Source organism: Butyribacter sp. (genome assembly GCF_056818865.1).
In genome coordinates this window covers 71,714-113,456 of record NZ_DBLYGC010000008.1, presented here as the reverse complement: position 1 = coordinate 113,456, position 41,743 = coordinate 71,714, and the positions used below count along the sequence as shown (strand labels likewise).

At 37.7% G+C, this 41,743-nt stretch carries 39 protein-coding genes and 1 pseudogene; 37 read left to right on the top strand and 3 right to left on the bottom strand.

Annotation, left to right across the window (positions count from 1 at the left end):
* The first annotated feature begins 233 nt into the window (after positions 1 to 233).
* From rimP to ACZLXV_RS05330, 15 genes are all read left to right on the top strand, one after another.
* On the top strand, positions 234 to 731 hold the full coding sequence (rimP, locus tag ACZLXV_RS05400) for a ribosome maturation factor RimP (RefSeq protein WP_367335896.1): 498 nt from the start codon (positions 234 to 236) through the stop codon (positions 729 to 731).
* 24 nt (positions 732 to 755) lie between these two features.
* On the top strand, positions 756 to 1,811 hold the full coding sequence (nusA, locus tag ACZLXV_RS05395) for a transcription termination factor NusA (protein WP_022224931.1): 1,056 nt from the start codon (positions 756 to 758) through the stop codon (positions 1,809 to 1,811).
* Between the two features lie 27 nt (positions 1,812 to 1,838).
* On the top strand, positions 1,839 to 2,129 hold the full coding sequence (gene rnpM, locus ACZLXV_RS05390; RefSeq protein WP_022224930.1) for an RNase P modulator RnpM: 291 nt from the start codon (positions 1,839 to 1,841) through the stop codon (positions 2,127 to 2,129).
* Positions 2,119 to 2,421, top strand: a complete 303-nt coding sequence (locus ACZLXV_RS05385; RefSeq protein WP_482382744.1) for a L7Ae/L30e/S12e/Gadd45 family ribosomal protein — start codon at positions 2,119 to 2,121, stop codon at positions 2,419 to 2,421. Before rnpM ends, ACZLXV_RS05385 begins: the two co-directional genes overlap by 11 nt.
* A gap of 16 nt (positions 2,422 to 2,437) precedes the next feature.
* Positions 2,438 to 5,374 carry a translation initiation factor IF-2 gene (infB, locus tag ACZLXV_RS05380; RefSeq protein ID WP_482382743.1) on the top strand — a complete coding sequence of 979 codons (2,937 nt, stop codon included), beginning with the start codon at positions 2,438 to 2,440 and terminating at the stop codon, positions 5,372 to 5,374.
* 121 nt (positions 5,375 to 5,495) lie between these two features.
* Positions 5,496 to 5,870, top strand: a complete 375-nt coding sequence (gene rbfA / locus ACZLXV_RS05375) for a 30S ribosome-binding factor RbfA (protein WP_482382742.1) — start codon at positions 5,496 to 5,498, stop codon at positions 5,868 to 5,870.
* Positions 5,871 to 5,953: 83 nt separating this feature from the next.
* The gene (locus ACZLXV_RS05370; RefSeq protein WP_482382741.1) at positions 5,954 to 6,985 is read left to right on the top strand and encodes a DHH family phosphoesterase; all 1,032 of its coding nucleotides are present in this window, start codon (positions 5,954 to 5,956) and stop codon (positions 6,983 to 6,985) included.
* Positions 6,986 to 7,028: 43 nt separating this feature from the next.
* Positions 7,029 to 7,928, top strand: coding sequence for a tRNA pseudouridine(55) synthase TruB (gene truB, locus ACZLXV_RS05365; RefSeq protein ID WP_022224048.1), 900 nt, complete (start codon positions 7,029 to 7,031; stop codon positions 7,926 to 7,928).
* A 108-nt stretch (positions 7,929 to 8,036) separates the two neighbouring features.
* A complete protein-coding gene (locus ACZLXV_RS05360) occupies positions 8,037 to 8,930 on the top strand; it encodes a bifunctional riboflavin kinase/FAD synthetase (protein ID WP_482382740.1) in 894 nt (297 codons plus the stop codon).
* A gap of 306 nt (positions 8,931 to 9,236) precedes the next feature.
* The gene (locus tag ACZLXV_RS05355; protein ID WP_482382739.1) at positions 9,237 to 10,430 is read left to right on the top strand and encodes a polysaccharide deacetylase family protein; all 1,194 of its coding nucleotides are present in this window, start codon (positions 9,237 to 9,239) and stop codon (positions 10,428 to 10,430) included.
* Between the two features lie 154 nt (positions 10,431 to 10,584).
* Positions 10,585 to 11,244 carry an L-serine ammonia-lyase, iron-sulfur-dependent subunit beta gene (sdaAB, locus tag ACZLXV_RS05350; RefSeq protein ID WP_482382738.1) on the top strand — a complete coding sequence of 220 codons (660 nt, stop codon included), beginning with the start codon at positions 10,585 to 10,587 and terminating at the stop codon, positions 11,242 to 11,244.
* 77 nt (positions 11,245 to 11,321) lie between these two features.
* Entirely contained in the window at positions 11,322 to 12,215 is an 894-nt protein-coding gene (gene sdaAA, locus ACZLXV_RS05345; protein ID WP_482382737.1) for an L-serine ammonia-lyase, iron-sulfur-dependent, subunit alpha, read from the top strand.
* Between the two features lie 268 nt (positions 12,216 to 12,483).
* Complete coding sequence (locus ACZLXV_RS05340; RefSeq protein ID WP_482382736.1) at positions 12,484 to 14,673, top strand: transporter substrate-binding domain-containing protein; 2,190 nt, start codon at positions 12,484 to 12,486, stop codon at positions 14,671 to 14,673.
* Positions 14,645 to 15,289: an ATP-binding response regulator gene (locus tag ACZLXV_RS05335; protein WP_482382735.1), complete on the top strand. Its 645-nt coding sequence runs from the start codon at positions 14,645 to 14,647 to the stop codon at positions 15,287 to 15,289. Before ACZLXV_RS05340 ends, ACZLXV_RS05335 begins: the two co-directional genes overlap by 29 nt.
* Positions 15,290 to 15,391: 102 nt before the next feature.
* A complete protein-coding gene (locus ACZLXV_RS05330) occupies positions 15,392 to 17,767 on the top strand; it encodes a phosphoketolase family protein (protein ID WP_482382734.1) in 2,376 nt (791 codons plus the stop codon).
* 110 nt (positions 17,768 to 17,877) lie between these two features.
* On the opposite strand, the gene ACZLXV_RS05325 is transcribed toward ACZLXV_RS05330, so the two are convergent.
* Positions 17,878 to 18,957: an AraC family transcriptional regulator gene (locus ACZLXV_RS05325; RefSeq protein ID WP_482382733.1), complete on the bottom strand. Its 1,080-nt coding sequence runs from the start codon at positions 18,955 to 18,957 to the stop codon at positions 17,878 to 17,880.
* An 89-nt stretch (positions 18,958 to 19,046) separates the two neighbouring features.
* Positions 19,047 to 20,783 carry a methyl-accepting chemotaxis protein gene (locus ACZLXV_RS05320; protein WP_482382732.1) on the bottom strand — a complete coding sequence of 579 codons (1,737 nt, stop codon included), beginning with the start codon at positions 20,781 to 20,783 and terminating at the stop codon, positions 19,047 to 19,049.
* A 277-nt stretch (positions 20,784 to 21,060) separates the two neighbouring features.
* Between ACZLXV_RS05320 and ACZLXV_RS05315 the strand changes: the two genes are divergently transcribed.
* The 21 genes from ACZLXV_RS05315 (at position 21,061) to ACZLXV_RS05215 (ending at position 40,797) form a co-directional block, all read left to right on the top strand.
* The gene (locus ACZLXV_RS05315) at positions 21,061 to 21,606 is read left to right on the top strand and encodes a hypothetical protein (RefSeq protein WP_482382731.1); all 546 of its coding nucleotides are present in this window, start codon (positions 21,061 to 21,063) and stop codon (positions 21,604 to 21,606) included.
* The gene (locus ACZLXV_RS05310) at positions 21,584 to 22,207 is read left to right on the top strand and encodes a sensor histidine kinase (protein WP_482382730.1); all 624 of its coding nucleotides are present in this window, start codon (positions 21,584 to 21,586) and stop codon (positions 22,205 to 22,207) included. Before ACZLXV_RS05315 ends, ACZLXV_RS05310 begins: the two co-directional genes overlap by 23 nt.
* Positions 22,208 to 22,454: 247 nt before the next feature.
* Complete coding sequence (locus ACZLXV_RS05305) at positions 22,455 to 23,924, top strand: uracil-xanthine permease family protein (RefSeq protein ID WP_482382729.1); 1,470 nt, start codon at positions 22,455 to 22,457, stop codon at positions 23,922 to 23,924.
* Positions 23,925 to 24,053: 129 nt separating this feature from the next.
* Positions 24,054 to 24,659, top strand: coding sequence for a selenium cofactor biosynthesis protein YqeC (gene yqeC, locus ACZLXV_RS05300; protein ID WP_022224307.1), 606 nt, complete (start codon positions 24,054 to 24,056; stop codon positions 24,657 to 24,659).
* 3 nt (positions 24,660 to 24,662) lie between these two features.
* Complete coding sequence (gene yqeB / locus ACZLXV_RS05295) at positions 24,663 to 25,514, top strand: selenium-dependent molybdenum cofactor biosynthesis protein YqeB (protein WP_022224306.1); 852 nt, start codon at positions 24,663 to 24,665, stop codon at positions 25,512 to 25,514.
* 77 nt (positions 25,515 to 25,591) lie between these two features.
* Complete coding sequence (gene moaC / locus ACZLXV_RS05290; RefSeq protein WP_022224305.1) at positions 25,592 to 26,092, top strand: cyclic pyranopterin monophosphate synthase MoaC; 501 nt, start codon at positions 25,592 to 25,594, stop codon at positions 26,090 to 26,092.
* Between the two features lie 40 nt (positions 26,093 to 26,132).
* Positions 26,133 to 26,630 (top strand): MogA/MoaB family molybdenum cofactor biosynthesis protein, encoded by a 498-nt coding sequence (locus ACZLXV_RS05285; protein ID WP_482382747.1) that lies wholly within the window; start codon positions 26,133 to 26,135, stop codon positions 26,628 to 26,630.
* Positions 26,627 to 27,661, top strand: a complete 1,035-nt coding sequence (locus ACZLXV_RS05280; protein ID WP_482382728.1) for a molybdopterin-binding protein — start codon at positions 26,627 to 26,629, stop codon at positions 27,659 to 27,661. The genes ACZLXV_RS05285 and ACZLXV_RS05280 overlap by 4 nt, the downstream gene beginning before the upstream one ends.
* 50 nt (positions 27,662 to 27,711) lie before the next feature.
* Entirely contained in the window at positions 27,712 to 28,662 is a 951-nt protein-coding gene (gene moaA, locus ACZLXV_RS05275; RefSeq protein ID WP_482382727.1) for a GTP 3',8-cyclase MoaA, read from the top strand.
* Positions 28,663 to 28,667: 5 nt separating this feature from the next.
* Positions 28,668 to 30,233: an XdhC family protein gene (locus ACZLXV_RS05270; protein ID WP_482382726.1), complete on the top strand. Its 1,566-nt coding sequence runs from the start codon at positions 28,668 to 28,670 to the stop codon at positions 30,231 to 30,233.
* A gap of 47 nt (positions 30,234 to 30,280) precedes the next feature.
* On the top strand, positions 30,281 to 31,147 hold the full coding sequence (gene modA, locus ACZLXV_RS05265) for a molybdate ABC transporter substrate-binding protein (protein ID WP_482382725.1): 867 nt from the start codon (positions 30,281 to 30,283) through the stop codon (positions 31,145 to 31,147).
* Positions 31,148 to 31,161: 14 nt separating this feature from the next.
* Positions 31,162 to 31,830 carry a molybdate ABC transporter permease subunit gene (gene modB, locus ACZLXV_RS05260; RefSeq protein ID WP_330672322.1) on the top strand — a complete coding sequence of 223 codons (669 nt, stop codon included), beginning with the start codon at positions 31,162 to 31,164 and terminating at the stop codon, positions 31,828 to 31,830.
* 25 nt (positions 31,831 to 31,855) lie between these two features.
* Complete coding sequence (locus ACZLXV_RS05255; RefSeq protein ID WP_482382724.1) at positions 31,856 to 32,989, top strand: sulfate/molybdate ABC transporter ATP-binding protein; 1,134 nt, start codon at positions 31,856 to 31,858, stop codon at positions 32,987 to 32,989.
* A 48-nt stretch (positions 32,990 to 33,037) separates the two neighbouring features.
* Positions 33,038 to 34,189: an aminotransferase class V-fold PLP-dependent enzyme gene (locus ACZLXV_RS05250; RefSeq protein WP_482382723.1), complete on the top strand. Its 1,152-nt coding sequence runs from the start codon at positions 33,038 to 33,040 to the stop codon at positions 34,187 to 34,189.
* A 3-nt stretch (positions 34,190 to 34,192) separates the two neighbouring features.
* Positions 34,193 to 35,221 carry a selenide, water dikinase SelD gene (gene selD, locus ACZLXV_RS05245; RefSeq protein WP_482382746.1) on the top strand — a complete coding sequence of 343 codons (1,029 nt, stop codon included), beginning with the start codon at positions 34,193 to 34,195 and terminating at the stop codon, positions 35,219 to 35,221.
* A gap of 89 nt (positions 35,222 to 35,310) precedes the next feature.
* Positions 35,311 to 35,985 carry a sulfurtransferase-like selenium metabolism protein YedF gene (gene yedF / locus ACZLXV_RS05240; RefSeq protein ID WP_482382722.1) on the top strand — a complete coding sequence of 225 codons (675 nt, stop codon included), beginning with the start codon at positions 35,311 to 35,313 and terminating at the stop codon, positions 35,983 to 35,985.
* Between the two features lie 43 nt (positions 35,986 to 36,028).
* Complete coding sequence (locus ACZLXV_RS05235) at positions 36,029 to 36,244, top strand: putative Se/S carrier protein (protein WP_482382721.1); 216 nt, start codon at positions 36,029 to 36,031, stop codon at positions 36,242 to 36,244.
* 30 nt (positions 36,245 to 36,274) lie between these two features.
* The gene (locus ACZLXV_RS05230; RefSeq protein WP_482382720.1) at positions 36,275 to 37,084 is read left to right on the top strand and encodes an FAD binding domain-containing protein; all 810 of its coding nucleotides are present in this window, start codon (positions 36,275 to 36,277) and stop codon (positions 37,082 to 37,084) included.
* Positions 37,084 to 37,605, top strand: coding sequence for a (2Fe-2S)-binding protein (locus ACZLXV_RS05225; RefSeq protein WP_482382719.1), 522 nt, complete (start codon positions 37,084 to 37,086; stop codon positions 37,603 to 37,605). The genes ACZLXV_RS05230 and ACZLXV_RS05225 overlap by 1 nt, the downstream gene beginning before the upstream one ends.
* On the top strand, positions 37,598 to 39,934 hold the full coding sequence (locus tag ACZLXV_RS05220; protein WP_482382718.1) for a xanthine dehydrogenase family protein molybdopterin-binding subunit: 2,337 nt from the start codon (positions 37,598 to 37,600) through the stop codon (positions 39,932 to 39,934). Before ACZLXV_RS05225 ends, ACZLXV_RS05220 begins: the two co-directional genes overlap by 8 nt.
* A gap of 143 nt (positions 39,935 to 40,077) precedes the next feature.
* On the top strand, positions 40,078 to 40,797 hold the full coding sequence (locus ACZLXV_RS05215) for a nucleotidyltransferase family protein (RefSeq protein WP_482382717.1): 720 nt from the start codon (positions 40,078 to 40,080) through the stop codon (positions 40,795 to 40,797).
* Between the two features lie 191 nt (positions 40,798 to 40,988).
* On the opposite strand, the gene ACZLXV_RS05210 is transcribed toward ACZLXV_RS05215, so the two are convergent.
* Positions 40,989 to 41,345 (bottom strand): hypothetical protein, encoded by a 357-nt coding sequence (locus tag ACZLXV_RS05210; protein WP_022223978.1) that lies wholly within the window; start codon positions 41,343 to 41,345, stop codon positions 40,989 to 40,991.
* A 175-nt stretch (positions 41,346 to 41,520) separates the two neighbouring features.
* Here ACZLXV_RS05210 and ACZLXV_RS05205 point away from each other — a divergent pair.
* Positions 41,521 to 41,743 (top strand): annotated as a pseudogene (locus tag ACZLXV_RS05205) (hypothetical protein); the annotation flags it as partial.

Sequence of the window (41,743 nt, the reverse complement as noted above, 5' to 3'; positions counted from 1 at the left end):
TTATTACAATAACACTGATGTATGAAAGAGTAAATATCTACTGTGCAGGACTGAATTCCACCGCCCTATATGGCAGTGGAATTTAAAATTTCATTTTTGGTTTAACGCAAAAAGAATAAAAACTACTTGCATAATATGGAAAAATGTGATAAAATTTAAATGTTAATAAGTAATTATGCTTAGAGTGGGCTGTCAAGTCCACTCTTTAATTTTGTGGAAAAGAGGTTATGTGCTTGACAAAAAGAGAGGAATATGAAACACGGACAGAAGAAATTCTCGAGCCTATTATGAAAGAGAATGATTTTGAACTTGTTGATGTGGAGTATGTAAAAGAAGCGGGAAACTGGTATCTGCGTGCATACATTGACAAGGAGGGTGGAATAACCCTTGATGACTGCGAACTTGTAAACAGAGCTTGGAGTGACATTATGGATGAACAGGATTTCATTCCTGATGCCTATATTTTGGAAGTCAGTTCCCCAGGACTTGGGAGACAGCTGAAAAAAGATAAGGATTTCAAGAGAAGCATTGATGAAGAGGTAGATGTGAAGTTCTACAAGGCAGTAAAAATACCAAATCCAAGAAATGGTAAGGAGATGTCTGTTAAGCAGATAACCGGAATACTAAAAGGGTTTGACGAGAATACTATAACTCTTGAAACGGATTTTTCTAACGAATATATTGTAAACAGAAAAGATATATCAACCGTAAAATTGACAATAGATTTTTGAGATTGAAAAAATAAGGAGGCAAAAATGGCTGCTAAAAAAACTACAAAATCAGATAAATCGGAATTGATTGAAGCATTAGATATAATTGAAAAGGAAAAACAGATAAGCAAAGAGGTTATTCTTGAAGCGATAGAGAACTCATTGCTTGCAGCTTGCAAAAATCAGTTTGGCAAGTCAGAGAATATAAGAGTAAACATTAACAGGGAGACAGGTGAAGTTAAGGTATTCGCGGTAAAGGAAGTTGTAGATGATGACGACCTTGAAGATGAAGCTACACAGATGGGGATTACTGAGGCAATCTTAGTTCATGACAAAACTGAGATTGGTGATACCGTCGAGGTAGAGGTTACACCAAAGAATTTTGGAAGAATTGCTGCACAGAAGGCAAAACAGGTTGTAGTCCAGAAGATAAGAGAAGAAGAGAGAAAGGTACTTTACGTTCAGTATCTTGAGAAAGAAAGAGAAGTTATAACAGGTATCGTTCAAAGATATAGTGGAAAAAATATCTGTGTAAATCTCGGAAAAGTTGATGCTATCCTTATGGAGAGCGAACAGGTTAAGGGCGAGCACTTTAAACCTACTGAACATATCAAACTTTATGTAGTTGAAGTGAAGGATACTACAAAGGGACCTAGAATTACAGTATCACGTTCACATCCTGAATTTGTAAAGAGACTTTTTGAAGAGGAAGTTACAGAGATACAGGATGGAACAGTTGAAATCAGAAGTATAGCAAGAGAAGCGGGTTCACGTACAAAGATGGCAGTTTCAACAGAAAATCCTAATGTTGATGCTATCGGAGCATGTGTCGGCATAAACGGAAGTCGTGTAAATGCGATTGTAGAGGAACTTCGTGGTGAAAAAATAGACATTATAAACTGGAGTGATTCTCCGGCAGTCCTTATTGAAAATGCACTTAGTCCTTCAAAGGTTATATCAGTTGAAGCAGATGAGGAAGAAAAGACAGCAAAGGTAGTTGTTCCACAGGATCAGTTATCACTTGCAATCGGAAAAGAAGGACAGAATGCAAGACTTGCAGCGAAACTTACAGGATATAAAATAGATATCAAATGTGAATAGGTAATATTGTTTCAGGAGGTGTCAGAAGTGGGCAAGGGAAACGTAAATAACATAAAAAAAACCGCATCGCGTCAATGTACGGGATGTGGTGAGAAAAAAGACAAGAAAGAGCTTATCAGAGTTATAAAAACTCCGGAAGGTGATATAACAGTAGATTTTACAGGAAAGAAAAACGGCAGAGGCGCATATATATGTAATTCAGTTGAATGTTTAAAACAGGCTGTAAAGAAAAAGTCCCTTGAACGCTCATTAAAGACACAGATTCCAAAAGAAATTTATCAGGAACTTGAAAAGGAGATGATGAAAGGTGAAAGTTGATAAGGGTCTTGGTATGGTTGGGCTTGCGACAAAAGCCGGAAAAGTTGCGAGCGGTGAATTTATGACGGAGAATGCTGTGAAGTCGGGAATGGCATATCTGGTCATTGTTTCATCGGAGGCATCAGACAACACCAAAAAGAAATTTAGAAACATGTGTGAATTTTATCATGTGCCAATCAAAGAATGTTGGACAAAAGATGAACTTGGAAAGTCTACAGGAAAGACATTTCGTGCATCTCTGGCAGTAACTGATGAAGGTCTTGCACAGGCAATATTGAAAAAGATGGACTAGGAGGTCGCAGTTTTATATGGCAAAAATGAAGATATATGAGATTGTCAGCAGTATGCAGAGACAATTCCCAGATTTACAAAATAAAGATGTTGTTACATTACTACAGGAAAACGGATTTGATGTCAAGGGCTCGCAGAGCGTTATCGAGGATGATGCGATAGGTTTTTTGTTAAAACACGCAAAAGAGCATTTGGCTAATCTTAAAAAGAGTGAGCATGCGAAGAAGAAAGATACAAAGAAGGCAGAAACTCCAAAGAAAAAGGAGGAAAAAGCTGAAAATACTTCTGCAAGTGAGAAAGCGGCAGTTAAAGAAAAGGCAAAAAAAGAAGAAGTTAAGCCGGAAGTAAAAAATACGGTTGAAGAAAATAAAGATACAAAAAGTGAAAAGGGGCAGGAAAAAACTGTAGCAGCTGAGACAGAAGAAAATAAAATGCAGGAAACAGAAGAAAAGGGAAAAGAGGAAACTGTGAAGCAAGAAGAGAAAAAAGAAGTAGTTAAAAAAGAGGTAAAGAAAGCTGAGCCGGAGAAAAAATCTGAAGTAAAGAGTGCATCAGAGGATAAAAAGGAAGAAAAGAAGTCTGACAATCAGCAGGAAGAAAAGAGAGACAACAGAAACAGTCAGAGTCGTGATAACAGGGATAACAGAAACGGCTCAAACCGTGACAATAGAGATAGAGATAATAGAAACGGTGGAAACAGAAATAATGGAAACCGCGATAACAGAAACGGCTCAAATCGTGACAATAGAGATAATAGAAACGGCGGAAACAGAGACAACAGAAATAATGGAAACCGTGATAACAGAGATAATAGAAACGGTGGAAACAGAAATAACGGAAACCGCGATAACAGAAATGGCTCAAACCGTGACAATAGAGATAATAGAAACGGCGGAAACAGAGACAACAGAAATAATGGAAGCCGTGATAACAGAAACAGAAATCAGGGCGGCGGATTTTCAAGAGGCGCAGCTATGCCAATGGATTCAATGAAATCTGAGGTTAAACAGTCAAGACAGCAGAGAGCAAACAAGGATTCAAGGAGTGCCAAACAGAAATACGGCAAGGACAGAACAAGAGGCATGGATGATGATGAAATGTTTGAGCAGAGCAGAAAAAATAAGAAGAAAGACCCTAACCGCAAGGGAGCATTTATCAAGCCTGAACCTGTAGCAAAACCACAGGAGCCGGAAGATGGAATCCGTACAATCACACTTCCTGAAAAGATGACAATAAAAGAGTTGTCTGATATAATGAAAGTAACTCCTTCAACGGTTATCAAAAACCTCTTTATGCGTGGTCAGGTAGTAACTCTTAACCAGGAGATAACATTTGAAGAGGCAGAAGAGATTGCACTTGAATATAACTGTATTGCAGAGATGGAAGAAAAGGTTGATATGATAGCCGAAATCCTCAAAGAGGATGAGGAAGATGAGAACCTTATGGTTAAGCGTCCTCCTGTAGTCTGTGTAATGGGTCACGTTGACCACGGTAAGACATCACTTCTTGATGCTATCAGAGAAACAAGCGTTACTTCAAGAGAAGCAGGTGGTATTACACAGCACATAGGTGCTTATGTGACAGAGATAAACGGTGAGAAGATTACATTCCTTGATACACCGGGTCATGAGGCGTTTACATCAATGCGTATGCGTGGTGCACAGTCAACAGATATTGCTATCCTTGTTGTAGCGGCAGATGATGGTGTTATGCCACAGACTATTGAAGCTATAAGCCATGCAAAAGCAGCAGGTGTTGAGATAATCGTAGCCGTAAATAAGATTGATAAGCCTAGTGCAAATGTTGAGAGAGTTAAGCAGGAGCTTACAGAACACGGACTTATCGCAGAGGACTGGGGTGGAGATACAGTATTTGTACCTGTTTCTGCACATACAAAAGAAGGTATAGACCAGCTTCTTGAAATGATAATCCTTACTGCGGAAGTGCTTGAACTTAAAGCAAATCCAAACAGAAAAGCAAGAGGTGTTGTTATAGAGGCGCAGCTTGATAAGGGACGCGGACCTGTCGCAACTGTACTTGTACAGAAAGGTACACTCCATGTAGGAGACAACATAGCTGTAGGAGCAGCATATGGTAAGATAAGAGCCATGATGGATGATCAGGGAAAGAGAGTTAAGACAGCTCTTCCGTCAACACCTGTTGAAATTTTAGGACTTCATGACGTACCTGATGCAGGTGAGATATTTATGGCAACAGACAGTGATAAAGAAGCAAGAAATATCGCTGAGGTATATATTGAGCAGGGAAGAGAAAAACTTCTTGATGATACAAAATCAAAACTTACGCTTGACGGATTGTTTTCACAGATACAGGCAGGAAATATCAAAGAACTTAATCTTATCGTTAAGGCTGATGTACAGGGTTCTGTTGAGGCAGTTAAGCAGAGTCTCCTTAAACTCAGCAACGATGAGGTTGCCGTAAGGATAATCCATGGAGCAGTCGGAGCTATCAATGAGTCGGATGTATCTTTGGCAAGTGCATCAAATGCTATTATTATCGGTTTCAATGTACGACCTGACAATACAGCAAAGGAAATTGCCGACAGAGAAAAAGTTGACGTAAGACTTTACAGAGTAATCTACAATGCTATTGAAGATATTGAGTCGGCTATGAAAGGAATGCTTGACCCTGAATATGAGGAAAAAGTAATAGGTCACGCAGAAGTAAGACAGACATTCAAAGCTTCTGGTGTAGGTATGATAGCAGGTTCATATGTGCTTGACGGAAAGATTGAGAGAAACTGCAAGGTGAGAATCAGCCGTGAGGGAGAGCAGATATTTGAAGGAGAACTTGCATCACTCAAGAGATTTAAGGATGATGTTAAGGAAGTGGCAGCAGGATACGAGTGTGGTCTTGTATTTGAAGGTTTTAATGACATCAAGGTTGAAGATCAGGTAGAAGCATATATCATGGTAGAAGTTCCTAGAACATAGTATTAAAATACCATTAGGAAAGGGTTTTAATACACAGGATTTGTGCGGCGCATAATAGCACAAATCCTGCCATGCCATAATATATGTGTGACAATATATCAAAAGAATGGGGGGAATTTATATGAGAAAGAACAGTATAAAATATTCTCGTATGAATGGAGAAGTTCAAAGAGAGATAAGTAAAATCATTGCAAGAGACATAAAGGACCCGAGAATAAATCCAATGACATCTGTTGTATCAGTGGATGTTACACCGGATTTAAAATATGCAAAGGTATTTGTAAGTGTACTTGGAAATGATGAAGAGAAAGAAAAGACACGCAGAGGTCTTGCAAGTGCTTCATCCCATATACGTTCACTTCTTGCAAAATCATTAAATCTTCGCAATACTCCTGAGCTTACATTTTTGATTGATGATTCAATTGAGTATGGTGTAAACATGTCTAAAAAAATTGATGAACTCATTGAGAAAGAAGCGAAGGGCGAAGAAGAATAGCTATACTGTAAAAAAACTATTGTATTGCAGTTTTTTTGAGGGCAAAACGCTGGTTTTGCCCTTTTTTAAAGGAGGCATGATAAATGAATGAACTTAATAAAACTCTTTGTGAGGCGGAAACTATCATGATTGCAGGTCATGTAAGACCGGACGGTGATTGTATCGGTGCATGTGTGGCATTGCAGAGATATATAAAAAGAAATTATCCAAAGAAGGAAGTATTTGTCTATATAGAAACAGTTCCGGAAGTTTTTGAATTTTTAGATGAAAATAAAGAAATTTTTTCAAATGAAACAAATGATAAAAAATATGATGTTTTTATAGCACTTGACTGCAGTTCACCTGACAGGCTCGGTGATGCACAGAAAGCATTTTACAATGCAAAGAGCACTATGTGTATAGACCACCATATAAGTAACAGATACTATGCAGGTATAAATGTGGTGAATTCAGATGCAAGTTCAACATGTGAAGTTTTGTATGAGCTTATTACAGATGAAGAAAAAATTTCAGATTTATTTAGTAAACAGAATATTGGGGACAGTATTGATAGACTTTCCGGTGAGAAAAAATTCGGGTTTGAGATAGTAAGAGCATTATACATAGGTATCATATTTGATACAGGTGTGTTCAGATTTTCAAATACATCAAAGAGGACTATGGATATAGCAGGTGAACTTGTTGATACAGGTATTCCTTTTTGGAAATATATTGATGAGTGTTTTCTTCAGAGAACTTATACACAGACACAGCTTCTTGGAAGAACTCTGCTTGCGAGTATGCGTGTCATGGATGGAAAGTGTATAGTTGCAACTATCACAAGAAGAATGATGGAGTTTTATGAAGCTAAGACCGAGGACATTGAGGGAATAGTTGACCAGCTTCGTATAACACAGGGCGTTGAAGTTGCAATTCTTTTACATGAGATTGGTGACCAGGAATACAAAGTAAGTCTGCGCTCAAATGATTATATAGATGTGAGCAAGATAGCTTCGTTTTTTGGCGGCGGCGGTCATGTGAAAGCAGCCGGTTTTACAATGAGAGGTTCTGCACATGATGTAGTTAATAATATAACAGGTCATATCGAGAGCCAGATGTTAAACAAAAATAATTAAGCTAAAAGATAATGATAATAATATAAAGGATGGAAAATAAAGCTTGGATGGTATAATAAATGTATACAAAGAAGCGGGTTTTACCTCACATGATGTTGTGGCAAAGCTTAGAGGAATATTGAGACAAAAAAAGATAGGTCATACAGGAACACTTGACCCGGCGGCGACAGGTGTGCTGCCGGTGTGTCTTGGAAAAGCAACAAAGGTATGTGAACTTCTAACGGACAAAGACAAATCATACAGAGCAGTGTGCAAACTGGGTGTTGAAACTGATACGCAGGACATGACAGGAACTATTTTAAAAGAGTATGATGTTACCGGTATAAGTGAGCAGAATATAAGGGAGTGTGTCGAAAAATTTGTCGGTGACATAAAACAGATACCACCAATGTATTCGGCACTTAAAGTAAACGGTAAAAAACTGTATGAACTTGCCAGAGAGGGAAAAATTATTGAGCGGAAACCGCGCGACATAAATATTTCAAAGATTGATATAATTGATATAGATTTGGATAATAAAACATTTACAATGGATGTTACATGCTCAAAGGGGACCTATATAAGAACCCTCTGCCATGACATAGGAAAAGAACTTGGCATAGGTGCGGCAATGGAAAATCTTGTGAGGACAAGAGTATCTGTTTTTGAAATAAAAGATGCACTTACACTTAGCGATATAGAGTTTTTATCAAAGGAAAAACCTGAAAAATTTATGGAAAAAGTTTACAGTGTCGATTCTCTTTTTGAATATTCAAAACTTAGTGTTTCGGGGGATGGGATAAGATATCTTCAAAATGGAAACACTTTGAGGGAAAAAGACTTTAAAGAGAATGCGGGTAATATTTCAGAAGACGAAAAAGTTCTTGTCTATGACGAGAACAATAATTTCAGGGCAATATATCAGAAGAAGGGAAAAGAATTTAAGGTATTCAGAATGTTTTAAAAATATTTTCATGTTAAAAAATATTCCCATGTTCTAATGAACATTTCAATAAAGAAAACAGTTTAATATAAAAATATTTTATGATATTTTCAAGGGGGCAGAAGAAAAATGGAAATCCTTAAAGGTTTGGATATATGTGTAAAAAACAGTGCGGTATCGCTTGGCAAGTTTGACGGACTTCATAGAGGACACAGGCTTTTGCTTCATGAAATATTAGAAAAAAAAGAATTTATTCCTACCGTGTTTACTTTTGAGATGTCTGATACACCGCAGAAATATATATATTCACAGGAAGAAAAAAACAAAATATTAGAAGAAATCGGGATTCGGAGAGAAATATTATTTCCTTTTAATGAACAGACAAAAAAAATGGCTCCGCATGATTTTATAAGAGATTTTCTTGTTGCAAAACTGGATGTAAAATACATTTGTGTCGGAGAGGATTTTCACTTTGGAAAGAACCGCGATGGCAATGTGGGAATATTAAAAAGATATGCGTCTGAGTACGGATATGACATAAAAATATTTCATAAGTTACAAGCAGACAACGAGACGATAGGCAGTACACTTATACGAAAAAAACTTGAGGACGGTGATATTGCAAAGGCAAACGACCTGCTTGGACGCAATTATTTTATAGAAGGCACAGTAATACATGGAAATGCACTTGGCAGGACACTTAATATGCCGACGGCAAACATAGTTCCCGATAAGTCAAAACTCCTGCTGCCGTCTGGAGTTTATGCGTCGAAGGTAAAGATTGAGGGCGACTCTCAGGTGTATAAGGGTGTAACCAATGTCGGCAGAAAACCGACGATAGGCAGATATGATATTGGCGTTGAGACATGCCTGCTTGATTTTGACAGAGATATTTACGGAAAGAAAATAACTGTCGAGTTTTATGAACATATAAGACACGAGAAAAAATTTCCGGGACTTGATGAACTTAAAAATCAGATGGAAAAGGACAAAGAGAGAGCGAGACATATATTAAAAAAATAAATTCCATAATATGATGTAGGGGGCAAAAGGTATTTTGACCCTTGCATTATATCATTGTCAAATGTAACAAATTCTTAATCAAAAAGAAATACTTTCTTCTTTGACTTATATTTTTGTTTTGTTATAATAGTAGTTGCTTATGTGAAAACCATAAGGGCAAACGTTTATGTTTGCCCTTTTACAATGCAAAAAAAATTGCATGGCAAAAAAATTTGCATCTGCAAAAAAATGTATAGCAGGGAGTATGTAAAAATGCAAAATGGTTTTTCACATTTAAAATATAGGGATAGTGAGGTTTTAGGACAAATGAGAAGAAAGAGTGTTCAGAGCGTTTTTGCAGGTTTGTTAGTTGCGACTGTACTTAGCTGTACAGCATGTGGCGAAGGGGATAAAAAAGAACAGTCTGCAGTTTCGGTTACAGCAAAAGAAAATGAAGTGAAGAAGAAAGAGCAAGTCAAGCTGCTCCTTAGTGAGGCAAAGACATTACCGGATAAAATTGACGGGGCGGAATTTCAATCAAAAAACAAGAGAATAGCAACGGTTTCAAAAGATGGTGTTGTACATGGAGTTAAGCATGGAAAAACTACCATTGTGATGAAAAGTAAAAATGAAACGATTACATATACGGTAAAAGTAGCTAAAAAGGGAATGGTATATCCGAAATTTACAATGCTTACAGGCGAACATCTGGATATACAGTTCAGCAACGGTACAAAAGCTAAAAATGTCAAATGGAAAACAACAGATAAAAGCATAGCGACAGTAGATAAAAAAGGAAAAATAATAGCAAAGAAAAAAGGAAAAATTCAAATAAAGGGAAACGACGGCAAAAAAACGTATGTTGCAGGTATAAGTGTAAAAAAGAGACCTAAAAATATAATATATCTTACTTTTGATGACGGCCCAAACAGTTATACAACACCAAAAATTCTGAAAATATTGAAGAAAAACAATGTAAAAGCAACATTTTTTGAACTCCGTCCGGCAAGCTACGATTATAAACTTACAAAAAGAGTTATTGATGAGGGACATACACTTGCTTTGCATGGATTTAAACATAAATATTATGAAATATACAAATCTGAAAAGGTTTATAAAGGAAACCTTGACAAACTCCGCAATCTTTTCTTTAAGAAGTTTGGAGTATGGTGTACGGTATCAAGATTCCCAGGAGGAAGTTCAAATACAGTAAGCAGGTACAACAAAGGAATTATGACAAGGCTTACAAAAAAACTTGACGGCTGGGGATACCACTATTTTGACTGGAATGTTGACAGTGAAGATGCAGGCGGTGCAAGAAATCCACAGCAGACATTTCATAATGTAACATCAGAACTTTGCAAAGGAAGAGGAAATGTTGTTCTGATGCATGATTTCTATGGAAATGACAAGACTATAAATGCACTCGATAAAATGATAAAATATGGTAAAAAGCATGGATATGTATTTTTACCTATAACAGCAAGCACGGATGCAGTACATCACGGTGTAAACAATTAAAAAAATGATACAGAGTCAGATTATTTTTTGACTTAAATATCATAATAGTTCATACAAATTTTACAAAGGGGTAAACATATATATTATGTTTGCCCCTTTGTAAAATTTTATATATAACATCATTTCATGGCGGCAGCACAAAAGGAGGAATTAAATGAATTTATTTGACATATTGGGGCCTGTAATGGTTGGACCAAGCAGTTCGCATACGGCGGGAGCAGTAAGGATAGGTTATGTTGCAAGGCATCTTTTAAAGGATGAGCCGTGTGAGGTTAAAATAGGGCTGTACGGTTCCTTTGCAAAGACAGGTAAAGGGCATGGAACTGACAGGGCACTTATAGCAGGTATACTTGACATGCATCCTGATGATATGAGAATACCTGAAAGTTTTGAGCTGGCAGAAAAAGCAGGAATGAAATTTGAGTTTTACACGTTTGATATGAGAAATGCCCATCCGAATACGGCGTTGATTGATATAACTGGTAAGAATGGCAGAAAGCTTAGTGTACAGGCATCATCACTTGGTGGCGGCAGGATTATGGTAAACAGGCTTGACGGAATAGATGTTAATTTTTCGGCAGAAAAACCAACACTTATAGTACACAATATCGACCAGCCGGGTCATGTTGCAGAAGTCACATCAATGCTTTCACATAAATGTGTAAATATTGCGACAATGCAGCTTTTCAGGGACAAGCGTGGAGGGTATGCGGTTATGGTAATCGAGACAGACCAGTCAATACCGGAAGAAGCAATAAAGTGGCTTGAGCATTTAGAAGGGGTCATAAAGGTAACATATGTAAATATCGATTAGCAACAATCATATAATGTATTTTCTGAATTTTCGGAACAAAGAATTTTGAGAGTACATATATAAAAATGGAGGTTAGTATGTTCAATACGTTAAAAGAGATAACAGACAGATGTAAAAGTGACGGCAAAGAATTTTGGCAGATAATCCTCGAAGATGATATGTCAGACAGAAATGTTGACAAAGAAGACTCAATGTCAAAGATGAAAGAACTGTGGGATGCTATGTATCATGCGTCAGTAAATTATGACGGAGATATAAAATCATCAAGCGGTTTGAGCGGTGGTGACGGCAAAAAGATGGAGGAATATACAAAAACACATGACTGTCTTTGCGGTGATTTTATGGGAAGAGTTATTGTTGAGGCACTAAAAATGGGCGAGTCAAATGCATGTATGAGACGAATAGTGGCGGCACCGACAGCGGGTGCATGTGGTGTACTGCCGGCTATATTGGTGCCATATTATGACAGCTTATTAAAAAATGAAAATAAAGAGCAGGATGTGGCAGAAGCAGAAGAAAAAATAATAAAAGCACTTTATGTGGCAGCGGGAATTGGCGGAGTTATAGCAAAAAGAGCTTCAATAAGCGGTGCAAAAGGAGGATGTCAGGCGGAGATAGGCTCTGCAAGTGCAATGTCAGCCGGAGCACTCACATATCTGCAAGGGGGAAACGAGACTCAAATTATAAACAGTGCATCTATGGCACTCAAAAATCTGCTTGGTCTTGTCTGTGACCCGGTTGCGGGACTTGTGGAGGTGCCATGCATAAAAAGAAATGTTGGCGGTGCTGTAAATGCGGTTTCGTGTTCGCAGATGGCATTGGCAGGAATTGAGAGCAGAGTGCCAGCAGATGAAGTGATAGATGCGATGGCATATGTCGGTGATAAGATGGACGAAACTCTCAGGGAAACAGGAATTGGAGGACTTGCGGGAACGCCTTTCGGAAAGAAAGTTGCGGATGAAATCTTGTAGTTGGAAATTATAAAATTCTTGTTTTTTATTATCTGTAAGTATGAGATAATTATATAAAGAATTTGGAACCAGATGAAACGATTGTTATAGACACGGAATTTCAAAAAGGAAGAAGTGTCGGAAAAGTTTATTATTAAATAGCTGTTCTGCCGATTATATTATTGCATTCTTTCTTTTTGTATGAGAAAATAAAAGCATTAGTTGAGGTCAAAATACTTTTTGACCTTAATATCATTTATATTCTGTTATAAGAAGAATGGAGAATAATATGAAAAACTTTGTATATAGACAAATGAGAGTAATGGGATTTTTTCTTTTAACTATAATTGTCCTGATGCCATGTTCAAAATCAAAGGCAGAACAGCGGAAAATAATAGTTGGTTTTGCAAATTCGTCAGATATGGTTTCGAGTGTTTCAATAAGTTCAGATACCGAATATAAAACAGGTTACGGATTTGATTATCTGCAGGATATAGCATCATATACAGGGTGGAGCTATAAATATGTTTACGGGGAATGGAATGAATTATTTGACCTTTTGGAACAGGGCAGTATTGACTTATTATGTGGTGTATCATACAGTCAGGCAAGAAGCGAGATGGCATTGTTTTCTGACAAACCTATGGGAACGGAAGGGTACTATATTTATGTTAAAAGTACGGACTCAGATATAACATCGGACAATTTTAAAACACTTATGGATAAAAAAATAGGTGTAAACGGTGGAAGCGATAAAGTTGAAATGCTAAAAAACTGGATTATGCTCAATGACCTGAACAGCAAAGTTGTCGCTGCAGACGGATACGATGAGCTTAAATCAGGTCTTTCGTCGGGAAAATATGATGCGATACTTGATACGGAGACATCAGAGAACAATTTGTTTATTCCTGTTATTAAGGTTGACGATTCAGATTATTATTTTGCAATAAGCAAAAAACACAGTTATTTAAAGGATGAACTTGATGAGGCGCAGAGAAAACTTTTTTCTGTTGACCCGTATTACAACCAAAATCTGCAATACAAATACTATAAAAACGTAAGTGTCAGAAAAATTCTTGATGCTGATGAGAGAAAATGGCTCAACAGACATATGTATATAAAGGTTGGCTATCTGAAGGACATGCTTGCATTCTGCGACAAAGACGATAAGACAGGAAAACCTATAGGTGTTGTAAAAACATTGTTTGATGAATCTGTAAATTGTTTTTCGGGCTTCAAATTAAAATATAAATATTATGCATACGATAATCTGGGGCAGATGGTCAATGCCTTAAAATCAGATGAGATTGATTGTATATTTCCATTTTACGGTGATAAGTGGTATGCCGATAAAAATAATTTTTCAGTTACAAAAGCGGTTGTAGACTCGCCTATAGTTGCAGTCTATCGTGGGAACTATAGTGACGTATCGATGAAAAAAATCGCAATAAAAAATCAGTCAAACTATCAGAAAACATATTTAAAAATATATTATCCTGACAGCCGTGTAAAGGTATATGATACACCTGAGGAATGTGTAGAAGCTGTTGAGAACGGTGAGGTGACGGCGACAATTTTTAGTGCATACCGTGTAGATCAGGTGTTTGATACGTCTAAGTATAGTGATTTAAAGACGGTAAACCTGTCAAATACGGTACCTTTAAGTATTGCGACAAACAGAAATAACCCTACACTTCTTTCTATATTGAACAAGGTGGTACTTCTGTCAGATAATTCAAACATAATGAGAACGATGATAAGTTATTCGTCTGCAGAGCAGAAAATTTCATTGTCGCGGTTTGTTAAAAATAATGCAAATTTTATAATAATATGTATGTCGGTTACTTTTATTATCATAATATTTGCAATTTCAGCACAGCTTAACCATGTGAAAAAGAACAAAGAGGAACTGGCACGTGCAAAAGAGGATGCAGAGAAAGCAAATGATGCCAAGTCAAATTTTCTGGCGCGTATGTCACATGATATAAGAACGCCAATGAATGGTATTGTAGGAATGACAAAGATAGCACGTGACAATGTCGATGACAGTGAAAGAGTTGTGTTTGCACTTGACAGAATAGACAGTGCATCAAATCAGTTGAAAAATCTGATAAATGATGTACTCGATATGAGTAAACTGGAGAGTGGAAAAACTATTCTTTCATTTGAACCTTTTAATATCAATACAATACTTGAAAATTTAAAAGATGTATTTGCGGATATGATATCGGAAAAGGGCATTCATTTTGAGATGGAAAAGCATGACATACAGCATGAGAACCTCATCGGAAGTCCCATACATATTCAGAGGGTGATACAGAATATAGAGAGCAATGCGATTAAATACAATAAACCGAACGGTAACTTAAAAATTGTAGTTGAAGAAAAATTTCAGCAGGATACCAGGACTATATTCAGAATTACAATATCAGATACCGGAATAGGAATGAATGAGGAATTTAAAAAAACATATTTTTGAACCGTTTTCAAGAGAAAACGAAAATGCCGGTACACAGTATATGGGGACAGGTCTTGGTATGGCAATCACAAAAGAGCTGCTTGAACTTATGAATGGTTCAATAACTGTTGACAGTACACTCGGAGAGGGAACCGTATTTGTTGTCGAGATTCCTTGCGTGATTGATAAAAATGCAAGTCAAAAGAGAGAGGAAAAAGATGCTGTTATAGATAACTTATCCGGACTTAATATACTCGTAGTAGAGGACAATAAGATAAACGCTGAGATAGCAGAGTACATTCTTAAGAAATCAGGAGCAGAGGTTACACTTGCAAATAATGGAAAAGAAGCAGTAGATGTGTTTGCAGAGACAGATGAGAATTATTATGACATAATTTTGATGGATGTTATGATGCCTGTTATGAACGGATATGAAGCTACAAGAAATATAAGGAAACTTCACAGGAAGGATGCAAAAAAAATCCCGATAATTGCGATGACGGCAAATGCTTTCACAAAGGACAAGCTGGATGCAATAGAGGCAGGGATGAATGAACACATAGCAAAACCTCTCGATATAAACCTGCTTTTGGAGATTATTTCCAAATACAAACACAAAATAAGTCGTTTTAGGTAACTTTTGAAAATTTATATAGGAATTGGAAATTGAATAGATTAAAAAAAATGTCTACAATAGCAAAAAATGGATACATTTGATTTACATAAGGAGGACAATTAAATGGCAAATACAGACGTTGTTGAAAAGCAGCCATTAACTGAGGATTATCTCAAGAAGATGGACGCATACTGGCGTGCAACTAATTACCTTGGAGCAGCACAGCTCTACTTATTAGACAACCCATTATTACGTGAACCATTAACAATGGAGCATGTAAAGAAAAAGATAGTTGGACATTGGGGAACAGTTCCGGGACAGAACTTTATCTATGTTCACTTAAACCGTGTAATTAAAAAATATGATCAGGATATGATTCTTATTTCAGGTCCGGGTCATGGCGGAAACTTCTTCGTAGCAAATACATACTTAGAGGGAACTTACAGTGAAGTATATCCTAACATCAGTGAGGATATGGATGGACTTAAGAAATTATGCAAGCAGTTCTCATTCCCAGGCGGAATTTCAAGTCACGTAGCTCCTGAAACTCCTGGTTCAATCAACGAAGGTGGAGAGCTTGGTTATTCACTTGCTCATTCATTCGGTGCTGTATTTGATAACCCGGATTTAGTTGTTTCATGTATCGTAGGTGATGGTGAGGCAGAGACAGGACCACTTGCTACTTCTTGGCAGTGTAACAAATTCCTTAACCCTAAGACAGATGGTGCAGTTCTTCCTATTTTACATATGAATGGATACAAGATCAGCAACCCAACAGTTCTTTCTCGTATTCCACATGATGAATTAGAACATTTCTTTGATGGATGCGGATGGGAGCCTTACTTTGTTGAAGGCAGTGACCCAATGGATATGCATAAGAAGATGGCTGAAGCTCTTGACAAGGCTATGGATAAGATTAAAGCTATCCAGAAAGATGCAAGAGAAAACGGAAATACAGAGAGACCTAAGTGGCCTATGATTGTTCTCCGTACACCAAAGGGATGGACAGGTCCTAAGGTTGTTGACGGAAATCAGATTGAAGATTCATTCAGAGCACATCAGGTACCTATCATGATGGATAAGCCTGAGCATCTTGATATGTTAAAAGAGTGGCTCCTTAGCTATCATCCTGAAGAACTCTTTGATGAGAACGGAAGACTTATTCCTGAACTCAAAGCACTTGCTCCTACAGGAGATAAGAGAATCGGTTCTAACCCACATGCAAATGGTGGTAAACTTCTTCGTGACCTTCGTCTTCCTGACTTCAGAGATTACGGAATTGACGTTCCTAAGCCGGGTGCAGTTGAGGCACAGGATATGATAGAACTCGGTGGATTTGTAAGAGACATCTTCAAACTCAACGAGGAAGAAAGAAACTTCAGAATTTTCGGACCGGACGAGACAATGTCTAACCGTCTTGGTAAAGTATTCGAAGTTACAAACCGTGACTGGAATGGCGAGAAACTTGATACAGATGAATTCCTTGCACAGGATGGTCGTGTAATGGATTCGATGCTTAGTGAGCATATGTGTGAAGGATGGTTAGAGGGATACCTTCTTACAGGACGTCATGGATTCTTCGCAAGTTATGAAGCATTCATCCGTGTAGTAGATTCTATGTGTGCACAGCACGCAAAATGGTTAAAGGTTTGCAATCAGCTTCCTTGGAGACAGTCAATTGCTTCACTTAACCTTATCCTTTCATCAAATGTATGGCAGCAGGATCACAACGGATTTACACATCAGGATCCGGGATTCCTTGACCATATTGCAAACAAGAAGTCAGACGTTGTACGTCTTTACCTTCCACCAGATACAAACTGCTTACTTTCATGTTTTGACCATTGTATCAGAAGCCGTGACTATGTAAACGTATTAGTTACATCTAAGCACCCAAGACAGCAGTGGCTTACTATGGAGCAGGCTGTTAAGCATTGTACTCAGGGTATCGGTATCTGGGAGTGGGCTTCTAACGACCAGGGACAGGAGCCTGACATCGTTATGGCTTGCTGTGGTGATACACCAACACTTGAGACACTTGCAGCAGTTACAATCCTTAGAAAAGCATTACCTGACATCAAGATTCGTGTTATCAACGTAGTTGATCTTATGAAACTTGAGCCAAGTACAAAACATCCTCATGGATTAACAGATGCAGAGTATGATGCACTCTTCACAAAAGATAAGCCAATCATCTTTGCATTCCACGGATATCATACACTTATTCACGAGCTTACATATCGCAGAACTAACCGTAACATTCATGTATATGGTTATCAGGAGGAGGGAACAATTACAACTCCATTCGATATGCGTGTTCAGAATGAGATTGACCGTTTCAATCTTGTTAAGAATGCTATCTCAGTTCTTCCACAGCTTGGAAACACAGGTGCATACCTTATCCAGCAGATGAATGACAAGCTTGTTGAGCATAAGCAGTACATCCATGAGTATGGAATTGATCTTCCGGAAGTAAGAGATTGGAAATGGGATTTATAGAATAAACCCGGTTTCAAATTTCGAAGATAGATTTTTAACTAAAGATAAAACAAAATAAGAATGCAAAAGATAAAACAGGCAACCATTATGAGGGTTGCCTGTTTGTGTATTTAAATATAAAACTTCTTACATTTCTTCTTAAATTGTGCCGGCGTAAGCTGGTATTTCTCGGTGAAAATCTTATAAAAATAGCCCTTATTATGGTAGCCTATGCTCTCGGCTATCTGCTCGATAGTGTAATCGGTAGTAAGAAGCATTTTTTCCGCATGGCGCAGTCTTAACAGTTGTAAATACTCCGTGTATGTCATACCGGTTTGGGCTTTTAAAAGCCTGTTAAAATAATCTTTTTGAAAATGAAATTCAGAGACAAGCATCTGAATGGAAATATCAGCGATGTTTTCTGTTATGAAATCGGTGATTTCTTCAAACAGTATCATGTTCATTTTCTTTCTTGCCTGTTTTGAAAGAGAAAAATCATATTCGGTTCCGAGTATTTGAAATATCCTAAGTAAAAGTCCCTGACATATAAAAGGAGAAGCAGCGTCAAAGCTGTTTAATTCCTCGATAAGCGATATAAAGGTACTTTCAAGTTTTAACGGGCTTTCACTGTCGGAATTAGGCTTAAAATGAAGGTACTGCTGAATGTTTTTCTGCTCTAACAGGGCAGTATTTAAAAAGGCTGTTATTCGTCCGGCATTGCTTAGATGTTTCATTATCTCATCAAACATCTGAACCGTTATGCCGAGAAAAAGGATAGTAGAAGAGCTGTCAACAAGTATTTCCTGATGCTGGCAGTTTTTGTCGATAAGACATAATTCACCTTTTTGAAAGACGTATTCTTTGCCAAGGATTTTTTGACGGTACTTGCCCTCTATGACATAAAACAGTTCAAGATATTCGTGAGAGTGCATCTGTGTACGCATTCCGGGAATAACATTCTTTTCATACACGAATGGTGTTTCAGATGGAATTATTGTTGAAGATACGGTATGTGGCTTGTGAATATCCCATATCAGAGCAAACAGGTTTTTGCTCATTGCCTGCGGATATGATTTGATTTCTACCTCATAAGGAGAATATTCAGGGCTTATAATATTAAAATTTATAAAGTTATCAGGAATATATTTCTGATTTTTATTATTGTATATAAGTTCGTTTATTAATGTTTTGATTATATTGCTTTGTGTCATTATTAAATAAATTCTCCTTTTGAGGTTTTACTTTTAAGTATGTGTCTGTAAAACGCTATAAGCCGTATAAATGTGGTATTATTTTTAATTTAAAGTTTATATTTTGAGATTTGTGTGTTGAGTGTTCGTGTCTGTGCAGAAAGTTCTTCACTTGCAGCAGCACATTCCTCACTTGTTGCCGAATTAGTCTGCGTTATCTGGGAAATCTGCATAAGGGCACTGTCAATCTGTGATGCAGAAGCAGCCTGTTCATCGGATGTCCTTGCTATAATATTGCCGGATACGGTTATTCTCTCAACTAATTCTGATATGATTTGTAAAGCGTTTCTTGTGTCATCAGCAAGTTTTGAGCCTTTTTGTACTCTCTGGATAGAATTTTCTATCATATCGGCGGTCTGCTTAGAAGCCTCAGCCGAACGTCCGGCAAGATTTCGTACTTCCTCTGCGACAACGACGAAACCTTTGCCGTGTTCGCCTGCACGGGAAGCTTCAACAGATGCGTTTAATGCAAGTATGTTTGTGTTAAATGCAATATCGTCAATTACTTTTATGATTTTTTGAATATCCTCAGAACCTGATTTAATTTCTTTCATGGCAGTCATCATTTCCTGCATTTTTTCATTTGCGGAACGGATAGCCGAATCAGCATCAATTATAAGTTTCTGGACATCGTTTACTTCAGCGGCATTATTTTTTGATTTGTCTGCAATCTTAGATACAGAAGCGGTTATCTGTTCAATGGCACTTGCCTGTGCTGTCGCACCGTCAGCGAGATTTTTGCTGGCATCTGCAATCTGGTAACTGCCCTGTGCAATCTGTTCTGCGGCAAGACTCATGTTCGCAAAAGCATTATGATTTTGGGTTACAAGAGTGTTGAGTGCATTGCCGACTACATCATCATCTGATTTTGGGGTGACGGTTATTGAAAAGTCACCGTTTGACAGTTTTTGGATTGAATCAGCCTGTCCCCTGAATGTTTCTAAAAGCTCACGGAAACTGTTTTGCAATGCGTTTATTTCACGGTGTCTTGAATTTTGTTGTATTTCATCGGATATTTTACCATGTGATATGTCTTTTCCAATATCGGCAAGTTTACGGATAGGATTGCATAGGTATGTACTGAAAATATTGCCGGATATGATAATTGCAATTATTATTATAAAAAATATAATAAATATGCTTCGCTGGAGTTTTGCAGAGTATGAATTAAGTTGTGATTTTGTTGAACGCATTTCTTTTTGCATATCATCAACATAATTTCCGGTGGAAACTATCCAGCCCCAGGGTTCAAAGAGTTCAGAATAAGCAAGTTTCGGTGCGACAGTCTTTCCGTCTGACTTTGTGTAGTAAAATTCATTGAATCCGTCAGCGTTTTTGTCTGTAGTAACTGAGTCTAATATTTTCTGTATTATTTTGACACCGTTCTTGTCTGTCTCATTTTTTCTGTTATCGCCTTCCTGCTCTGTGAGTATTGGATGCATAATGAGCGTATAGTTTGTATCGTCAATCCAAAAATATCCGCTGCCGTCCTCGCGGTAACGCATGTTTCGTATTGTTTCTTTTGCCATATTTTTGGCGGCAGCTTCGGTAATGGTACCGGATTTGTAACGGTCATATGCGGACTGCATTACGGTGATGGCTGTTTCAACTTCCGATTTGATTTCGGTTTTGTAGCCGTCATTCATGGCTGTGTTGTACTTTTCAGAAGCCTGTTTTGTGGATTTTTTGAGATTCGATACCGCTAAACTTCCAAGTATTGCGGATGTGATTAGAACGCTCGTAAGCAGATAGACGATTACGGACGTTTTGATACTTATCTTTTTCATTTGAGAGTCCTCCTGCTTTATATATCTATTTAATCTTTTTGGCTATGGTGCTTAGATTAGACATAAAGATATATAGACATAGTTTCTTCTTTTTTATCTATATTCTATTTAATGTTAACTGTTTTTTGCTGAATAAGCAAGAGCGTACCAAACAAATTGGTGAAAGATGACTATATTTGGCAGAAAAGCAAAAATATGTATGCAATAAATATGAAAATATGGTACAATGTCATAAATATAAACAGTATACATTATTGTATTTGTGGAGAATGGATATATGCAGACGGATAACAGATTAATTCAAAAAGAAACGGTATTTTATTGTGATAAGGACTTTAAATTAAGTGATGAGAATTATAATGCCGTAAAAGAAGCGGTTAATTTTTATAATTTGGTAGGCTTTTTATCTGGCTACTATGATGAAAAGCTTTCAATAGCATGCGTGAGTAGTTATTTTTTACAAAGCTTAGGATACGAATATGATGAGTTTATGGAGATATCATCAGGTTCGCTTAAAAATATATTTTATGGTGAAAATCAAAGTTTTCTTGATGTAGAACGTTTTAAAAAAATTCATGGAATAGGTGAGGGGCGGATGATAAACAAGGCGGACGCTCCTGTTTATGTAAGAATGTATAAGGCTGATTCTGTAGATGAATATGGAAATAGGCTATGGGTTTTGTCTGTCCAGACTGACTGGGTACAACAGAACCTGAAGCTTATAAATAATGTCCTCAAATCTGGAATGTGGTATTTTGATTTTGATATGAAGGGCAATATTACCGATGTGTTCTGGAGTCATGAATTCAGGAGAATGTTTTAATCTTCCTGAGCTTATTGATAATCTCATTGCAATGACAAAAAATGACATAGAAATACATAATCACAATTTTGAAGTGCGTGTAGGGAAAATATATCACGAAAATGTATCCGGCGACAGTCTGCGTATACAGCAGATAATCATAAATGTCATGAGCAATGCTGTTAAATATACTCCCAATGGGGGAAATATTATTTTTTCAATCGAGGAACGTCATGATAAGTCAAAAAATATTTGGTGTTACGAGTTTACCATTGAAGACAATGGAATAGGCATGACGAAGGAATTTCAGAAAATTATTTTTGAATCATTTACAAGAGCTGACGATAAGCGCACATCAAAGATACAGGGAACAGGTCTTGGCATGACTATAGTAAGAAATATCGTCAATATGATGAATGGAAATATAAAGACTGAGAGTGAACCCGGAAAGGGAAGCCGTTTTACAATAACAATTTTTTTGAAGCTTGATGAGGGGAAAGATGTTCTGATAGTGGGGCACGGTGCTATGAATTCAAGTATCGTATGCCGCATAAAAAATATTGGACTTGACCGATTCTGGAGTGCCGGAATAGAAAATTGTAAACTTATGAAACTGATGTAAAGGTTATTCAACCATACACTAGGTTGTTACAATATTTTAAAAAAGCTGCAACAAAACAAAAAAAGTTATGTGTATGAGAGGGCAGTGACAAAGGATTTATGATTGACCGGGTTCAAAATGATTGATGCATTTTAGCTTTAAGCCAGGGATATTAGATATGAAAAAGAAAAAGTAATTGACCGTAGATAAATATCTTAGTAAAATATTAGGGACAATTATCAAAAAAAACAGGAGGATAATATTAGCAATGAAAGAGACAAATGAAAAAAAGTCAGCCGGATATTCAAGTCCTTATGAATTTGAGGGAAGAATTCCACTCTCACAGGCAATCCCACTCGGACTTCAGCATGTAATGGCGATGTTTATTGGAAACCTTACACCACTCATTATCGTTATGGGTGTCTGTGGACTTACGGCAGATGCAGGTTTTTCTGAACTTAGAACGGCACTTTTACAGAATGCCATGATAATAGCCGGAATAGTAACACTTGTGCAGATGTTTTCGATAGGACCTGTCGGAGGAAAAGTGCCTATCGTCATGGGAACATCTTCGGGATTTTTAGGTGTGTTAAATAATACCGTGGCAGCTTGCGGTGGAGGTATTATTGCATACGGGGCAATTATGGGAGCCTGTCTTATAGGAGGTATTTTCGAGGGGATATTAGGAGTATTTTTAAAACCACTCAGAAAGTTCTTTCCACCTATTGTTACCGGCTCTGTCGTAATAGCGATAGGACTTTCACTTCTAGGTGTCGGAATAAATTATTTCTGCGGAGGAAACGGTAAGGCTGATTACGGCTCACTTCCAAATCTTTTCCTGGGATTTGTTGTTTTGATAGTTATCGTACTCTTAAAACATTTTGCACCACAAAATAGTATCTTTTCTTCTTCGGCAATCCTTTTTGGAATACTTGCAGGATATATAGTTGCGGTCATAATGACATTTGTACTTCCAAATACAGGTGTTGATGCTGACGGGGCTAAATATACATATTCATGGGTAGTAAATTTCTCGCAGGTAAAAGATGCAGCATGGATAGCAATTCCTAGTTTTATGGGATTTGGTGCACTTTCAGATGTTAAGATGTCATTTCAGGCAAGTGCAATTATTCCGATAGGCATCATGTTTATAGTTACTGCGATAGAGACAGTTGGAGATATATCTGCCTGTATCGAGGGAGGAATGGACAGAGAAGCAACAGATACCGAACTTTCGGGCGGTGTTATATGTGACGGTCTTGGCTCAGCATTTGCAGCATTTTTCGGTGTACTTCCCAATACATCATTTTCACAGAATGTCGGACTTGTTTCAATGACTAAAGTTGTAAATCGTTTTGCAATATCTATGGGAGCAATATTCCTTATACTCTGCGGCTTTTGCCCTAAGATAGGAGCTATCATGTCAATAATGCCACAGTCTGTTTTAGGCGGTGCGGCAGTTATGATGTTTGCATCAATCCTTATTTCAGGTATCCAGCTTATCACAAAAGAGCCTATAGGCAGCCGTGAGATAACAATTATCTCAGTGGCGATAGGACTTGGTTATGGTCTTGGAGCAACTACAGGTGCGACAGCACATCTTCCATATTATATACAGCTGATATTTGGTGGTTCAGGAATAGTACCATGTTCGCTTGCAGCGATAATATTAAACATCTTATTGCCAAAGGAATCAAAGTCCGTGCGTAAGATGTGGGATATAGATGAGGAAGACTAAAAAATACTGCTGATACATTTCATGTCACGATTTGCTTCTGAGCAAAATAAGTTTCCTGACTAAAAGCAAATAAGATGAAGTTTTAGAAGAAGTGTAAAAGAAACAAATTGCTCAGAAAAGAGGATTAAAGTGAAAAAAATAATATCAGTGATAGGAGCAGGCGGTAAGACAAGCCTGCTCCATAAAATGTCAGATTATTATCTTGGAAAAAAAGAGACAGTACTTCTGACAACTACAACACATATGATGCTTGAAAGAGATACCGATATTTCATGTGATATTTTTAGCATCATTGAGAGAATAAAAAACGATAAATACTGCATGGCAGGAAAAATATGTGATGGCAGCAATAAAAAAATTCAAGCACTTCCGCTTGAAATACTTAAGTGGATAATGCCGTATGCAGACAATATTCTGATAGAAGCCGATGGAGCAAAGCATTATTCACTTAAATATCCGCTAGAAAGTGAACCTGTTATTTTTGAGTTTACTACGGATGTTTATCTTGTTTTAGGGTTGTGGGATATAGGAAAATATTGCAAAGATGTTATTTTCAGATTTGAGGATATGAGTTTTGAATTAGGGACAAAAGCTGATGAAAAGGTTACTTTTGAACATATAAAACAAATTCAGAAAGTATATGAAAAAAGGCTTAGAAAATTGGGATTTAAAGGAAAACTACATTATATTTATTCAAAAAAGACAGATGATGGAATTATATTTTTAAAGGAATAGATTATGATTAAAGATATACTTATAATATGCCGTGGTGCAGGTGACCTTGCGACAGGCATTATTCACAGACTTCACAGGGCAGGGTTTAAAGTGCTGGCACTTGAAACTAAAAAGCCAGCAGCAATACGAAGGCAGGTTTCATTCTGCGAGGCAGTCTACGACAAAGAGATAACCATAGAGGGAGTTAAGGCTAGACTTATAACATCATTAGATGAGATGGATGAGGTTATTAAACATGGAGTTGTGCCAGTTATCGTTGACCCTAAAGGAGAGTCGATTGCAAAATTAAGACCTGACATCGTAGTAGATGCGATAATCGCAAAGAAAAATCTTGGAACTTTTATGGACATGGCACCGCTTGTTATAGGAGTTGGTCCGGGATTTACGGCTGGTGAAGATGTTGACATAGTTGTGGAAACTATGAGAGGTCACAATCTCGCAAGGATAATAGATAAAGGGCAGGCTCTTGTAAATACCGGAATTCCCGGAAATATAGGCGGTTATACAAGTGAGCGTGTCATTCATGCGGAGGCTTATGGTTTTATAAAAAATATCTGCCACATAGGTGATGTTGTAAAAAAAGGTGATGAGATAGCAAGAATATACGAGAAATATGATAATAATACTTCCGAGTCAGGATTTCAAGGAGAGTATGTACCTGTAAATGCAACAATATCAGGAATTATCAGAGGACTTATCAGAGACGGCTTTGAGGTGACTGAGGGATTTAAGATAGCAGATATAGATCCGAGAGAGGGTGAGTTAAAAAACTGCTTTACAATATCGGACAAATCGAGAAGTATAGGCGGCAGTGTGCTTGAAGCGGTATGCAGCTATGTGTCGGGTATAAATTAGCAAATGGAGTTATTTATGCAAACAGCTCTGTCTGTAACTGATTTTTCAAATGAGTGATAATAATAACGAGGGTAAAAATGGATAAGAAAGAACTTACACATTTTAATGAAGCAGGCGAAGCACATATGGTAGATGTTCACGAAAAAGATGATACATACCGTGTAGCAAAAGCCTGTGGTGAGATAAGAATGAATGAGGATGCATTTAATGCCGTGGCAAACGGAACTGCCAAAAAAGGGGATGTGCTTGGAATAGCACGCATTGCAGGGATAATGGGGGCAAAAAATAACTCAATGCTTATTCCTCTCTGCCATCCTATTGCCATGACGAAATGCGATGTGGATTTTGGACTTGACGAGGATAATATGACAATAACGGCAGTATGTACAACCGCCTGCGTTGGAAAAACGGGTGTTGAGATGGAGGCTCTTACAGGTGTGAGCATGGCACTTTTGACTATATATGATATGTGCAAGGCGGTCTGTCGTTCAATGGAGATAAAAAATATTCATCTGCTCGAAAAAGTAGGCGGAAAAAGTGGTCATTATGTTGCTGGCCGCAATACAGATGTGAACTGATAACAACGATTAGTATTAGACGAGGTGAGATAATCTTATGTTGTATAGCGTAGGTATAATTACATTAAGTGATAAAGGCTCAGAGGGGCTTAGGGAGGATATGAGCGGACCCAAAATAAAAGAACTTCTCCCAAAAGATAAGTACGAGGTTGTATCATATAAACTACTGCCTGATGATGAACAGATGCTTAAGAGTGAGCTTATAAGACTTTGCGATGAAGTAAAATGCAATCTTGTACTAACAACAGGCGGGACTGGTTTTTCAAAAAGAGATATAACACCTGAGGTGACGCTTAGTGTGGCAGAAAAAAATGCACCGGGGATAGCAGAAAGACTTCGTGCCTATAGTATGCAGTTTACAAAAAGAGCAATTCTTTCAAGAGGAGCATCAGTTATAAGAAACAGGACACTTATAATAAATCTTCCGGGAAGTGTTAAAGCAGTATCAGAGAGTATGGAGTTTCTGATTGGAAATATAGAGCATGGGCTTGATATTCTGCTCGGATATGACAGTGAGTGCGGAGGGAAACTTAAATGAAACTTGTAAAAACAACTGAAGCGGTCGGACAGGTGTTGTGCCATGACATAACACAGATAATTCCCGGTGTGAAAAAGGATGCCGTATTCCGCAAGGGACATATTATAACAGAAAAAGATATACCAGTGCTTTTAAGCGTTGGTAAAGATATGATATATATATGGGAAAATGATGAGACAATACTTCATGAGAACGATGCGGCAGAGATACTTTATCGCATGACGGCAGGAGAAAATATGCATCCGTCCGAGGTAAAAGAGGGAAAAATAGAAGTAATCGCAGATAGTGACGGACTCCTTAAGGTTGACAGAGAAAGATTAAACAAAGTCAATTCTTTTGGGGAGCTTATGATAGCGGCAAGGCATGGAAATACCGTTGTAAAAAAAGGGGATAAACTTGCGGGAACAAGGATAATACCTCTTGTTATAAAAAAAGAGAAAATTAAAAAGGCTTCTGAGATATGTTCGGATGCTCCAATATTAAAGATACTTCCGTTTACGATGAAAAAAGCGGCTGTTATTACGACAGGCAATGAGGTATTTTATGGCAGGATAAAAGACGGATTTACACCTGTTATCGAAAAAAAAATAAATGAATTTGGTGTGGAAATGGTATTCCATGAGACTTTTAATGATGATGATAAAAAGATAACTAAGGGATGCCTTGATGCCGTCAATGCAGGCGTTGACATAATATTTTGTACTGGGGGTATGAGTGTTGACCCCGACGATAAAACGCCTCTTGCCATAAAAAATACTGGATCGGATATAATATCATATGGTTCACCTGTTTTGCCGGGTGCAATGTTTTTATTGTCTTATTATAAAAAAAATGACAGGATAATACCGATATGCGGACTTCCGGGGTGTGCCATGTATAATAAAAGGACTATCTTTGATCTGGTTCTGCCGAGACTTCTTGCAAATGATATGATAACACCGGATGAACTCTCATCATTAGGTGAAGGTGGATTTTGCTTAAATTGTGATGTATGCACATTTCCAAATTGCGGCTTTGGAAAAGGGTGGTAATGTGCTTTATACAAACTTGATATTTAAATCGTACAGGGGTGGTGAAAAGTATGACGGACGGCTATGGAAGAAAGATTGATTATATGAGGATTTCGCTGACTGATAATTGCAATCTCAGATGCAGTTATTGTATGCCTGAGGGAAAGATTTCCGATATACATTATCTCACTGCGGAAACCGTATTAAAGTGTGTTGAGAGTGCTGTTTGTCTTGGAATAACAAATTTCAGGCTGACAGGGGGGGAGCCACTTATCTATCCGGATATTGAAAAACTTATTGCAAAAATGAGAAACATGAGCGGAGTAAATTTTATCGGAATTACCACAAACGGAGTTTTTCTAAGTGAAAAGGCTGATGTATTAAAAACAGCAGGGACAGACAGCATAAATGTGAGTCTTGATACCATAGATTCTGATGAGTTTAGGAAAATCACGGGGCACAGCTGCCTTAGGAATGTTATTGATGGGATAGATGCCGCTTTAGATAGCAGAATTAAGCTTAAAATAAATACTGTTCTAAGAAGTGAAGTTGATGTGCTGAAGATGATAGAGTTTGCAAATGACAAAAATATTGATATAAGATTTATCGAGCTGATGCCTGTAGGAATAGGAGAGAAAAATGATATTATTCCGAGAAAGGCTGTTATTGAAAAACTTGAAAAGAAATACGGAAAAGTGTGTGGCGTATCAAAAATGCATGATGAAAATGGACCAGCAGAGTATTACGCTTTCCGAAAATTAGGTGTGCGGGTAGGTCTTATTCAGGCGGTTCACGGTAAATTTTGTGACAGATGCAACCGCATAAGAATAACATCAGATGCAGGTTTAAAACCATGCCTCGCTGATAGCAGAATTATAGATTTGAAAGAAGCACTTGATATTGGAAAAGATGAACTTACAAAAATTATGAGAAAGGCAATATATGAAAAGCCAAAATCCCATCATTTTGAAGATATTTTATGTGAAAAAGAAACTAAAACCATGAATATGATAGGAGGTTAAAAAGTTTGGGAAAACTTATTGCAATAAACATAAGCAGGGAGCGTGGAACTGAAAAAAAGCAGATTCCACAGGTCAGACTTATCAAAAATTATGGGCTTGATGGAGATGCACACGCTGGAAGATGGCACAGGCAGGTGAGTCTTTTGTCATATGAAAAAATAGAGGAGTTCAGAAAAAAAGGTGCCAAAGTAGAAAACGGTGCATTTGGAGAAAATCTGATAATCTCAGGATTTGATTTTAGAAGTCTGCCGCTTGGAACACGCTTTAAAATAGGTGATGCCGTTCTTGAAATGACGCAGATAGGTAAGGAGTGTCATTCACATTGCAAGATATATGAGCGTATGGGTGAATGTATTATGCCTAAAGAGGGTGTGTTTGCAGTTGTCATAAATGGAGGTATGATAAATGAGGGTGATGAAGTAAAAATGCTTGAAGCTGATATGTATTTAAGTATAAGAGACAGGGATCGAGCTGAAAAGTCATTTATTGCTACAGTTGTATCAGGTGAGGCAACAGGACAGAAAGCCTACATTACAGACGGCAGAATAAGGGTAAGCTACGGTGACTATTTTGCCGGTGATATAGTAAAAAAATTGTGTAAGACTTTCTGCGGTATTGATGATAATGGAAGTAACGATGGCAGCAGTCTGATTAAGATAGGGGACAATACACTATTTATTCAAAACATCACCGGTAGACCTAATCTTGTAATATGCGGTGGAGGTCATGTGGCAGAGGCACTTGTAAAGATGGCTGTTCTTGTGGATTTCGACATTACCGTGATAGAGGACAGACCCATATTTGCTCAGAAAATACGCAGTCTTGGTGTAGGAAGTGTTATATGTGATGACTATGTAAATGCACTGAAAACTATTGACAAAAACCGTGACAACTATTTTGTGTGCATGACCAGAGGACACAGATTTGACGAGCAGTGCATTTTCGAGATTTTTAAGATACCATATGCATATGTAGGGATGATGGGTTCAAAAAGGAGGTCGGCAATGGTAAGAAAAGACCTTAAAGAACATGGTATTGAGATTGAAAAAATAAATGAACTTCATTCACCAATAGGTCTTTCAATATGTGCGGCTACACCACAGGAGATAGCGTTGTCAGTTATGAGTGAGATAGTATATTGTAAAAATAAACATTGCAATAACGGCTCCGTTGACGATAATATTATTGATGAACTTGTAAAACAGTCTGATGAGCAGAGGATTTTATGTACCATTATAAGAAAAAGCGGCAGTGCTCCAAGAAATGTCGGAACGCAGATGATAGTAACTTCGGACAACCGAATTATAGGAACTATCGGAGGAGGATGTGCGGAGGCTGAAATTATCACGAGATGCAGGGACATTTTTAACGGCTTTGCAATGCCAATGCAGGAAACAGCATCAAAAAATGATGAGAATAAAAATAGGGCTGTTTGTCAGAAAGACAATTTTGAAAATAAACATTTTATAGGCAGACCTGAGATAATGGAAGTAAGTATGAATACTGATGATGCCGAAAAAGAGGGTATGGTGTGTGGCGGAAATATAAGTGTTATGCTAGAGAGAATGTAGATTGCTCAAAAGAGAAAATGAGTGTATGGAATAGAAAAGAGGTTTTTATGTTTAATGTAAAGAAGATAATTAAAAAAATAAGCGTATGCTGTGTTATGGCGGCACTTATTACAGGGATGCTCTCAGGCTGCGGAAAGAAAAACGAGAACAGCAAAAAAACAGATATAACCATATTTGCTGCAAAAAGTCTTAATAATGTTATGGATGAACTTTGTAAAGAATACAACAAAGAGCACCCTGATATAAATTTCCACACAAATTATGACAGTTCAGGAACACTTATGACACAGATAAAAGAGGGAGCAAAGTGCAATGTATTCTTTTCGGCAGGTGTAGAGCAGATGGACGAGCTTGAAAAGGGATATGATTGCGGCAGTGTAAATAAGGATAACCGCAAAGACCTTTTAAACAATCAGGTGTGCCTTGTAACATGGAAAGGAAGTAATACAAAAGTTAAGAGTTTTAAAGATATGTCAAAAGCAAAAAACATGGCACTTGCAGAGGAAACTGTTCCTGTAGGACAGTACACAAGAAAGGCTTTGATAAATGCAGGTCTGGTGTCAGGCGATAAGGAAAAGGCTAATGACTTAAAAGATACAGATATATCAAAGGCACTCGGAGGTCTTGAGATAAACAGTTGTGCAAATGTAGGTGCTGTTGCGGCAGCAGTTGCAGAGGCTGCAGACGAGATTGGAACTGTTTATTATTCAGATACCTTTGGATATGAAGACAATTTAGAGATAATCGAAAAACTTCCAAACAGCCTTACAGGTGATGTTATCTACCCTGTTGCACCACTTAAAGGTGATGATATATCTGATGTTGAATTTAATGCTTCAAACGAATTTATAAAGTTTATGAGTGAAGAAAAGGCTGTAAAATTATTTGAAAAATACCATTTTTCTATGTCTTAGAAAAGAGGTTTATTATGGATTACTCCCAGATTGATTTTAGTCCGCTTTGGATAAGTCTTAAAACTGGTATTGTAGCTTCACTGGTATCTTTTGTGCTTGGCATACTGGCAGCTTGGTTTGTCGTGAGCAGGCGTGGAAGAACAAGAGGTATATGGGATGGTATTCTTACAATGCCTCTTGTACTGCCGCCAACAGTTGCGGGATATATATTGCTCCGTATATTTAGTACCAGACACAGCTTTGGAAATTTTGTTGATAAGGGACTTTCAATTCATGTCATACATACATGGCTTGGCTGTATCATTGCGGCTACGGTTATTGCATTTCCTCTTATGTACCGAAATGCCAGGGCGGCATTTGAACAGGTAGACGAAAATGTGATATATGCGGCACAGACACTTGGTCTTAGTGAGTGGACAATTTTCTTTAAAATCCGTATGCCTATGGCAAAGCCCGGAATTTTATCGGGTATTACACTTACATTTACAAGGGCACTCGGAGAGTACGGTGCAACATCAATGCTTGCCGGAAACATTGCAGGAAAAACCTCAACAATATCTCAGCAGATAGCTATGGTGATTCAGAGCGGTGATTTTAAAACGGCAGGTTTCTGGTGTATTGTGATAACGGCAATATCGTTTATCTGTCTTGTTATTATAAATTTTATTACGGGTGACAGATAAAAAATCTGCAAGAATGAGGATTGATATGGCTTTAATAGTAAAGATAAGAAAAAGGCTTGATAATTTTGAATTAAATACGGATATACAGACAGATGACGATATACTGGCACTAAGTGGTGCATCCGGTGCGGGAAAGACTATGATATTAAAATGTATTGCAGGGATAGCAACACCTGACAGCGGTTATATATCACTGAACGGTCGTGTCCTTTTTGACTCGGAAAAAAAGATAAATTTAAAAGCTTCACTTAGAAAAACAGGTTATCTCTTTCAAGATTATGCTTTATTTCCTACAATGACGGCAAGAGAAAATATAAATATTGTTATGAAAAAGAAAAACCATGAACTTGTAGATAAGTGGATTAGTGCATATGGGCTTGAAAAAGTGGCTGACAATTATCCCCAAAAATTGTCAGGAGGACAGAAACAGCGTGTTGCAATGATTCGTATGCTTGCATCAGACCCGGAGTGTATATTGCTTGACGAACCATTTTCAGCACTAGATGAACATATCAAGAGAAAAATGGAAATGGAACTTATGGAGATGCTTGAAAATTTTCATAAGCCGATAATTTTTGTTTCGCATAACCGGGAAGAAATCTACAGATTTGCAGATAAAGTATGTTCCGTAGAAGATGGAATTGTAAGCAGGACATATGATAAAAAATATTTTTATTATAAACCTGAGACAAAAACACAGGCAAAACTTGCAGGGTGTCTGAATTTTTCAAACATAAGCTGGATAGATGAAAGTCATGTGAAAGCACTTGACTGGGGGGTTACGCTTAAAGTTAAGGCAACAAAAGAAAGCGACTGGGAAAAATATCACAGTATCTGCATTTTTCAAAATGATATAAATGTTGAAAAACATTCCTTTACGCATCAGAAAAAATATATTAAAAACGAAAATATAAATCCTGAAACAATAGGAATGTATGGAGATACGCTAAATACCTTGAAGATAAAAAATATCTCGCTGTCAGAAGAGCTTTATAATACCTGCTGCCTTTGTGAGCTTGAAAACGGTGAGGTTATAACAATGATAAAGCCAAAAGAAAATCAATTGTTTTCGGATGACTTACAGGATAAATATATTGACTTACTAAATAATGTTAAAAAAATTACGGTATCAGAAGAATACATACATCTTCTTAAATAACTTGAAGATGATTTCTGTTGCTGATATCATGCCAGGAGGAATATATTAGTGATATATCTTGATAATGCGGCGACTACACTTTACAAACCGCAATGTGTATATGATGCTGTTATGCACGCAATGAAAAATTATGGAAATTCAGGCAGGGGGTACACCGCGACATCACTTGAAGCATCAAGGTGTATATTTGAAGCAAGAAAGTGCCTTACTGAATTTTTTGGTGGTGACAATACCTCAGGTCTTATATTTACATCAAATGCGACCGAGGCATTAAATACTGTTATTCATGGACTTTTTAATGAGGGCGACACGGTTATTACCACGAACCTTGAACATAACTCAGTGTTAAGACCTCTTTATTATGCCGGTGAAAGAGGAGTTAAGACAGATATTGTATCGTGCAGTGGCAATGGGATTATTGATGCCTCTGATATAGAAGATATGATAACAAAAGATACAAAAGCAATCATCTGTACTCACGCATCCAACCTTACGGGGAATGTTGTCGATATAAAAAAGATTGGAGAGATTGTAAAAAAGCATAATCTTCTTTTTATAGTGGACGCATCACAGACCGCAGGTGTACTACCTATAAATGTTAGGGATATGAATATAGACATACTCTGTTTTACAGGACATAAAAGTCTTATGGGACCGCAGGGGACAGGTGGGTTTTATATAAGAAATGGTATAGATATAAGACCTTTAAAAAGCGGTGGGACAGGCATAAAAAGTTTTTTAAGACAACAGCCTGAGGAACTTCCTGAATTGCTTGAAGCAGGGACATTAAATAGCCACGGGATAGCAGGACTTCTTGCCGCTGTAAAGGAGATAAACACTGTTGGAATTGACAAAATATACAATAAAGAAAACAGACTTATGCAGATATTTTATTCGGATATAAGCAGAGTAAAAGGCGTAAAAGTTTATGGTGATTTCAGACAGGATAAAGCTCGCTGTCCGATAGTTTCGTTAAATATAGGAACGGCAGATTCTTCAGAGATAAGTATGCTCCTTGAAGATGAATTTGGAATAGTCACCAGAGCAGGAATTCATTGTGCTCCGCTTATGCACGAATATTTTGGCACAAAAACACAGGGCATGGTAAGATTTAGTTTTTCATATTATAATACAGAAGAAGAAGTGATGGCTGCGGCAGATGCAGTAAAAGAAATTGCTAGAAAGGTGGTGGAAATATAATTTATCATGGAAGATATAGTTTTTTGTAAAGGCGGCGGATGTACCGCAAAACTTGGAGCAGATGTACTGAAACATATACTTTCAAAAATACCGAAAGGTGAGAAAGATATTTCACTTCTTGTCGGTTATGACAGCAGTGACGATGCGGCAGTATATAGAATATCAGACGATATGGCAATTGTTCAGACACTTGATTTTTTTCCACCGATGGTCGATGACCCGTATATTTTCGGACAGATAGCGGCGGCAAATGCATTAAGTGATGTATATGCGATGGGCGGTGAGGTAAAGACTGCACTAAATATAGTCTGTTTTCCTGAAAAGATGGACTTAAACATTCTTGGAAAGATAATGCAGGGCGGTGCAAAAAAGGTGAATGAAGCAGGTGCCACACTTGCAGGTGGTCATTCCATAGCCGATGACAGTGTAAAATACGGTTTGTCTGTTATGGGACTTGTAAATCCTGACAAAATATATGAAAATAATAAGGCAGAACCGACTGACATACTTATACTTACAAAAAAACTCGGTGTAGGGCTTGTGTGCAATGCACAGCGTGTCGGACAGGCTTTTAAAGGTTCGCTTGATGAAGCAATAGAGTCGATGACTACACTCAATAAAAAAGCGTCTGAGATAAGCAGAAATTATGAAATCCATGCCTGTACTGATGTGACAGGATTTGGATTTTTAGGTCATTTAAACGAGATGATAAATAAAAATGTATCGGCGGAGATTGACTCAATATCCATACCTGTTATAAAAGGTGCACTTCATTATGCCGAAGAATTTCTGTTCACAGCAGCGGCACAGCGAAACAGAAATCATGTCGCAGATAATGTGGATTTTTCAGAAAACATAACATTTGCGATGGAAGAACTGTTATTTGATCCGCAGACATCGGGAGGTCTTTTGTTTGCCGTAAAGAAAGAAGATGCACTGCCTTTTTTAAAGGAATTAAAAAATGAGGGATTTCCGGCGGCGATAGTTGGTCATTTTACGCAAAAAAAAGAAAAAAATATTTATATAAAGTAACAGGAGATAGCGAAACTAATTATATGTTGTATTAATTGTGTGAATATAACAAATGCTATAGTTCTAAAGTGAAGGAGAAAAAAGAGATTATGATAACAATAAATGCAATGGGTGATACCTGCCCGATACCTGTAGTTAAGACAAAAAAGGCGCTTGAGAAACTTGAAAAACCGGATATGGTTGAGACTCTTGTCGATAATGAGATTGCTGTTGAAAATCTTAAAAAGATGGCTTCACAGATGGGGTTTGCAGTTTCAGACAGCAAGATAAGTGACTCCGGGTACAGTGTGAAGATAACTGTAGATGATATTGATAAAATAAATGACAATAAAATGTCGGCAACAAATGATAAAAAAATATCCGTTGCTAAAGCAAATTCCATAAAGACAGGTGCGGATGAGATGCTTTCCTGCAATATCAAAAACAGTGGTGAAAAAGTTGTAGTCATCAAGTCTGAATTTATGGGTGAGGGTGATAGCGAACTTGGAAAGGTGCTTATCAAAGGTTTTATATATGCACTCTCGCAGCAGGACGAATTGCCTCAGACAATGCTTTTTTATAACGGCGGTGCAAAGATTACAAGTGAAGGCTCTGAGTCTATAGAAGATTTAAAGGCTTTAGAGGAAAAAGGTGTAAAGATATTTACCTGTGGTACCTGTCTCAATTATTACGGACTTACCGAAAAGCTCTGTGTCGGCGAAGCCACAAATATGTATGAAATTACTAAAAAAATGACGGAAGCATCACTTATAGTCTGCCCATAACATTATGTGCAAAAATTGTAAGAGAGAAAGACATACACAGCTTGTGATTTCATTCAAAAATACAACTGCTGCGATGGAAATGGAGAGCAGGGCAAAGAGTGAAAATATTTACGGCAGGATAATACCGCTGCCGTCAAAAATATTGGCAGGATGTGGTCTTGCCTGGAAGACAGAGCCTGATATGAGAAATGAGACAATAAACTTCATGCAGAAAGAAAAAATTCAGTGGGATGCAGTATATGAACTGGATTTGTTTTAATACTAAAATCATAAGAGAAAGGAAAGAGATATGTTCTATTATAATCAGTATATAAGGGCAAAAAGCCTCAAAGAAGCATATGAACTCTACCAGAAAAGACAAAATTTCATTGTCGGCGGAATGCTCTGGACAAAGATGAAAAATACAACTCTTGGAACAGCGATAGACCTCTGTGAACTGGGGCTTGACAGCATAGAAGAAAATGAAAACGAGTTTCGTATAGGTGCATATGTATCATTAAGGGACATAGAGACAAATGAATCATTAAATAAATATACGGATAATGCCTTTGCCAATTCCGTAAAAGATATAGTCGGTGTCCAGTTTAGAAATGTTGCAACGGTCGGCGGAAGTATATGGGGACGATATGGCTTTTCAGATGTTATGACGATATTTAGGGCACTTGGTGCTAAAGTGGAGCTTTTCCATGAGGGTATCATGGAACTTGACGACTTTGTAAAGCTGCCACGCACGGTGAGAGATATACTTGTGTCAGTAATTGTGCCAAAGGAAACTGAAAAGGTAGTTTATCTAAGCCAGAGAAACCAGTCAACAGATTTTCCAGTGCTTACTTGTGCCGTTTCAAAAGGAAAAAGAGGTGCTATGGCTGTTATCGGGGCAACTCCATATATGGCTGAGCCTGTATATGACAGTGAAAATATATTATCTGTACCTACAGATGAAAATATTGAAAGATTTGCAGATTATGTGGCACAAAATATCCGTTTTGGCAGCAATATGCGTGCTGGTGCCGAGTATAGAAAGATAATATGCAATGTTCTTGTAAAAAGAGCATTAAAGACGATAGTATCAGAAAACGAAAAGGAGGAAATCTGCTGATGGAAGTAAAGATTACATTAAATGGAAAAATGATAAAAGATACCGTAGACGCAGATATGCTTCTTATAGATTTTTGCAGGAAACATAAATGTTATTCGGTAAAGAGAGGATGTGAAACAGGAAACTGTGGTCTTTGCACGGTGCTTATGGATGGAAAGCCGATGCTTTCGTGTAGTATTCCTGTTGGCAGGGCAGACGGAAGATGCGTTGATACACTTGAGGGATTAGAGGAAGAAGCTAAAAAATTCACTGATTATTTTGCGATGCAGGGTGCTGACCAGTGTGGTTTTTGCAATCCGGGATATATAGTTAATATAGTGGCACTTCTCCGTGAAAATCCGGATCCTACGGACGATGAGATACTTGAGTATCTTTCAGGCAATCTGTGCCGTTGCACGGGTTATCAGAGTCAGCTTCGTTCACTCAGAAATTATCTGAACAGCAAAAAGGAAAATGCACCTATGCAGTTTGAAGCAGAAGTTTTTGGGGCGGACATTGGAAAGGAGTGGAAGGATGAGTAAATTTAACCGTGAAAGAAAAGATTACCATGCAGTAGGAAAAAGTATTCCAAAGAAAGACTCATCACAGCTTCTCCTTGGAAAGCCGGTATTTACAAATGATATAATACCCTCTGACTGTCTTGTGATAAAGCTGCTTAGAAGCCCTCATGCTCATGCTTTAGTTGAGGATATAAATACTGATATTGCAATGAAAGTACCGGGGATAGAAGCTGTTTATACATGGAAAGATGTTCCTGACAAGCGTTTCAGTATTGCAGGTCAGACTTTTCCGGAGCCGTCACCGTATGACAGGCTTATACTTGACAGGAGAGTGAGAAGTGTAGGTGATCCTGTTGCGATAGTTGCGGGTGAGAGTGAGAAAGCTGTTGATAAAGCATTAAAACTTATAAAAGTAAAATATCAGGTACTCGAACCTGTACTTGATTTTCACAAGGCACTTGACAATCCCATACTTGTGCATCCGGAGGATAACTGGATGTCATATGGCAATACGGGTGATGTTAAAAGAAATCTATTACACCATGAGGAAGATGAACATGGTGATGTAAATGCAGTATTTAATGATTGTGAGGAGATAATAGAGCATACCTGGCATATAAAGGCGGCACAGCAGGCTTACATGGAAACGATAAGGGCATATTGTGAGATTGACAGATACGGCAGACTTCATTGCATAAGTTCAACGCAGATAGTTTTCCATATCAGAAGAATACTTGCAAATGCACTTGATATTCCAAAGTCGATGGTGCGTGCGGAAAAACCACGCATAGGCGGAGGTTTTGGGGCAAAACAGACAGCCGTATGTGAAGTATATCCTGCTTTTGTTACATGGATGACGAAAAGGCCAAGTAAACTTATCTATAGCAGAAATGAATGTCAGATAATATCTTCACCACGTCATGAAATGGAAGTGACGGTTCGTCTTGGTGCAATGAAAGACGGCAGGATAAGAGCGATAGACCTTTATACGCTGTCAAACGGAGGAGCATACGGTGAGCACAGCACAACGACCGTTGGACTTTCGGGTCACAAATCACTGCCGCTTTATACGGGCGGATGTGAAGCAACAAAATTTTCATGTGATGTTGTCTATACGAATGTTCAGGCGGCAGGAGCATATAGAGGATATGGTGCAACGCAGGGGATTTTTGCACTCGAATCTGCGGTAAATGAACTTGCGGAAAAACTTCATATGGATCCGGTTGAGATAAGGATGAAAAACATTGTAAGAGAGGGAATGTTCATGCCTGCATACTTTGGTGAGACAGCGAATGCTTGTGCATTGGATAGGTGTATAGAGCATTGTGCCGCAAATTTTAACTGGGCTGAGAAGTATCCGGTCAGGGATATGGGAAACGGCAAAGTCAGGGCAGCAGGAATGGCACTTGCGATGCAGGGGTCGTGCATATCAAATGTTGATGTGGGTTCATGCACATTAAAACTTTCAGACGATGGAACATATAATATGATGATAGGTGCGGCTGACATGGGAACAGGCTGTGATACCATTCTTTCGCAGATGGCAGCAGAAGTCCTAGACTGTGATGCAGATAAAATTTCCGTCTTTGGTGCAGACACAGACGCATCACCTTATGATTCAGGTTCTTATGCTTCATCAACAACTTACATCACGGGAATGGCTACACAAAATGCTGCTTTAAAACTTCGTGAAAACATAATGAAGATAGGTGCAGGGCTTCTCGGCTGTTCTTCTGAAGATGTAGATTTTGATGGTGAGAAAGTGTATATGACGGAAGATGAAAAATCGGTCAGCCTTGCGGATATTGCCACAAAATCACAGGTAAATAATACTATCCCTGTCGATGTGACCGAGACATATTCATCACCTGTATCACCGCCGCCGTATATGGTCGGAATGGTTGAGATAGAGCTTGACAAAGAAACAGGAAGTGTAAAGATACTTGATTATCAGGCGGTTGTCGACTGCGGAATACCGGTAAATCCAAACCTTGCAAGAGTTCAGACAGAGGGCGGTATAGGACAGGGGATAGGCATGGCACTCTATGAAAATGTCACATACAGTGCCGATGGAAAGATTGCCGAGAACAGTCTTATGCAGTATAAAATTCCAACAAGACTTGATGTGGGAAATATAAATGTTGAGTTTGAAACAAGCTATGAACCGTCAGGACCTTTCGGTGTAAAGTCGATAGGAGAGATAGTTATAAATACCCCTGCACCGGCTCTTGCACACGCAATATACAGGGCAACCGGAGTGTGGCACAGAACGGTTCCATTCACACCTGAAAAAATCCTTATGGGGATGCTTGATCCTGATTGGAAAGAGATTGACTGCCGTATCATATAGTTTAACGCCTGAGGTCAAAAGCTTCTACGGATTAGTCTATATTGATTGAACAGGGAGTAACAGTTCAGCCTTGCATCGCTTATATAAAATTAAGATTGTTTCGCAAATATATAAAATTAAAAAATATGATACACATTATATATATGGCGGCTGGGAACAGCCGCCGTTTTGGAAGTAATAAACTCTTACATATCTGGCAAGGAAAAATGCTTTACAGACATACGCTTGATATGTTATCAGATATTGTAAGCAGCAGAAAAATAAACGAAGATATAAATTATGACATAACACTTACTGTTGTAACACAATACGACAGGATAATAGCTGACCTTGATGGCAGAAAAGATATAAATACTGTGTTTTGCGGTGATAGCAGGCTCGGTGCGTCATATACGATAAAAGCAGGGATAAACAGTTTGATGGGCAGGCTGAAAAAAGACGACTGGCTTTTGTTCATCGTTGCAGACCAGCCGTATCTTAGCGAAAAGACGATACTTAAATTTATCGAGGCAGCAGAGAAAAAGAAAAATAAGAAAGAATTTTCTTCGCAAGATAAAAAAATCGAAGATTACAAATTACTTTTGACGAATGGTGAAAAAAATAATGATGATTATGAAAATATTTTGTCAGAAGAAAAAAAAAGCAAAGATTACAAGGTATTTTCGGCAAGATATAGGGAAAAAGCAGGAAATCCATGTATGTTCTCCTGCGGACTTATACCTGAGTTGTTGATGTTAAGAGGTGACAGCGGAGGCAGAAAAGTCGCAAAAAGACATGAATGTTTTTATATAGATGTTGAAGACGAGAAAGAATTGTTTGATATTGACAGTGAAAAAGATATTAATATTTATTCTCAGGATTGATGTTAACCGTCAGTTATATGCCAATTAACGGATTTGTAACAGTTCAGCCTTGCATTTCTTACATTCATAAACTTGACTTATTGTGCTGTTAGCATATATAATCCCATCTTTGACAGTTTGGAAATAAAAAACGGCTACAACGCCAGTAAAATCAGGTGCTGTAGCCGTTTTTGGCTTCGCAGCGATATGTGCTATATTTCAGCTTTTGATGAATTGTTTTCCTTGGTCTGCTTGATGATACTTCTCATTGTCGATTTTTTGATGAATTCATAGTCTGTTCTAAATCCAAAAGTTTTGTGCAGAAAATCTGTTATCTCGGTTCGTGTGTAGGATGGAACATAGCCGTTTGCCGTGTTTAACAAAGTTAATTTCATCGATCTTAATGTGTCGGCTTCATTTTTAGCCCATGCCATCAGTTTATCTGCATCACCGTCGAACTGTTCCAAAAGAGCATTATATTTGCCGAGTTTTTTATAGATACGGGAAGATGATTTACCATCTGTCTTACGGAAGGATTGGTAAATATAGACATCCTTTTTATTTTTCAACTGTCAAACTCCCGGCTGAATAAGCAAGAGCGTACCAAATAAAATGGTGAAAGATGACTATATTTGGCAGGTATTTGTCGGAAAAGCAAAAATATGTATGCAATAATATGAAAATATGGTACAATGTCATAAATATAAACAGTTATATATTATTGTATTTGTGGAGAATGGATATATGCAGACGGATAACAGATTGATTCAGAAAGAGACGATTTACTACTGTATCAAAGGATTCAGATTAAATGATGAAAATTATAATGTGGTAAAAGAAGCGGTTGATTTTAGCAACATGGTAGGTTTTTTGACTGGTTATTATGATGACAGACTTACCATAGCAAGTGTCAGTGCTTATTTTTTGGAGAGTTTAGGATATGAATATGACGAATTTATGCAGATGT

Coding starts and splice junctions, on each gene's coding strand:
- sdaAB (WP_482382738.1), top strand. CDS start 10,585: ATGAATTTATTTGACATATTGGGGCCTGTAATGGTTGGACCAAGCAGT.
- modB (WP_330672322.1), top strand. CDS start 31,162: ATGGATTACTCCCAGATTGATTTTAGTCCGCTTTGGATAAGTCTTAAA.
- infB (WP_482382743.1), top strand. CDS start 2,438: ATGGCAAAAATGAAGATATATGAGATTGTCAGCAGTATGCAGAGACAA.
- ACZLXV_RS05360 (WP_482382740.1), top strand. CDS start 8,037: ATGGAAATCCTTAAAGGTTTGGATATATGTGTAAAAAACAGTGCGGTA.
- ACZLXV_RS05310 (WP_482382730.1), top strand. CDS start 21,584: ATGAATTCAGGAGAATGTTTTAATCTTCCTGAGCTTATTGATAATCTC.
- moaC (WP_022224305.1), top strand. CDS start 25,592: ATGGATAAGAAAGAACTTACACATTTTAATGAAGCAGGCGAAGCACAT.
- sdaAA (WP_482382737.1), top strand. CDS start 11,322: ATGTTCAATACGTTAAAAGAGATAACAGACAGATGTAAAAGTGACGGC.
- ACZLXV_RS05315 (WP_482382731.1), top strand. CDS start 21,061: ATGCAGACGGATAACAGATTAATTCAAAAAGAAACGGTATTTTATTGT.
- yedF (WP_482382722.1), top strand. CDS start 35,311: ATGATAACAATAAATGCAATGGGTGATACCTGCCCGATACCTGTAGTT.
- yqeB (WP_022224306.1), top strand. CDS start 24,663: ATGATTAAAGATATACTTATAATATGCCGTGGTGCAGGTGACCTTGCG.
- rbfA (WP_482382742.1), top strand. CDS start 5,496: ATGAGAAAGAACAGTATAAAATATTCTCGTATGAATGGAGAAGTTCAA.
- modA (WP_482382725.1), top strand. CDS start 30,281: ATGTTTAATGTAAAGAAGATAATTAAAAAAATAAGCGTATGCTGTGTT.
- ACZLXV_RS05325 (WP_482382733.1), bottom strand. CDS start 18,957: ATGACACAAAGCAATATAATCAAAACATTAATAAACGAACTTATATAC.
- ACZLXV_RS05335 (WP_482382735.1), top strand. CDS start 14,645: ATGAGGAATTTAAAAAAACATATTTTTGAACCGTTTTCAAGAGAAAAC.
- ACZLXV_RS05320 (WP_482382732.1), bottom strand. CDS start 20,783: ATGAAAAAGATAAGTATCAAAACGTCCGTAATCGTCTATCTGCTTACG.
- ACZLXV_RS05340 (WP_482382736.1), top strand. CDS start 12,484: ATGAAAAACTTTGTATATAGACAAATGAGAGTAATGGGATTTTTTCTT.
- ACZLXV_RS05370 (WP_482382741.1), top strand. CDS start 5,954: ATGAATGAACTTAATAAAACTCTTTGTGAGGCGGAAACTATCATGATT.
- ACZLXV_RS05330 (WP_482382734.1), top strand. CDS start 15,392: ATGGCAAATACAGACGTTGTTGAAAAGCAGCCATTAACTGAGGATTAT.
- moaA (WP_482382727.1), top strand. CDS start 27,712: ATGACGGACGGCTATGGAAGAAAGATTGATTATATGAGGATTTCGCTG.
- nusA (WP_022224931.1), top strand. CDS start 756: ATGGCTGCTAAAAAAACTACAAAATCAGATAAATCGGAATTGATTGAA.
- ACZLXV_RS05280 (WP_482382728.1), top strand. CDS start 26,627: ATGAAACTTGTAAAAACAACTGAAGCGGTCGGACAGGTGTTGTGCCAT.
- ACZLXV_RS05215 (WP_482382717.1), top strand. CDS start 40,078: ATGGCGGCTGGGAACAGCCGCCGTTTTGGAAGTAATAAACTCTTACAT.
- ACZLXV_RS05305 (WP_482382729.1), top strand. CDS start 22,455: ATGAAAGAGACAAATGAAAAAAAGTCAGCCGGATATTCAAGTCCTTAT.
- ACZLXV_RS05230 (WP_482382720.1), top strand. CDS start 36,275: ATGTTCTATTATAATCAGTATATAAGGGCAAAAAGCCTCAAAGAAGCA.
- ACZLXV_RS05255 (WP_482382724.1), top strand. CDS start 31,856: ATGGCTTTAATAGTAAAGATAAGAAAAAGGCTTGATAATTTTGAATTA.
- ACZLXV_RS05355 (WP_482382739.1), top strand. CDS start 9,237: ATGAGAAGAAAGAGTGTTCAGAGCGTTTTTGCAGGTTTGTTAGTTGCG.
- ACZLXV_RS05220 (WP_482382718.1), top strand. CDS start 37,598: ATGAGTAAATTTAACCGTGAAAGAAAAGATTACCATGCAGTAGGAAAA.
- ACZLXV_RS05225 (WP_482382719.1), top strand. CDS start 37,084: ATGGAAGTAAAGATTACATTAAATGGAAAAATGATAAAAGATACCGTA.